The following is a 57,446-nucleotide window of genomic DNA, read 5'->3' on the forward strand; positions in this document are numbered from 1 at the left end:
GCGATGAACGGCCAGGCGCCCTGGTTCGCCGGCTCCTCCTGGGCCCACAGGTACTTCTCGGCGTTCGGGTACTTCTTGATCTCCGCCTGGAGCTCCCGGCCGGGGACCCCTCGGCCGGGCCCGCCGCGGCCTGTTCCGCGCGCAGCAGCTTGGCCTGCCGGGAGGCCTCCAGGACCGCCTCACGGTCGCGGTGCGCCCGTTCGCGGGCGAGCCGGCGCAGGGTCCCGCGCGTGGAGCGGCTCAGCGCGATGGGCTGGAGCATCGGCAGGCAGTCCGCCACGGCGTCGGGACCGAGCACGCTCAGCGCGGAGGCCACCGCCCGTTCGGCGCCCACCCTGAGCCCGAGGGTCACCAGCAGTTGGGAGACGTCCATGCGCAGCAGCAGATCGCCGGCGGCGATCTCCCCGACGCGCAGATCGGTGAGGATCACCCTGCTGGAACGATCCACCAGGATCGCGTCACCGACCAGCCTGCGGTGTGCGATCCGGCGGGACTGCAACGCCTGCACCTGACGCCAGGTGCCACGCAGCAACTCGTCGGTGATCTCCTCGTCCGGCAGCGAGTCCAGGGTGCGCCCGCCGCTGTGCTCGTAGACGAGCATCACCGCGTCGGGGCCGAGTTCGGAGGTCGCGATCAGCTTGGGCGCGTTGGCGCCGGCCGCGATGGCCGCGTACGCCAGCAGCGCCTCCTGCTCCAGTGCCTGGCGCAGGGACTGGAGGCTGCTGCGGGTGGCGAAGCCGCGCAGGGTCAGATTGCGCCACGTGCGGTAGAAGAACCCCTGTGCCTGCTGCTCACGGTCGACCACCGTCACGTCCAGCGGCGGACCGTTCTCCAGGGTGACGAAGTAGCGGCGGCCCCGGTCCCCGGCCTCGACGGCGTCCGGCGTCTCCTGGCGGGACGCGCTCACGGGCCGGAAGCCGACGGTCCGCAGGCCCGCCATCAGCGTTTGTCCGGTGGGGCGCACATTGGGCGAACCGACCGCGTAGAGGGTGCCGTAGGCGACGGTCCAGCCGATCAGCACCGTCAGGATGATGGAGAACGGAGTCGTGTACCCGGTGACGAGCATCGAGAAGGCGTCGAGGAGCAGCACGACCCACAGCACCGCGCGCCATCTGGGTCTGCGGGACATGCCGACGGCCGTCATGTAGGCGATGACCGGTGCCAGGTAACCGTGCACCGGATCGGTGAGGGCGTGGATGTCGCCGGGGGAGGGCTGGGTCAGCGCGTCCTGGATCGATTCGGGCGCGGCCTGCGCGACCCACAGATCGGTGGCGAGCGTCACGCCGTGCGCGAGGACGGCGGCGAGCACTCCGTCGGCGATGCGCAGTCCGTCCCGTTTGATCAGCCGTTCGATGGCGAAGGCCACCGGCACGAGGAGGATCGCGATGCTGGAGGCCAGACCGGCGATCTTGATGAGCAGGTCGGGCGCCTGACCGGTGCCCTTGGTGATGTCCTGTTCCAGCCCCGAGGTGGTGCCGTGGGCGAAGGCGGCGACCGCCAGCAGCGCCCCGACGGCGAGTACGCCGACGAGCAGCCGCATGAGATCGGACGGGCGGTGCACGCGCGCGGGGAGCAGGGGTTCGTCGCCCTCGACCTCGTCGCTGTGCGACGGATCGGCGGCGTTGGTGCCGTCCGTCCCGTCTGTGCCGTCAGGAGGGCTCGGAGCGGTCTGCCTTCCGACCGCCTCGGTGCCGGCGTCCTGCGGGCCGGTGTTCCCGGTGTCCGGGCGCGACGAAGCGGCAGAGGCGCCCGCCGTGTCCCCGGGGTGCGCACCCTGCTGTTTCATCGCCTCTTCTTGCTCTCGTATCACCAGTCACCGCCCGCACGATGGTGGCATGCCGTACCGCCACAAGGGGGCATCAGGGTCCACGTACGGGGCCGCACAGTCTGCCCGAAGCACGGTCTCCGGGCGAGGTGCACGCACGCGCGCGTACCCGTCACGTGGTCGGTCGCGTTGTCGGTGGGGTGGTGCAGGATGGGACGGATGAGCCAGGAGAGCCTCCCGTCCGACGCCGGCCCCCAGCACGCGGACGCCCTGCCCGAGTACGCCGAGCAGGTCCTCGAGGTGGCCGAGCGGATCCCGCCGGGCCGCGTCATGACGTACGGCGACGTGGCCGAGTGGCTGGGGGAGGGCGGCCCGCGTCAGGTGGGACGTGTGATGGCGCTCTACGGCGGAGCCGTCCCGTGGTGGCGTGTCGTCCGCGCGGACGGTGTGCTGCTGCCGGGCCACGAGCTGAGAGCCCTCGACCACTACCGCGCGGAGGGCACTCCGCTCAGGGAGGCGAGCGGGGCCGCAGAAGGGCACCTGCCGCGCCTCGAGATGAAGCGCGCACGGTGGGACGGCGGCCACGAGGAGGGTCACATCAGCCAGCTTCCGGCATCGGACGCACCGCCGTGCGACCTGTGATCCGTATGGGGGAAATGGGGCACGACCGCGGCATGACGTACGTTCGTGGTGCGAGTGACACGTGTGCCGCGGGCGTCGGGAGGGAAAATCCGGAAGCCCTGCTTCCGCACTCTCCGTCGGTCTAGCGTCACCAGCACGTGTCCCTCCGCCTCCCCCGACCTCGCAGCCACCGCCCGCCACACGCGGTGGAACGGCAACCAGCACACCCACCAGGACCGGCGAACCACGTGAGCTCCTCTTCCTCCACCAACGGCCTGTCGCACCCCCAGGTGCGGCGGGGGACCCGTGGCGCTCATCGACTGGTCCGTACTCCGCCGGCTCGCAAGGCTCCCCCTCGTCTGGACGCCGCACAGCGCTCCGTGGTTGACCACGGGACCGGACCGATGCTCGTCCTCGCAGGTCCAGGCACGGGGAAAACGACCACGCTCGTCGAGTCCGTCGCCGCGCGCATCGCCCGTGGCGGTGATGCCGAACGCATCCTCGTGCTGACGTTCAGCCGCAGGGCGGCCGTCGAGCTGCGCGACCGCATGGCCCTGCGGACAGGAGCCGCACGCGCCCCGCAGGCGACCACGTTCCACTCGTTCTGCTACGCCCTGATCCGCGCCCACCAGGACAGCGCTCTCTTCGTGGAACCGCTGCGCCTGCTCTCGGGACCCGAACAGGACGTCACCGTCCGTGAGCTGCTGGCCGGCCAGGTGGACCTCGAACGTCTCGGTCTGGCACACGTGCGCTGGCCGGACGAACTGCGGGCCTGCCTGACCACCCGCGGCTTCGCCGACGAGGTCCGTGCGGTGCTCGCCCGCAGCCGTGAGCTGGGCCTCGGACCCGACGCCCTGGACGCCTTCGCCCGCCGCATCGGACGCCCCGACTGGCGTGCCGCCTCCGCCTTCCTCGCCGAGTATCTCGACGTCCTCGACCTGCAGGGTGTGCTCGACTACGCCGAACTGGTCCACCGCGCGGTGCTCCTCGCCCGCCGCCCCGAGATCGCCCGGCAGCTCGCCGCGCGGTACGACGCCGTGTACGTCGACGAGTACCAGGACACCGACCCGGCCCAGGTGCGACTGCTGCACGCGCTGGCCGGCGGCGGCCGCACCCTGGTCGCGTTCGGCGACCCGGACCAGTCGATCTACGCCTTCCGGGGCGCGGACGTGAACGGCATCCTGGACTTCCCCGACGCGTTCCCCCGTGCGGACGGCCGCCCGGCCCCGGTCGAGGTGCTGCGGATCTCGCGCCGCTCCGGCGCGGCCCTGCTGGCCGCCACCCGCCTGGTCACCCAGCGCATGCCGCTGACCCGCCTTCCCGCCGAGAAGGTCCGCGCCCACCGGGAACTCGCGCCGGCCCGGGACGGCGGCCGGGCCGAGGTCTACACGTACCCGACACCCGGTACGGAGCTGGACAACATCGCCGACATCCTGCGCAGGGCCCACCTGGAGGACGGCGTCGCCTGGAGCGACATGGCCGTCCTGGTGCGGGCCGGCTCCCGCACCCTCCCCGTCGTCCGCCGCGCCCTCACCTCGGCCGGCGTCCCGGTGGACGTCGACGGCGACGACCTCCCCCTGCGCCACGAACCGGCGGTGACCCCGCTGCTGACGGCCCTGCGGGCGGTGGCGACGGCGGAGGCGGCCGACGGCCCGGGACGAGAGCGGGAGCGGGACCCGGAGCCGGGCGAGGGACAGGGACAGCCGCGGGAACCGGACCGGCCGGAGCCCCGCTGGCTCGACACCGAAACCGCCCTCACCCTGCTCACCTCCCCCCTCGCCGGCATGGACGCCGCGGACCTGCGCCGCCTCGGCCGGGCCCTGCGCGAGGAGGAACGGGCCGCGGGCAACCCACTGCCACCACCCTCGGACGAACTCCTCGCCCGGGCGCTGGCCGAACCCGAGCGGCTGGTCGTGCACGACCCCGCGTACGCGCGCGGCGCCCAGCGGCTCGGTGCGCTGCTGCGCACGGCACGCGAACGCCTGGCCGGCGGCGGCACCGCAGAGGAGGCGCTGTGGGACCTGTGGGACGGCACCCCGTGGCCCGCACGCCTGGAACGCGCCGCCCGCCGGGGCGGTGCCGCCGGACGCCACGCCGACCGGGACCTCGACGCGGTGTGCGCCCTGTTCGCGACCGCGGCCCGTGCCGAGGAACGCACCGGCGGCCGGGGCGCCCTGAACTTCCTGGAGGAGATCGACGCCGAGGACATCGCCGCCGACACCCTCACCCGACGCGCCGTACGCCCCGACGCCGTACGCCTGATGACCGCGCACCGCGCCAAGGGCCTGGAGTGGCGGCTGGTCGTCGTGGCCGGCGTCCAGGAGGGCCTGTGGCCCGACCTGCGCCGCCGCGGCTCCCTGCTGGAGGCCGACCGCATCGGCCGCGACGGCCTCGCCGAACCGCTCACCCCCGGCGCGCTCCTCGCCGAGGAACGCCGACTGTTCTACGTGGCGGCCACCCGCGCGCGCGAACGCCTCGTCGTGACGGCCGTGAAGACCCCCGCCGACGACGGCGACCAGCCCTCCCGCTTCCTGACCGAACTCGGCGTCGAGCCCAAGGACGTCACCGGCCGCCCGCGCCGCCCGCTGTCCGTCGCCGCGCTCGTCGCCGAACTGCGCGCCACCACGGTCGACCCGCGCGTCTCCGACACCCTCAGGGAGGCCGCCGCCCACCGGCTCGCCCGGCTCGCCGCCCTCGCCGACGAGGACGGACGCCCCCTGGTGCCGTCCGCACACCCCTACCGCTGGTGGGGCATGTACGAACCCACCCGGAGCAAGGTGCCGCTGCGCAGCCGCGACCAGCCCGTCGTGCTCTCCGGCAGCGCCCTCGACCAGCTCGCCAACACCTGCGCCCTGCAGTGGTTCCTCGGCCGGGAGGTGAAGGCCGACGCGCCCGCGACCGCCGCCCAGGGCTTCGGCAACGTGGTGCACGTCCTCGCCGACGAGGTGGCCTCCGGACGCACCCCGGCCGACCTCGCCGTCCTCATGGAACGCCTCGACTCCGTGTGGGACGCGCTCGCCTTCGACGCGCCGTGGAAATCGCAGCAGGAGAAGCAGAACGCGCGCGTGGCGCTCGAACGCTTCCTGCAGTGGCACGTCACGGACCGCGCCGGACGCACCCCGGTGGCCAGCGAGCACGATTTCGACGTGAGCCTCGAGGCCGGCGACTACGAGGTCCGCATCCGCGGTCAGATGGACCGCGTCGAGGCCGACGGCGAGGGCCGCGCCTACGTCGTCGACTTCAAGACCGGCAAACAGGCCCCCAGCTCCGCCGAGGTGGCCCGCCACCCCCAGCTCGCCGTCTACCAGCTCGCCGTCCAGGAGGGCGCCGTCGACGAGGTGTTCGACGGAACACGCCCCGAGACGGGAGGTGCCGAGCTGGTCCAGCTGCGCCAGGGCGCCGCCAAACGGGACGGCGGGGAGATCCTGCCCAAGGTGCAGGCCCAGCAGCCGCTGGAGGGGGAGTGGGTCGGCGACCTGCTCGCCACGGCCGCCGGCAAGGTCCTCGATGAACGCTTCACCCCGAGCACCGGCCAGCACTGCGCCCACTGCGCGTTCCAGGCCTCGTGCAGCGCCCGGTCCGAGGGGCGGCACGTGGTCGAGTGACAGGCGTCACGCATCGCGCCGCCCTCGACGGCCCGCGGTTCTCCGCTCCCGGAGCGCCGTCCGGCCCCGGGTGTCAGCGATCGCCGTTAGCCTCTGCGATGTGCCCGCACCCATCACCGACCCCGATCAGCTCAAGGAACTCCTCGGCATCCCCTTCACCCCGGAGCAGACGGCCTGCATCGTCGCGCCGCCCGCTCCCCAGGTGATCGTGGCCGGAGCCGGCTCGGGCAAGACGACGGTGATGGCGGCGCGCGTGGTGTGGCTGGTCGGCACCGGCCAGGTCGCCCCGGAGCAGGTGCTCGGCCTCACCTTCACCAACAAGGCCGCCGGTGAACTCGCCGAACGCGTCCGCAAGGCGCTGATCAAGGCCGGCGTCACCGACCCCGACCCCCTCCCGTCGCCCGACCACCACCCCTCAACGACGGCGCTTGGCGCCGGCCCCTCCCAGTGGGACCCGGACAACCCGCCGGGCGAACCGGTGATCTCCACCTACCACGCCTTCGCGGGCCGCCTCCTGGCCGACCACGGGCTGCGCATCGGTCTCGAACCGACCTCCCGCCTCCTGGCCGACGCGACCCGCTACCAGCTCGCCGCGCGGGTCCTGCGCGAGGCCCCCGGCCCCTACCCGGCACTGACCCGCTCCTTCCCCGACCTGGTCGGCGACCTCCTCACCCTCGACGGTGAACTCTCCGAACACCTCGTACGGCCCGAGGACCTGCGCGACCACGACACCGAGCTGCTGCGCACCCTGGAGAACACCAGGCTCACCAACGCCGACCTGCGCAAAGTGCCCGAAGCGGCCGCCGCGCGGCGCGAACTGGCCGACCTCGTACTGCGCTACCGGAACGCCAAACGCGAACGTGACCTGCTCGACTTCGGCGACCAGATCGCCCTCTCGGCCCGGCTCGCCCGGATCCCCGAAGTGGGCCGCGTCCTGCGCGACGAGTTCCGCGTGGTCCTCCTCGACGAGTACCAGGACACCTCGGTCGCCCAGCGCGTCCTGCTGGCCGGCCTGTTCGGCGGCGGCACCGGCCACCCGGTGACCGCCGTCGGCGACCCCTGCCAGGCGATCTACGGCTGGCGCGGCGCCTCCGTCGCCAACCTCGACGACTTCCCCGAGCACTTCGCCCGGGCCGACGGCAGCCCCGCCACCCGCCAGTCGCTCAGCGAGAACCGCCGCAGCGGCGGACGCCTGCTGGACCTCGCCAACGGCCTCGCCGACCCCCTGCGGGCCATGCACGCGGGCGTGGAAGCCCTCCGCCCGGCGCCGGGAGCCGAACGCGACGGCACCGTCCGCTGCGCCCTGCTGAGCACCCACGCCGAGGAACTCGACTGGATCGCCGACTCCATCGCCCACCTCGTACGCACCGGGAAGGCACCCGGCGAGATCGCTGTTCTGTGCCGCACGGCGACCGACTTCGCCGAGATCCAGGGCGCCCTCGTCGCCCGGGACGTACCCGTGGAGGTCGTCGGCCTGTCCGGGCTGCTGCACCTGCCCGAGATCGCCGACCTGGTCGCCGTCTGCGAGGTCCTCCAGGACCCCGGGGCCAACGCCTCCCTGGTCCGCCTGCTGATCGGCCCGCGCTGGCGCATCGGACCCCGCGACCTCGCCCTGCTCGGCCGCCGCGCGCGACTGCTCGTGTCCCACGCGCGCGTGGACGGCGAGGACGACCCCGACCGCCGCCTCGCCGCAGCCGTCGAAGGGGTCGACCCGGCCGAAGTGATCTCACTCGCCGACGCCCTCGACACGTTCCTGGAGACGTCCCTGGACGGGCAGGGCGACGACGGGCTGCCCTTCTCACCGGACGCGCGCGTGCGGTTCGCCCGGCTGGCCGCCGAACTGCGCGACCTGCGCCGCTCCCTGGCCGACCCGCTGATGGACGTCCTGCACCGCGTCCTTGCCGTCACCGGCCTGGAGATCGAACTGTCGGCGTCCCCGCACGCCCTCGCCGCCCGCCGCCGCGAGACCCTGTCCAACTTCCTCGACGTCGCAGCCTCCTTCGCCGCCGGGGACGGCGAGGCGACCCTGCTCGCCTTCCTCGGCTTCCTGCGCACCGCCGCCCAGTACGAGAAGGGCCTCGACAACGCCCTGCCGGGCGGCGAGAACACCGTCAAGGTGCTCACCGCCCACAAGTCCAAGGGCCTGGAGTGGGACGTCGTGGCCGTCCCCGGACTGGTCACCGGTACGTTCCCCAGCGGCCAGGGCCGCGAGAAGTGGACCGCACAGGGCAAGGTGCTGCCCCACGGGCTGCGCGGCGACGCCGACACCCTGCCCGATGTCGAGTCCTGGGACTCCAAGGGACTGAAGGCCTTCCACGACGCCATGAAGGAGCACCAGCACACCGAGGAGCTCCGCCTCGGCTACGTCACCTTCACCCGCCCCCGCTCGCTGCTGCTCGGCTCCGGCCACTGGTGGGGGCCCTCGCAGAAGAAACCGCGTGGGCCGTCCGCCTTCCTGCAGGCCCTCCACGACCACTGCGCCGCCGGGCACGGCGAGATCGAGGCCTGGGCGGACGAGCCCGCCGAGGACGAGGAGAACCCCGCCCTGCACCGGGCGACCCAGGACCAGGCGTGGCCCCTCCCGCTGGACGACGCCGCCCTCGCCCGCCGCCGTGCCGCCGCCGAGACCGTCCTGGCCCACCTGGAAGGCCTCACCGGCGACCCGGACGGCCACCCCACGGCCGTACACGCTCCCGACACGTACGCCGACCCGGACTGGCCCCCGCCACCGGACGACGAGTACCTCCCGCCCGAGGAGGGCGACCCCTCCGCGGACGACGACCCCGGCGACTGGGACTCCTGGACCACCGACCGCCCCACCACCGACGACCGCCCCACCACCGACCGCCCCGCCACCGACGACCGCCCCACCACCGACCGCCCCGCCACCGACGGCCGTCCTGACGACGGCCGGCCCGCCGTCCCGCTCCGGATCCCGCACCAGGCGCCCCCTCCGGAGCCCGCCGCGCCTCGGCTCACTCCCGAGGAAGCCCGTACCGTCGCCTCCTGGGACCGCGACCTCGACGCCCTCACCGGCGAACTGCTGCGCGCCCGCGACAGCGTCACCGAGGTCCCGCTGCCCGTGTCGCTGACCACGTCCCAGCTGCTGCGCCTGGCCGCCGACCCGGACGGCTTCGCCCAGGAACTGGCCCGCCCCATGCCCCGCCCACCGCAGCCCGCCGCGCGCCGCGGCACCCGCTTCCACGCCTGGGTCGAGAGCCGCTTCGAAGAACTGACGCTGCCCATGCTCGAACCCGACGAGCTTCCCGGCAGCGAAGCCGAGATCGCCGACGAACACGACCTCGCGGCCCTCAAGGACGCCTTCGAACGCACCGAGTACGCCCGCCGCACGCCCTACCGCGTGGAAGCCCCCTTCCAGCTGGCGATCGCCGGCCGCGTCGTACGCGGCCGCATCGACGCCGTCTACCGGCGGGACGACGGAGAAAAGAGCGCCGGGGAGAAGAGAAGCGGCGGGACGACGTACGAGATCGTCGACTGGAAGACCCACCGCAACCGCACCGCCGACCCCCTCCAGCTCGCTGTCTACCGGCTCGCCTGGGCCGAGCAGCAGGGCGTACCCCTGGAGTCGGTCACCGCCGCCTTCCTGTACGTACGCACCGGCGAGGTCGTACGCCCCGACGCGCTGCCGGACCGCGAAGCGCTGGAGCGGCTGCTGCTGGAGGAACCGTCCGGTGAGATACCGCACTCCGAGGACACCTCCGCGGGCCGATAGGCTCGAGACCATGAGCCAGCCCGTTGACAGTGCCGTCAGCGCCGTCCGTACGTACATCGAGCAGCACCGCGCCGCCTTCCTCGACGACCTCGTCGAGTGGCTGCGCATCCCTTCGGTGTCGGCCCAGCCCGATCACGCGCCCGACGTGCGCCGCAGCGCCGACTGGCTCGCCGCCAGACTCACCGAGACCGGCTTCCCGACCGCCGAGGTCTGGCCCACTCCGGGCGCCCCCGCCGTCTACGCCGAATGGCCCTCGGACGACCCCGGGGCACCCACCGTGCTGGTCTACGGCCACCACGACGTGCAGCCCGCCGCCCGCGAGGACGGCTGGCACAGCGAGCCCTTCGAACCCGTCGTACGGGACAACCGCCTCTACGCGCGCGGGGCGGCCGACGACAAGGGCCAGGTGTTCTTCCACACCCTCGGGGTGCGGACCCACCTCGCCACGACCGGCCGAACCACCCCCGCCGTGCACCTGAAGCTGCTGATCGAGGGCGAGGAGGAATCAGGCTCGCCCCACTTCCGGGCACTCGTCGAGCAGCACGCCGACCGGCTCGCCGCCGACGCGGTGATCGTCTCCGACACCGGCATGTGGTCCGAGGACACCCCCACCGTGTGCACCGGCATGCGCGGCCTCGCCGAGTGCGAGATCCGACTGCACGGCCCGGACCAGGACATCCACTCCGGTTCCTTCGGCGGCGCGGTGCCCAACCCGGCCACCGCCGTCGCCCGCCTGGTCGCCGCCCTGCACGACGAACACGCGCGCGTGGCGATCCCCGGCTTCTACGACGGCGTCGTCGAGCTCACCGACCGCGAACGCGAGCTCTTCGCCGAACTCCCCTTCGACGAGCAGGAGTGGCTGCGCACCGCCAAGTCGCACGGCACTCACGGAGAGACCGGATTCAGCACCCTGGAGCGCGTCTGGGCCCGCCCCACCGCCGAGGTCAACGGCATCGGCGGCGGTTACCAGGGCCCCGGCAGCAAGACGATCATCCCGTCCTCGGCGGTGGTCAAACTGTCCTTCCGGCTGGTCGCCGGCCAGGACCCCGACCACATCGAGAAGACCGTCCGCGACTGGACGGCGGGGCAGATCCCCGAGGGCATCCGCTGCGAGATCACCTTCCGCCCCGCCACCCGCCCGTGCCTGACCCCGCTCGACCACCCCGCCCTCGAGTCCGTGGTCCGTGCCATGAGCCGCGCCTTCGGCAAACCCGTCCGCTTCACCCGCGAAGGCGGTTCCGGACCGGCCGCCGACCTCCAGGACGTCCTCGGCGCACCGGTGCTCTTCCTCGGCATCTCCGTCCCGTCCGACGGATGGCACGCCCCCGACGAGAAGGTCGAACTGGACCTCCTCCTCAAGGGCGTCGAGACCACCGCACACCTCTGGAGCGACCTCGCCGAGCACTGGCGGCACGTGCCCTGAACGCCCCGGGGCCGCCCGGCCCCGCGCGCCCGCGACGGGGCACACTGGAAGCACCCCCGTCGCCGGGCGTGCCGCCGGACCCGGTCGCCTCCCGCCGTACGTCCCGCCGAACCAACCGCCGACCCAATCCGTTTCACCGGGGGAGTTGGAAGCACCCGTGACCACCAGGACCGACCACATCGCCGACCGCCCCGTCTCGCTCACCGCCCCGAGCGGCATCAACCGCGCCGCCCACCACCGGCTCGACGAAGCATGGCTCGCGGCGGCCTGGAGCCACCCCTCGACGCGCTGCTTCGTGGTCTCCGGCGGCCAGGTCCTCATCGACGAGACGGCGGACGGCCGCACCGAACTCGTCATGACACCCTCCTTCGAGGCACCGCTCACCGAGGCACACCGCTACTTCCTAGGCACCGACGAGGACGGCGTCAGCTACTTCGCCCTCCAGAAGGACTCCCTGCCCGGCCGCATGGACGACTCCGCCCGCCCGGCCGGACTGCGCGAGGCGGGCCTGCTCCTGTCACCACGCGACGCGGGCCTGATGGTGCACGCGGTCGCCCTGGAGAACTGGCAGCGCCTGCACCGCTTCTGCTCCCGCTGCGGCGAGCGCACCGTCATCGCCGCGGCCGGCCACATCCGCCGCTGCCCCGCCTGCGGCGCCGAGCACTATCCGCGCACCGACCCCGCCGTGATCATGTCCGTCGTCGACCAGCACGACCGCATCCTGCTCGGCCGCCAGGTCCACTGGCCCGAGGGCCGCTTCTCGACACTCGCCGGATTCGTCGAGCCGGGCGAGGCCATCGAGCAGTCGGTGCGCCGTGAGGTCCACGAGGAGGTCGGCATCAGCGTCGGCGAGGTCGAGTACATCGCCAGCCAGCCCTGGCCCTTCCCCTCCAGCCTCATGCTGGGCTTCGTCGCCCGCGCCACCTCGACCGACATCACCGTCGACGGCGACGAGATCCACGAGGCCCGCTGGTTCTCCCGGGAGGAACTGGGCGCCGCCTTCGAGTCCGGCGAGGTGCTCCCGCCCTACGGCATCTCGATCGCGGCCCGCCTGATCGAGCGCTGGTACGGCAAGCCCCTCCCGACCCGCAGCGCCTTCTGACACACGGAAGCGGGGTGGGCGTCCCTCGACCGGGGATGCCCACCCCGCTTCCGGTGAACCGCTCGCTCAGCCGCCGATCTTCTGCTTCACCTGCGCCAACGACGGGTTGGTGAGTGTCGAGCCGTCCGGGAAGAGCACGGTCGGAACTGTCTGGTTTCCGCCGTTCGCCTTCTCCACGAAGGCGGCGGAGTCCGGGTCCTGCTCGATGTTGATCTCGGTGTATGCGATGCCCTCGCGGTCCATCTGGCCCTTCAGACGGCGGCAGTAACCGCACCACGTGGTGCTGTACATCGTCACAGTGCCCGGCATGTCTCTTGTGCTCCTTCGGCTGCTCGGGGAAGTCCTCGATGTGGGAGGAACGTACTTGAAAGCGCAGGCATTCCCCTGCGGCGGGGTCCGCCCGGCGTCCGCTCCGGGTCCACCCCGTTCCTCCTGGTGGGACCCGCGTCGTATCAGTACGACCACGAGGCACTGCCTGTGGACAACCCGGCTCATCGGTCTCCGGTGACCTGGCAGCATGGCGGTGTGACAGCAGCAACGCCCTCCTCTCTCTTCCCGCAGGTACCGGACTCGGCCGACGCGGTGCTCGAAGGGCTCGACCCCGAGCAGCGCGAGGTGGCCACCGCCCTGCACGGCCCGGTGTGTGTGCTGGCGGGCGCCGGTACCGGCAAGACCAGGGCGATCACCCACCGGATCGCCTACGGGGTGCGCGCCGGCATCCTCCAGCCCTCCAGCGTGCTCGCCGTCACCTTCACCAACCGTGCCGCCGGGGAGATGCGCGGCCGACTGCGCCAGCTCGGCGCCGCCGGGGTCCAGGCCCGCACCTTCCACTCGGCGGCGCTCCGCCAGCTCCAGTACTTCTGGCCGAAAGCGGTCGGTGGTTCCCTGCCCCGGCTGGTCGACCGGAAGATCCAGCTCGTCGCCGACGCGGCCGCCGCCTGCCGCATCCGCCTCGACCGGGGCGAGCTGCGGGACGTCACCGCCGAGATCGAGTGGTCCAAGGTCACCCAGACCGTCCCGGCCGACTACCCGCCCGCCGCGGCCAAGGCCGCGCGTGAGGCGCCCCGCGACCCCGCCGAGATCGCACAGCTCTACGCCGCCTACGAGGACCTCAAGCGGGAGCGCGGGGTCATCGACTTCGAGGACGTGCTGCTGCTCACCGTGGCCGTCCTGCAGGATCGGCGGGACATCGCCGAACAGGTCCGCGCCCAGTACCAGCACTTCGTCGTCGACGAGTACCAGGACGTCAGCCCGCTCCAGCAGCGGCTGCTGGAGCTCTGGCTCGGCGACCGGGAGAACCTGTGCGTGGTCGGTGACGCCAGCCAGACGATCTACTCGTTCACGGGCGCAACGCCCGACCACCTGCTCGACTTCCGCACCAGGCATCCCGGTGCCACCGTCGTGAAACTGGTCCGTGACTACCGTTCCACCCCCCAGGTCGTCCACCTCGCCAACGGTCTGCTCGCCCAGGCGCGCGGCCGTGCCGCCGACCACCGGCTGGAACTGGTTTCCCAGCGCGGTCCGGGACCCGAGCCGGTCTTCACCGAGTACTCCGACGAACCCGCTGAGGCCGAGGGCACCGCGCGCCGGATCCGCGAACTGATCGACGCGGGTGTCCGGGCCAGTGGGATCGCCGTGCTGTTCCGCACGAACTCCCAGTCCGAGACCTACGAGCAGGCCCTCGCGGACGCCTCGGTGCCGTACCAGCTGCGTGGTGCCGAGCGTTTCTTCGACCGCCCGGAGGTGCGCAGGGCGGGCGTCGCCCTGCGTGGGGCGGCCCGTTTCGGCGGTAACGACAGTCTCCTCGACGCCGCCGCCGACCTGCCCTCCCAGGTGCGTGCCGTGCTGTCCGGCCAGGGCTGGACGGCCCAGCCGCCGGCGGGCTCGGGCGCGGTGCGGGAGCGCTGGGAGTCGTTGGCCGCTCTGGTGAACCTCGCCCAGGACTTCGCCGCCGCGAGACCGGGTGCGACCCTCGCCGATCTCGTCGCCGAACTCGACGAGCGGGCCGGTGCCCAGCACGCTCCGACCGTGGAGGGAGTCACGCTCGCCTCGCTGCACTCGGCCAAGGGCCTCGAGTGGGACGTCGTCTTCCTGGTCGGTGTCGCCGAGGGGATGATGCCGATCACCTACGCAAAGACCGACGAGCAGATCGAGGAGGAGCGTCGGCTCCTCTATGTCGGTGTCACCCGGGCGCGCGAGCGTCTCCATGTCTCCTGGGCGCTCTCCCGTTCGCCCGGCGGAAGGGCGAACCGCCGGGCCAGCCGCTTCCTCGACGGGTTGCGTTCCGGCTCGACGGCCGTGGTCGGCCGGGGTGGTGCGGGGGGAGCGGGAGGTGTGGAACGTGGTGTGTCCGGGGCGGCCGCGTCCCCCGTTGCGGCGCCGGGCCCCCGGCGCGGGCAGCGCAGCCCTGCCCGGTGCCGGGTCTGCGGCCGCACCCTGACGGACGCGGGCGAGATGAAGCTGATGCGCTGTGAGGACTGCCCCTCGGACATGGACGAGGGCCTCTACGAGCGGCTGTACGACTGGCGCGGCGAGCTGGCGCGGCGCAGCGGACAGCCGGCCTTCTGCGTCTTCACGGACAAGACGCTGATGGCCATCGCCGAGACGGTGCCCGAGGACGCGGCGGGGCTCGCCCGCATCCCCGGGGTGGGGATGCGCAAGCTGGGGCGCTACGGAGCCGACGTACTGGCCATATGCGCAGGCGGGGACGGGGCGCATGGCAAGGATCAGGACTGATTCCAACTCGTCGAGAAAATAGTTTGCGCATGCCCCGGGAAGCCCCATAGGTTCTTAGGCACGGGAACGGCGGCCTTCTCACAGGCCCTGGGTCCGTGTTGTACTTGCATATTCGCCGGACCGGTTGACCCCGGTCCCCTGATACGCCGAGAGGAGGCGAGTCCTGTGATCAGCATCAACACCAACTCCGTCGTCAAAACGACCGATCGCTCGGCCGTCTCCCTGTGCATGCTCGGCGCCCCGCATCAGGGCACTGGTCTGTCCGGCATCCCTGCCGCACGTCCGGCGTCCTTCGTTGCTCCCGCAGGCCTTGTCCTCCGTGAGCGCGATGAGCGACCGATCAAGGCACTGGAAGCGGTAGAGGCACAGGCACAGGCCTATGCCTTTGCGGCGACCGGTGCCGGATTCCGGAAGCAGACGACGACGCAGCACCACCTGATGTGGGCCTTCCGTGGGCCAGAACCCTGGAGTCATCCAGCCTGATTCGATCAGGCCGGCGCCTTCAGGGCCGCGGAACCCCATCCGGGATCCGCGGCCCTTCTGTTTGTCCCCGAACGGGGACGACGGACCGAAGCGCCTCGGGACAAGACAAGAACCCGGTACCAGCCGCCACCCGGCCCACCGGCCGGAACGAACAGACGAGGAAGACGAACCGTGCAACTCGAAGCGCACGCCCCGTCCGTACCGCCTTCCGACACGATCCCCAAGCCTGGCTCCACGGAGGACCCGACCTTGACTCCGCTCATCGCGCTCACCGCGCTCGACGACGCCATCGAGAACCTCGGCGTACCCGTCCCGTGCCGTTCCTACGACCCGGAGGTCTTCTTCGCCGAGTCCCCGGCGGACGTGGAGTACGCCAAGTCCCTCTGCCGTACCTGCCCCCTGATGGAGGCCTGCCTCGCCGGGGCTAAGGAGCGGCGTGAGCCGTGGGGCGTCTGGGGCGGGGAACTGTTCGTCCAGGGCGTTGTCGTCGCCCGGAAGCGGCCGCGTGGCCGTCCGCGCAAGAACCCGGTCACGGCATGAACACCCCAGGAACGATCGACCATCCCCTCACGCACGACCCGCAGAAGCAGGCCCCGATGATGCCGACCGCCGACGAGCCCGCAGGCTCCGCGACCGAAGACTTCACCACCAGCGGCGCGAACGACTCGCGCCAGAACAGGACCCGTGAGATGCAACTCATCCCAGAAGCCCTGGCCCGTGCGCATATGCACGAGCGGCTGCACGAGGCCGAGCGGGAGCGCCAGGCTGTACGCCTGGTGACCGCTCGCCGGATGCAGCGCCGCGCCGAGCGTGCCTCCCGGCGCGCCCGCCGCGCGCTCGCCATGGCCGTCATGCAGTAGCCGTGCAGTAGCGATTCTGCTGATCAGCCGGTTCCTCCGATCCGGCTGACCCGGTGGTCTCTCTCCACCGCGGGGGCCGGTCCGTGCCGAACGGACCGGCCCCCGCGGTGCGTTGCACCGAGCGGGCCGCGACGGCGGGCGCGGCCCGCGCGTCTCACGGCTGAGCCGCCGACTTCTCCTCCGCCGGGGCCCCCGTGCTTTCCGCTCCCGCCGCCTCCACCGCGCTCTCCGCGTCCAGTTCCGGTTCCTCCAGTCCCGGTTCCTTCAGCCCCGGTTCCTCCGGGAGGAATCCCGGCAGCCACTCCTGCAGTTCATCGCGGAGCCGTACCGTCCCGCCCAACTGGCACAGCACACCGATCGTGCTCAGGGTCACCCGGTGTATCAGCAGATACGCCGGAGGGAGATTGAGCTGCTTGGCCAGTTGGTAGGCCGGGGAGCGGGGGTCGCCGATGCGTGCGGCCTGGCCGCGCATCCAGCCACGGGTGAAGGTGAACGCCTCGACCCGCGCCGGTTCGATGATCGGCAGGAGGTACTCGAGGACCGCGTCGGGATCCAGCTCGATGGTCTCCCTGACGAAACCCTCCGCGCACAGCATCCGGTAGACGGCCTCCGCTTCGCCGTCCAGTGTCATCCGCAGGGCCTCGCCGATGGGGTGGGGCAACCCGCCCGGGAGACGGTCGACCGTGCCGAAGTCCAGTACGCCGAGACGCCAGTCGTCCTCGCCGTCCGGACCGCCGGGCAGCAGACGGAAGTTGCCCGGATGCGGATCGGCGTGCAGCAGCCCGGTGCGGGCCGGGCCGGAGAACAGGAAGCGGGCCAGGAGCTGACCGGCCCGGTCGCGCTGCTCTTCCGTGCCGTCCGAAATGATCTCCGACAGTGGTACGCCGTCCATCCACTCGGTGACCAGCACCTGCTCGCGTTGGTGGACCACTGCCGGTACGACGACGTCGGGGTCGTCCGCGAACTCCTCGGCGTGGGCCTGCTGGGCCCGGGCCTCCAGGGCGTAGTCCAGTTCCTCCGAGACCCGGTCCTTCAGCTCCGTGATCAGTGGCTTGACGTCCACACCGGGGACGAGCGGGCCGAGCAGGCGGACGAACCGGCTCAGCTGGTTCAGGTCGGACAGCAGGGCCTCGCCGGCGCCCGGGTACTGGACCTTGACCGCCACCTCGCGGCCGTCGTGCCACACTCCCCGGTGCACCTGGCCGATCGAGGCCGCAGCGGCCGGCTTGTCCTCGAACTCGAGGAACAGGTCGTGCCAGCCCTCGCCGAGCCGTTCCTCCAGCACCGCGTGCACGGTGCGGGTCGGCATGGGTGGGGCCGCCTCCTGAAGCTTCGTCAGCGCCGCGCGGTAGGGCCCGGCGATGTCCTCCGGCAGGGCCGACTCGAAGACCGACAGGGCCTGGCCGAACTTCATCGCGCCGCCCTTGAGTTCGCCGAGCACCTTGAACAGCTGTTCCGCGGTGCGCTGCTGCAGCTCCCGGCCGACGATCTCCGCGGACTCGCCCACGATCCGCTTGCCGAGCCCCCAGGTCGCCCGCCCGGCGAAGCCGAGCGGGAGCGCGGCCAGCTTGGCGGTCCGGGTGACCGCCTTCCGGGGAAGATCAGACATGCGCCCTCCAAGTCCCTGCCGACCGCTCCGCGTCCGCCATACGGCGCGACTCCTTCGACGGCCCTTGCGAGGCCATTGTCTCGTGCGCCCGGCCGTACTCGGAGGTGTGTTCCGACATGCCTTTCACCGCGTCCCCCTCCGCCGCTCCGCACGGGCATCCGGGACGCGCCCGGACCGGCCGCGCATGCCAGTGCAGACCTGGGAGGGACGCTTCCCAACGGGTGCCGGCACTGGACGGAACATGGCCGTCCAGGTGAGCCAGCGCGTGGGCGCCGGCCAGTCCGGCCACGGTCGCGGCCAGAGCCATGTCGCAGGCTCCCACCCGACGCTGCCGCCCGGAGCGCCACTGGGCGACCATACGGGGCCAGGTCGGGTCCCGGTCGGTCCGGTCCCCGTGGAGGCAGCCCGCGCAGGCCGTCTCACCGGGCAGGACGAGTGGTCCCACGACACCGGTGCCCTCCGCCACGCCCGCATGGAGATGGGGTGTTCCGGAGGCCACCAGGGGCTCGGCCCCCGACGGGTCTGGTGCGTGCACGGCGACATCGTCCCGGGGAGCGAGGATCACCAGGGAGAACCCGGGATCGCCCCCCTCGGACGGCGACCGGGCGGTACGGTGCCGCGGTCGGTCCGGCGCGGCGCGGCGTACGGCACGGCGGGCCGCCTCGTCCCTGCGGTCGCCGACGGCTTCGGCGGGCAGGCCGCCCGGTGCGACGTCCCAGGGCTCGACCTGCCCGATGTCGCGCACGTCGACCTCGCCCACACCGGCTCCCGACAGGAGCGCCGCCAGCATCGCGCCCACCCGGCCCGCGCCCCTCACCTGCACCCGCGCGCCGCGGCGCGCGGCGAGTCGCCCGAGCGCGTCGCCCGGTGCGGAGGTGGTCAGGGTCAGCGAGGCCAGATCGGGGCGCAGTCGGTCGAGGACCTCCCGCTTCTCGCGCAGGGCGTCGGCGGCCGGACCACCGCCCCGGGAGTCGTCCAGGAGCCCGGCCCGCGACAGTCTGGTCATGAGCCGGTCGACATGGCCGTCGGGCAGATCCATGCGCCGGCCTTCCTCACGCAGGTGATCGAGCCCGCGGGTGCCGTCGAGCAGGTCGAGGAAGCTGCCCGTCGCCGTGTCCACCGGCCCCAGGGTCAACGCGTGCGCGGGTGTCATCCCGAACTGCACGGTGTTGAGGTCGCGCCATCCGCGCCGGAGCGCGGGTTTCACCATCGGATGCATGCCAGGTCCCCCGTGTGCCCTTGATCGCTGCCGTAGTGCCGTGTGTCACCGAACCCGTCGCGGCACCGCTGAACCGCGCTGCCCGGTACCGCTGGAGCCCGGTACGGCTGAACCCGCTCGTGGAGCGGTCGACGAGTGCCAGCATGCACGGCTTTGAAGAAGTGTGCGGAAAGTTGTCCACAGAAGGGGAAAATGATCCTATGAATCCTGCGCATGGTGGGGGTTCGACATCGAAGCGTCCCGGAACCGGGACTTCCCCGTGGGCAGCGGGTAACGTCGGGGCGTGCCCGCCGACCCACCGCACCGCGCCGCCCCGCCACAGCGCAGCACGACGAGCCAGGCGATGAACGGCTCGCGGGCGAGCGCGATCGAGGTCCGCCGGAGTTCCCGCCGACGCAGAACGGTGTCCGCGTACCGCGAGGGCGATCGCACCGTCGTGCTCATTCCTGCCCGGATGTCCGAGGCGGAGGAGCAGCGCTGGGTGAACGTCATGCTCGACAAGCTGGCCGCCCAGGAGAGCAGGCGGACACTCGGGCACACCGAACTGGCCGAGCGGGCCGAGCGGCTGTCGGCCCAGTACTTCGACGGGCGGGCCCTGCCCCGCTCGGTGCGGTGGGTGACCAACCAGAACACGCGCTGGGGCTCGTGCACGCCGTCCGAGGGCAGCATCCGCCTGTCGCACCGGCTGCAGGGCATGCCCGAGTACGTCGTCGACTACGTCCTCTGCCACGAGCTGGCGCATCTGCTGGTGCCCGGTCACGGACCCCGTTTCTGGCGCCTGCTGGAGGCGTATCCGAAGACGGAACGGGCCCGGGGCTACCTCGAAGGCGTGGTCGCGGCCGAGCGACTGCCGCATCTGTCCGGCACCCGCACCGAGGGGACGCCGTCCGAAGCGAGCACGCCGTAGGGGCACGCGCGTGTTGTGTACCGGGTCTGTACCGACTTCGTCGGTTGTCCGGGTTTGCCGTTAGCCTGGCGCGACGCACTCACATTCGGGATGGGGGACGGTCGTACGCATGGCCAGGGAATTCCAACGCGGCCACAAGGCCAGGATCAGTGACCTCACCGCTGGCACGGACCTGTACGTCGGCGTGCAGATCTCCGGCCCCGGGCTCACCTTCGACATCAGCTGCTTCGGTCTCGACGCCGACGAACGGCTCTCGGACGACCGGTACTTCGTCTTCTTCAACCAGCCGAAGTCCCCCGAGGAGTCCCTTCAGCTCCTGGGTGCGCAGGCGGGCGACACGGAATCCTTCCGGGTGACGCTGGACCGGATCCCACAGCAGATCAGGAAGCTGTCCTTCACGGCGACGCTCGACGGCGCCGGGCAGATGTCCCAGATCGGTCCCGGATACATCCGCATCGTTGCGGGCGGCGAGGAAGTGGCCCGCTACCCCTTCGACGGCTCTGAGTTCTCCACCGAGCGGGCGGTGATGCTGGGTGACTTCTACTTCAAGGACGTGTGGCGGTTCGCCGCCGTCGGTCAGGGCTTCGACGGCGGGCTCGAAGCGCTGCTGAAGAACTTCGGCGGTGAGGTGGCGGAGGAGGAGCCCGCCGCCCCGCAGCAGCCGCAGGCGGGCGGCGCCCCCGGCTTCGCGCCGCCCGCGTTCGCCGTCCCCGGAACCCCCGCGCCCGCTCCCGCCCCCGCGCCGGCCCCTCAGCCCGCGGCACAGGGCTTCGCCCCTCCCCCCGGCGCCACCCCGCCACCGGCTCCGGCGCCGTCGGTACACGCCGCGCAGACGATCGTCGCGCCCCTGAACACTCCGCCCGGCGGCTTCCCGGTGCCGCCTCCGGCCCCGGCGCCCGCGCCCTTCGGCAGGCCCGGCCAGCAGCCACCGCCACCCGGCCCGCCCGCTCCGAGCGCCCCGCCGCCCCCTGGCTACGGCGCACAGCCGCAGGCACCGCAGGCTCCCGCCCCGCCGCCCGGTCACGGTCATCCGACACCCCCACCCGGCTACGGCCAGCCGCCGCCCGGACTGCCGGGTCAGATGCCCGGCCCGCATGCGCCCTACGGGGCACCGCAGAGCACTCCCCAGGGCGCACCGCAGACCCCGGGTGTGCTCGGCGCGCTCCAGATGTTCAAGGAGACGCCCACCGGGCAGCGCTGGACCCAGCAGAACCGGAAGCTCGTCCGCGTCGACCTCGGCATCGGCGGTCAGCCCGTGCTGGCCCGGCAGGGCAGCATGGTCCTCTACCAGGGCAAGGTCGACTTCAGCTACAAGGGCGCGGGGTTCACCGGCCGGATCGTGGGCAACGCGACCGGCCAGGAGATGCAGTTGATGCGCTGCACGGGCCAGGGCCAGGTGTTCTTCGCCGAGGACGCCACGATGCTGCACCCGATCGAGCTCCAGGGCGACGCCGTGTGCGTCTCCGCCGAGAACGTCCTCGCCTTCGACGAAGGCCTCCAGTACGAGGTCCGCCGCATCGAGGGGCACGGCATTCCCGGTGGCGCGCTGTTCACGATGCAGTTCCAGGGGACCGGCACCATCGTCGTGAAGACGCACGGTGTGCCCGTGGTGCTGCCGGTGACGCCCACCACGTTCGCCGACTGCAACGCCGTGGTCGCCTGGTCGGCCGCCTCCCAGGTGATCGTCTCCAGTCAGGTGCGAATGCGCCGCAACTCCTACCCCGGCGACACCGGGGAGGGCGTCAACCTCCAGTTCCGGGGAGCGCCCGGCAACTTCATCGTCGTCCAGCCGTACGAGATCTGAGGGAGCCCGTCATGAACCAGCCACTCGCGGGCTACGCCCCCGCCCCCGTCACCGCGCGCATGGAGAACCACGGCAACCACATGCTGAAGGTCGCCATGCAGACCGGCAACGACCTCTTCGCGCGCGTGGGGTCCATGGTCGCCTATGAAGGGTTCGTCCAGTACGAGCCCAACCCGTCGGCCGTGCGCCAGATCGCGCGGGACTGGATGACCGGGGAGGGCGCGCCGCTGATGAAGTGCTCCGGCGACGGCCTGCTCTACCTCGCCGACTACGGTGCCGACGTCGTCGTGATCAACCTCAACGGCGACGGCATCTCCGTCAACGCCACCAACCTGCTCGCCTTCGACGCCCACCTGTCCTGGGGCGTGGAGCGGGTGAAGGGCCTGGCGAAGTTCGCCGGGCAGGGCCTGTGGAACACCAGGATCTCCGGGCAGGGCTGGGTCGCGCTGACCTCCCGGGGCAAGCCGATCGTCGTCGACTGCGGCGGTGGCGAGGACGAGACGTACGTCGACCCGGACGCCCTGGTCGCCTGGTCCCCGAACCTCAAGGTGAAGGGCAAGCGCAGCTTCCGGGCACAGTCGCTGATCGGCCGAGGCAGCGGCGAGGCCTACCAGATGGCGTTCTCCGGTCAGGGCATCGTCGTCGTCCAGCCCAGTGAGGACAGCACCGACCGTCTCCGGGTCCGGGGCTGAGGGGGAGCAACCACACCATGCAGAGCCCGCTTTTCGCCTACAACGACCAGCAGACCCAGGAACGCTGGAGCCTGCAGAACAAGCAGATGCTCCGGGTCGCCCTGGGGGGCCATGAGGACATCCTCGCCCGCAAGGGCAGCATGATCGCCTATCAGGGGCTCGTCGAGTTCGACGCCGAGTACCAGAGCCGCGGTCAGGCACACAGCCGTGCGCGCACCGGTGAGGGACTGGACCTGATGCGCTGCCACGGGCAGGGCACGGTCTACCTCGCCAACCTCGCCCAGCACATCCATCTCATGGACGTGGACCGTGAGGGGCTGACCGTCGACAGCAGCTATGTGCTCGCGATGGACTCCTCGCTGCACCACGAGGTCATCGCCGTCGACAGCCTGTACGGCATCTCCGGCTCCGGGAAGTACCAGCTCAACATCACCGGTCAGGGCAAGGTCGCGCTGATGACCTCCGGCATGCCGCTGCTGATGCAGGTGACGCCGGACAAGTACGTCAGCTGCGACGCCGACGCGATCGTCGCCTGGTCCACGGGGCTGCGCGTGCAGATGCAGGCCCAAACCCACTCCTCCGGGGTGTGGCGGCGCCGCGGCAGCACCGGTGAGGGCTGGGAGCTCAGCTTCATGGGCAGCGGCTTCGCACTCGTCCAGCCCAGCGAGCTGCTGCCTCCGCAGAACGCACAGATCGGCTCCGGCCTCGCCGCACAGTACGGCATGGGCCAGCAGGGCGCCCGTGGACAGAACCAGGGCAACGTCTGGAGCTGAGCCGTTGGCCAGGGCAGAGGTGGGGGGGCGACCGCCCGTGGCGGTTGCCCCCCACACGCGTGCGCTCTTCGCGCAGTGCTCGTCCCGTGGGCGCCCGTGCGTCAGACGCCCAGTCTCGTCCGGGTCGCCTCCAGCAGGCGGACGACCGAGGCGTCGGCCACGTCCGCCACCTCGTCGTACGGGAACCAGCGCAGATCGAGCGACTCGTCGCTGATGGCGTGTGCGGCGTCCGGGGACGCCACGGCCGCGTACTGGACGTCGAAGTGCCAGTGGCAGGGCGACGGGATCGCATGCCGGTCCAGACGCACCGGCCCGCCCTTCAGGAGTGTCAGCCCCGCGACGCCCGACTCCTCGGTGGCCTCCCGCAGAGCCGCAGCCGCGAGTGAAGCGTCACCCGGCTCACAGTGACCGCCCATCTGCAGCCACATCCGCAGCTTCCGGTGCAGGGTCAGCAGCACCCGGCCGCGCTCCGGATCGATGACCAGGGCGCTCGCGGTGATGTGGCCGGCGTCGCAGGCCTTCCACATGCCGTCCTGGTGCGCGGCGAGGTGGTCGAGGTAGGCCTGGCGGAGTTCCGGCTGGTCCTCGTACCCCTTGAGCACGAGAACCGTGTCGTCGTACAGGCTCACTCGGTGCCGTCGCCCTTGCCCTCGTGGTTGTCCGTGCCCTCGTCCCTCTTCCTGAGGTCGGTCTTGCCGGCCGCCTCACCGAGCATCTTGTCCAGTTCGGAGAAATCGATCTGCTCGCGGTGCACAAAACCGTCCGGATCGTCCAGGTCGGTGGCCGTCGGCAGCATGTCCGGGTGGGCCCACAGGGCATCCCGGCCGTCGACCCCGCGGGCGTCGGTGAGCGAGGCCCACAGGCGGGAGGCGTCGCGCAGCCGGCGCGGGCGCAGCTCCAGACCGATCAGCGTGGCGAACGTCTGCTCCGCGGGGCCGCCCGAGGCGCGACGGCGGCGCAGCGTCTCGCGCAGCGCGTCCGCGGACGACAGCCGGGGCTTCGCCGCCGCGTGCACCACGGCGTCCACCCAGCCCTCGACGAGGGCCAGCGCCGTCTCGAGACGGGCCAGGGCGGCCTTCTGCTGCGGGGTGTCCTCCGGCTGGAACATTCCCTGCTGGAGAGCCTCCTGCAACTGCTCCGGGTTCTGCGGGTCGAACTGGCCGACGACGTCCTCCAGCTTGGCGGTGTCGACCTTGATGCCGCGCGCGTAGCCGTCGACCGCGCCGAACAGGTGTGAGCGCAGCCACGGCACGTGAGCGAACAGTCGCTGGTGGGCGGCCTCGCGCAGGGCGAGATACAGCCGCACCTCCTCCTGCGGGATGCCCAGGTCCTTGCCGAAGGCCGCGATGTTCACCGGCAGCAACGCGGCCTTGCCGGCCGGGCCGAGCGGCAGGCCGATGTCGGAGGAGCCGACGACCTCACCGGCCAGCACGCCGACGGCCTGGCCGATCTGCGTGCCGAACATGGCGCCGCCCATCGAGCGCATCATGCCGATCAGCGGGCCCGCCATGGCCTGCATCTCCTCCGGCAGGACGTCGCCCATGGCGGCCCCGACGCGCTCGGCGACCGGGTCGACGAGCTCCCGCCACGCCGGCAGGGTCGCCTCGACCCACTCCGCGCGGCTCCACGCCACCGAGGAGGCCGCACCGGACGGCAGCGAGGTGGCGTCGTCCAGCCACAGGTCGGCCAGACGGACGGCGTCGTCGACGGCCCTGCGCTCGGCGGGGCCGACGCTGGCGTCCTTCGTGCCGTCCGAGGTGCCCTGGGAGACCGTCTGGCGGGCGATCTGCTTGGCCATGTCCCAGTTCACCGGACCGCCCTCGTAGGAGAGCATCTGTCCGAGCTGCTGGAAGGCGGCGCCCAGGTCGTTGGGGTTCAGGGAACCGAACATCGCGGCGAACGGATTGTCGGCACCGGGGCCGCCGAAGCCGCCCGCCCCGGGCATGCCGAAACCGAACGGGTTGGCCGGGTCCTGACCACCACCGCTCTGCGGGTCCTTCTTCTTGCCCTCGTCGCCGTCGTCCGGCTCCTCCGGCGGAAGGCCGAATCCGAATGGGGTGTCACTCACGGGATTCCTCGGCTGGTAGGGCCACCGGTTCTTTCCGGCGGCACGGTTGCCCGACAACACCACCCAGCGTAGACACCTGAAGCGGTTCGGGCCTCGATGCTTCGCCGACAGAAGGCCTGCGGCAGGATGGATGCCACCTGGTACACATGCTTCGCATGCGCTCGTACTGAAGACAACCGCTGGAGACGCCCGGTGAGTTCCCCAGATCCGCAGGTTCGCGCAGCGCGAAACCAGTCGACCCACCCGTCGTCCCCGCGCGGGCCCGTCGTCGCGGTCACCGGCGCCGCGGCCGGTGTCGGCGCGCTGCTCACCGAGCGACTCGCCGCCTCGGAAGAGATCAAGCAGGTCATCGCCATCGACGAGCGCCGCGGCGAGTGCGCCGAGGCGCACTGGCACATCCTGGACGTACGGGATCCCGCCATCGCGGACAAGCTGCGCGGGGCCGACGTCGTGGTCCATCTGGCACTCGACCTCGACCTGGAGACCGAGGCCGCCGCCCGAACGGCCTACAACGTCCGCGGGACGCAGACCGTGCTGACGGCCGCCGCGGCGGCCGGGGTGCGCCGGGTGGTGCTGTGCACCTCGACGATGGTCTACGGGGCGCTCCCGGACAACGAGCTGCCGCTGTCCGAGGACGCGGAACTGCGGGCCACGGCCGAGGCCACCGGCGTGGGCGATCTCCTGGAGATCGAGCGGCTCGCGCGCAGGGCGCCCCGCGCGCACCCCGGTCTCAACGTCACGGTGGTACGGCCCGCTGTGCTGGTGGGAGGCACCGACACCGCACTGACCAGGTACTTCGAGTCCCCGCGGCTGCTCGTGGTGGCCGGCTCGCGGCCCGCGTGGCAGTTCTGCCACGTCGATGATCTGTGCAGCGCCCTGGAGTACGCGGTCCGGGAAGAGGTCGACGGTGAGCTGGCCGTCGGGTGCGACGGATGGCTGGAGCAGGAGGAGGTCGAGGAGCTCAGCGGCATCCGGCGGATGGAGCTGCCGTCGGCGGTCGCGCTGGGCGCGGCGGCACGGCTGCACCGGATCGGGCTGACCCCGTCCCCGGCCGGGGACCTGGCGTACACGATGCACCCCTGGGTGGTCAGCGGGAGCCGGCTGCACGACGCGGGGTGGCGGCCCACCTACACCAACGAGGAGGTGCTCGCCGAGTTGCTCGAGGAGGTCTCCGGTCGGCACACGGTCGCCGGGCGGCGGCTCGGCCGCAAGGACGCGACGGCGGCGGGTGCCGCGGGAGCGACGGTGGCCCTGCTGGGCGCGGCCGCGGTGGTGCGGCGGGCGCGGAAGACCCGCCGACGGATCTGACGGATCTGAGAACGGGGCAGGAGCCGCCGACCGGGAGACCCCGCTACGCGCGCGGGGTGAACGGGCGGTGGAGCTGTTCCGTGCCGGCGTGGGCGTGGGGCACGATGGGGGCATGGCATCCACGAGAGATCACCCCGGTGAGCAGGCGGCACAGGATCCGATCAAGCTGATCGCGATCCGGGACGCGCCACTGTCCGTGGACGAGGTCTTCCGGGCCGTCGGCGATGACGCGGCCGGCGGGACGGCGCTGTTCGTGGGTACCGTGCGCAATCACGACGGCGGGGCCGACGTCGACGAGCTGGGATATTCGTGCCACCCGAGCGCCGAGGACGAGATGCGGCGGATCGCCGAGAAGGTCGCCGCCGAGTACCCCGTGCGGGCGCTGGCCGCCGTGCACCGGGTGGGGGACCTTCGGGTCGGGGACCTGGCCGTGGTCGTCGGCGTGTCGTGCCCGCACCGGGGCGAGGCCTTCGAGGCCTGCCGGAAGCTGATCGACGACCTCAAGCACGAGGTGCCCATCTGGAAGCACCAGAAGTTCTCCGATGGAACAGAGGAATGGGTGGGGGCCTGCTGAGGCGTTCCGTGTCCTCACTGTCCTCACTGTCCTTGCTGTCTTCCTGTCCTTGCTGTCTTCGCTCCGGACTCCGGTTGCGTAACCGCACCCCGGGTATGAGCGTTGTCACTACGGATGGTTAATCTGCTGATCAGTCAGTCGCGGGCGTTCATGGGGTTGGGAGGTCGGCATGGCCGCTCTTGCCTGGTTGCTGATTCCGTTTATGACCGCGGTCGGCGCGGGACTGTGGGGCACCTGGGCCAACCGCACGCGCAGAGCGCGGAGCGACGGCCCCGAACTCGTCGGGTACGCCCGTTTCCGCGAGGCCATGGAGAAGCCCCGGCCCTCGGGTGACTGAGGGGCCGAAAACCGCAGGTCACCGGCGTACGACGAGGTCAGGGCCGCCCGGACGGGCGGCCCTGACGGTGCGCTGACAGACCCGTCCCGTACTGTCGGTGCATGCCACGCCGCACCGCGACGATGCTCGCCTCCACCCTGATGCTGATCGCACTTCTGTGCGCAGGTGTGTTCATTCCCGTGCCGTACTCGGAGATGTCCCCGGGGCCGACGGTGAACACTCTGGGCGATCACGACGGCGAGCCGGTGCTGCACATCAAAGGGCGCAAGACCTACCCGACCGACGGTCACCTCAACATGACCACGGTGCGGGTCACGAGCGCCGACTACCGGATGAACCTGGTCGAGGCCATCTATGGATGGCTCGCGCACGACAACAAGGTCGTGCCGCACGACACGCTCTACCCCGACGGCAAGACGGAGGAGGAGTCCACCCAGGAGAACGCCGAGGAGTTCAGCCAGTCCCAGGAGAGCGCCAAGGTCGCGGCCCTGAAGGCACTCGATGTCCCGGTGAAGTCCTGGGTGATCGTCGCCAGTGTCGTCAAGGGGTCCCCCGCCGAAGGCAAGCTGCACGCCGGCGATGTGATCAAGAGCGTCGACGGCAGCGCGGTGCGCAAGCCGGCCGATGTCGCCGAGCTCGTGACCGAGCACAAGCCCGGCGACGACGTCGAATTCACGATCGTGCCCGCCAAGGAGCAGGCCGCCGCCGAGAAGGAGAACCGGACGCCGACGCGGACCGAGAAGGTCACGATCACCACCACGGCCTCCGACGACGCGGGGAACAAGCGTGCCGTCGTCGGAATCGCGGCCGGGACCGACCACACCTTCCCGTTCAGCATCGACATCAAGCTCGCCGACGTCGGCGGGCCGAGCGCCGGTCTGATGTTCGCGCTCGGCATCTACGACAAGCTCACTCCGGGCAGCCTGACCGGCGGCGCGTTCGTCGCCGGCACCGGCACGATCGACGACGCGGGCAAGGTCGGGCCGATCGGCGGGATCGAGATGAAGACGGTCGGCGCGCGCGCCAAGGGCGCCCAGTACTTCCTCACGCCCGCGGACAACTGCGCGGCGGCCGCCGAGGACACCCCCAAGGGTCTCACCCTCATCAAGGTGGACACCATCGACGACGCCCTCGCCGCGATGAAGGACCTCGGCTCCGGTGACACCGCGGACCTGCCGAAGTGCAAGGCTTCCTGACCGCGCGGGCACGCCTGCTGCCGCCCGCGCGGGCACGCTTCCTGCCGTCCCGCGCGGGCTACTCCGCGAACGTCGCCGACAGCGCCTCCGCCAGACCCGGCACCAGGGCGGATCCGGTGAGGACCTCCGTGGGCGAGTCCTTCTCCCGCAGCCGCAGTGCGGAATCCCGGGCGCCGTCACGCAGGACCGCGACCGTCATACGGACCTCCTGGCGCTCCGGGTGCTCCGCCACCCACGCTGCCAGCGCGGCCTCGTCCAGGTTCTGCGGGACCTGGGCCTCCGCGGACGGCGGCAGCATCAGACGCTCCACGGTCAGGGCACAGCCGGCGACCGAGTCGGGCCAGGCGATGGTGCCCAGGAACTCGTCGAGCGGCTTGCCCGTTGGAATCTCATCCTGCTCGATCGGGGTGAGGGCGGTTGTCTCCTGCTCGTCGCCCAGACCGAGCCGGTCCGCCAGCGAGGGCTGTTCGGCGCGGAGCCGCGCGGTGTCTACGAGGGCGAAGAGACGGGCAGGCTGGTCCCAGCCGAGGCCGGAGACGTACTCGTCGATCTCGAGTACGGCCCGGGTGAGCGGGTTCGCCGCCATGGGTGTGTTGGACATGGTCACAATCCTCTCTCGTTCAGGACCGGAATCGGGAACTGAGTAAAGGGTGAGTAAGTTGCATAGGTGTGGGCCCGCGATTGCGCGGGTCCGCGCATGGTCCACGAACTCGCGGACCTGACGAATCAACAGCGAACTTCGAGGTGCCTACCTTGGCTTTCCAGATGCCGGACCGTGGCGGAGGCCCGACAGGGCCACGGATGAGAGTGGGCCGCCCGTCCCGGCGGGTCCGGACCCTGCTCATGACCCTGGGCGTCCTGGCCGTCCTTCTCATGGTGTTCACCATGTTCGCGGGGTTCTGGACTGACTGGTTGTGGTACCGCTCGGTCGACTACTCGTCGGTGTTCACGACGACCCTGTGGACCAAGATCGGACTCTTTTTCGTCTTCGGCCTGCTGATGGCTTTCGCGGTCGGCTTCAACGTCTGGTTGGCGCACCGGATGCGGCCGCCGCTGAGTGCCATGTCGTTGGAGCAGCAGAACCTCGACCGGTACCGGATGGGCATCGCGCCGTACAAGAAGTGGCTGCTGCTCGGCATCGCCGCACTGGTGGGGCTGATCGCCGGCGCTTCGGCGTCGAGTCAGTGGCGGACCTGGCTGATGTGGGTCAACGGTGTGCCGTTCGGCAAGAAGGACCCGCAGTTCAAGCTGGACGTCTCGTTCTACGCCTTCGACCTGCCCTGGTACCGGTTCATGCTCGGGTTCGGCTTCGCCGCCGCGATCCTGTCGCTGATCGCCGCCGCGCTGACGCACTACCTGTACGGCGGGCTGCGGGTCACCAGCCCCGGCGCGCGGGCCACGGCGGCCGCCACCGGGCACCTGTCGGTGCTCCTGGGGATCTTCGTCGCCCTGAAGGCGGTCGCGTACTGGCTCGACCGGTACGGCCTGGCGGTCAAGTCCAGCGACTTCAAGGCGACCGACAACTGGACGGGTCTGCGGTACGTCGACGCCAACGCCTATCTGCCGGCCAAGACGATCCTGTTCTGCATCGCCGTGATCTGCGCGCTGCTGTTCTTCGCCACCCTGTGGCGGCGTACGTGGCAGCTGCCCGTGATCGGCTTCGGCCTGATGGTGCTGTCGGCGATCCTCATCGGCGGCCTGTACCCGGCGATCGTGCAGAAGTTCCAGGTCCAGCCGAACGAGCAGGCCAAGGAAGCGCCGTACGTCGAGAAGAACCTCAAGGCGACGCGTGAGGCCTACGGCATCGACGACGCCCAGGTCGACGAGTACCCGGGGACCAGCCAGACCGAGGACAAGACCAAGCTCCGGGACCAGGTCTCCGAGACGGCGAGCATCCGGATCATGGACCCGAACATCGTCTCGCCGACGTTCCAGCAGCTCCAGCAGATCAGGAACTACTACGCGTTCCCGACCAACCTGGACGTGGACCGCTATCCCGACCCCAAGACCGGCGAGGAGCAGGACACCGTCATCGGCCTGCGCGAGCTGAACCTCAACGGCATCCCCAAGCGGAACTGGATCAACGACCACTTCCGGTACACCCACGGATACGGTGCCGTTGCCGCCAAGGGCACCAGCGCCGACGACGGCCGTCCGGTGTTCACCGAGTCCGACCTGCCGTCCAAGGGCGACCTCGGCACGTACGAGCAGCGCATCTACTACGGCGAGCGGACGACGACGTACTCGATCGTCGGCGGTCCCCAGAAGGAGATCGACTACTCCGACGACAGCGGCGAGAAGACGACCAGCTACAAGGGCGACAGCGGTGTCGACCTCGCCAACCCGATCAACCGGGCAGCCTACGCCGCGGCGTTCAGCGAGCCGCAGATCCTGTACTCCGGTGCCATCGGTGAGGGCTCGCGGATTCTGTACAACCGCACGCCCAAGGAGCGCGTCGAGGCGGTCGCCCCGTGGCTGACCATCGACGGCGACGCCTACCCCGCGGTGGTGGACGGCCGGATACAGTGGATCGTCGACGCCTACACGACCACCAACGGCTATCCGTACGCGTCGCGGACGACCCTCGGTGACACCACGGCCGACTCGCTGACCGCCACCAACGACAACCGCGCGGTGGTGGCCCAGGAGAACCGGGTCAACTACATCCGCAACTCGGTGAAGGCGACCGTCGACGCGTACAGCGGCGAGGTCAAGCTCTACCAGTGGGACACCAAGGATCCCGTCCTGAAGACGTGGATGAAGGCGTTCCCGGACACGGTGGAGCCGAGGAGCGAGATCTCCGGCGACCTGATGGACCACCTGCGGTATCCGCAGGACCTGTTCAAGGTGCAGCGCGAACTGCTGACCCGCTACCACGTGAAGGACGCCACCACGTTCCTCAGCGGCAGCGAGGTGTGGCAGGTGCCGGCCGACCCGACGAACAAGACGGGTGACGCGGTACCGCCGTACTACCAGAGCATGAAGATGCCCGACCAGAAGGAACAGGCCTTCTCGCTCACCACGACGTTCACTCCGAACGGCCGTGACAACCTCAGTGCCTTCATGGCGGTCGACGCCGAGGCGGGCAGCGAGGGGTACGGCAAGATCAGAGTCCTGAAGCTGCCGACGAGCACCACGGTGGCCGGACCCAAGCAGGTGCAGAGCCAGTTCAACTCCGAACAGGACATCGCCGAGTCGATCAGGCTGCTGAGAGGCGGCGACTCCGAGGTCGAGTACGGCAACCTGCTGGCCGTCCCGCTCGACGGCGGACTGCTGTACGTGGAGCCGGTCTACGTACGCGGTGGTGGACTCAAGTACCCGCTGCTGCGGAAGGTGTTGGTGACCTACGGAGGCCAGACGGCCTTCGAGGACACGTTGGAGCAGGCCCTCGACAAGGTCTTCGGGGCCAAGGGTTCGGCCACCGAGCCGCCACCGGGCGAGGACGGGGGCTCCGGCGAGGACCAAGGCACGCAGCCGCCGCCGACGTCCGAGAACCCGTCGGTCCAAGCGGCCCTGAACGACGCCCAGGATGCCTTCCAGGCCGGTCAGGAAGCCCTGAAGAAGAACGACTGGGAGGCCTACGGCAAGGCGCAGAAGGATCTCGAGGAGGCCTTGCGCCAGGCTGAGAAGGCCCAGTCCGCGGAGGGCGGGAGCAGCTCCGGCGGAGGCGGCTCGAACGCCTCGAAGAGCAGTCCCAGCCCCGACCCGAGCCCGAGCAGCTAGCAAGCCGCCTGGTCAAAGGCCCATCCCGCGCCGTGGTACGGTTGTACACACAACGGCGCGGGGTGGAGCAGCTCGGTAGCTCGCTGGGCTCATAACCCAGAGGTCGCAGGTTCAAATCCTGTCCCCGCTACTGAAGTCGCGATGACGGCGACATCAAAGGCCCGGATTCCTCAAGGAATCCGGGCCTTTGTGATGTGCGAACACATGTGCCGAACCCGGTGACAGCCGCGTCGGCGACGGGAGTTGGCCGATCTGTGTTTGACTTGTCTCTCTGTGGGCATGTCGACAAAACGCTGAAGTGACCTCACTGACTGCGGCATGTCAGGTGTACCCAGGTTGCGGGTGGTGCGACGATGGACGTTATGGGGGATAGGGCAACTCTGTACGAGACGGGGCGTTTTGAGCAGTCCTCCTCACGAGAGGAACCTCGCGACGAGACGGGGGAAGCCGCCGACGAGGCGGCCGAGGAACTGCGCCGGCGGCTCGCTGCCGAAGCCGGCGACGTGGAGGCGATGAGCGTCCTCGGCGCCATGTTGCTGCGCCGCGGCGACCTCGCCGGAGCCGAACCCCAGCTGCGTGCCGCCACCGCCGCGGGCGACCGTGCCGCCGCCAACAACCTGGGCGTCCTCCTGTTCCAGCGGGGCTACGCGGAGGAGGCCGCGGGATGGTGGCGGATCGCCGCCGTCGCCGGTTCCGCCCCGGCGGCCCACGCGCTCGGCCGGCACCACCGCGAGCGCGGCGACGAGCCCGCCGCCGAGTACTGGCTGCGCCAGGCCGCCGAGCAGCACCATGTGCTGGGTGCCTACGCGCTCGCCGACCTGCTGGAACACCGCGGGGACACGGCCGGGGCCGAGCGCTGGATGCGAGCCGCCGCCGAGCGGGGGCACCGGGAGGCCGCCTACCGGCTGGCCAGGGCGCTGGACCGGAAGGCCGCGGAGGAGACCGACGGCAGGGGCGCCCCGTTAGTGGAGGAGGCCGAGCAGTGGTACCGGCAGGCCGCCGCGCGGGGACACCGCCGGGCCGCACTGCACCTCGGTGTGATCCTGGAGAAGCGCGGCGAGCTCAAGGAGGCCGGCCGTTGGTATCTGACGTCCGCCAAGGACGGGGAGGCGCGGGCCGCCTGCGCGCTCGGCTTCCTGCTGCGCGACGCCGGAGACGCCGACAACGCCGCCGTCTGGTGGCTGCGCGCGGCCCAGGACGGCGACGGCAACGCCGCCAACGCGCTGGGCGCCCTGCACGCCGAGCGCGGCGAGACCCAGACCGCCGAACGCTGGTACCGGGCCGCGATGGACGCGGGCGACGTCAACGGCGCGTACAACCTCGCCCTGCTCTGCGCCGAGCAGGGCCGGACCGGACCGGCCGAGCAGTGGTACCGCCGGGCCGCCTACGCAGGTCACCGCGAGGCGGCCAACGCGCTGGCGATCCTGCTGCTGAGGGCCGGGGACGAGACGGGCGCGGAGCCCTGGTTCTCCAAGGCCGCGGAGGCGGGGAGCGTGGACGCCGCCTTCAACCTCGGCATCCTGCACGCGGGCCGGGAGGAGAACGCGGCCGCGCTGAGCTGGTACGAGCGGGCGGCGGCCGCCGGGCACACGGAAGCCGCCCTCCAGGTCGGCATGGCCCGGTTGCGTGACGGCGACGAGGGCGAGGCGGAGCGGTTCCTGCGGTGCGCGGCGGGCGGCGGCAGCGCCGAGGCCGCCTACCGCCTGGCCACCGTCCTGGACGCGCGTCGCCCGCCGGAGCCCGCGCATGAACTGGGCGAACCGGTGAACCGGCGCAGCGAGTGCGAGGAGTGGTACGAGCGCGCCGCCTCCCAGGGCCACCGGCGCGCGCAGGTGCGCGTCGGCATGCTCGCCGCGGCCCGCGGTGACGTGGTCGAGGCGGCCCGCTGGTACCGGGAGGCGGCCGAGGCCGGTTCCCGCAACGGCGCCTTCAACCTGGGCCTGCTGCTGGCCCGGGAGGGCAGCGAGCCCGAGGCGGCCGTGTGGTGGACCCGCGCGGCCGACGCCGGACACGGCCGGGCGGCTCTGCGGCTCGCCCTGGTCTACGCGCGCCGGGGCGAGCTCGCCGAGGGCCAGCGCTGGGCCGACCGCGCGGCGGCGTTGGGCCCGGCGGCGGTCACGGAACGAGCGATCCGCCTGCGCGACGCGCTCCGTGAGGAACTGTCCGCGTGACGGCGCACCTCAAGGGCTCATGGCCCTCAAGGGCTCATGGCCTCCACGGAAAGGGATTTGCTTCCGTCCACACCCTTGACGTAACGTTGCATTCATCGACGCGGGGTGGAGCAGCTCGGTAGCTCGCTGGGCTCATAACCCAGAGGTCGCAGGTTCAAATCCTGTCCCCGCTACTGAAGGCCGAGGGCCGGAATCCGAAAGGGTTCCGGCCCTCGGCGCATGTCCCTGCGCGGGCCCCAGAGGAGCGCGAAAGCCCCCTCAGACGTACGAAAAAGCCCCGGCGTGCTGCCGGGGCTTTTTCGTACGTCTGAGGGCGGCGCAGGCCGGGTGCCTCATGCTGCGGCGCAGTTCGGGCAGACACCCCGATACGTCATCTCGACGCTCGAGATCGTGAAGCCGAAGCGCTCGGTCTCGGGGAGGTCGGCCAGCGGGTTGCCCGTCGGGTGCACGTCCCGGATCGCGCCGCACTGCGCGCACACCAGGTGGTGGTGCGGTCGGTGGGCGTTCGGGTCGTAACGCTTGGCTCGTTTGTCCGTGGCGACTTCCACCACCTCACCGAGGGTGACCAGTTCGCCCAGGGTGTTGTAGACGGTCGCTCGGGAGATCTCCGGCAGCCGGGTGACGGCCCTGGCGTGCACCTCGTCGGCTGTCAGATGGACGTGATCGCCGTCAAGGACCTCGGCCACCACACGACGCTGTGCGGTCATCCGCCATCCACGTCCGCGCAGTCGTTCCAGAAGGTCGCTCATGGACACCAGCCTAACAGCTAGGGGGACCAGGTCCCGAACGGGTGTGACTTTGGAGCGTTGCTTGACTTAGACATTGTCCATTGTGGGACCGGCGCTGGCTTTGGCCAAGGGTAAATGCTTCGGCAAGCGGCTGGAAGCCGCGGTCCAGGCCCTGTGCGGCTGATTCCAGCGCTGGACCGCTTGCCGTTGCGACGGGCCGGACCCCCTTCCGGGTCCGGCCCGTCGGTTACGCCGGCGTGCGCTGGGTGGCCTGCTGTCGTACGGAGGCCCAGCAGCGGATGATGTCGCGCACCGAGACGATGCCGACGGGCTCGCCCCGCTCCAGGACGATCAGATGGCGGAAGCCGCCGCGCGTCATGGCGTGAGCGGCGTCCTCGAGGCTCCAGGACGGGGTGGCGAAGACGACGTCGGTCGTGGTGTGGGAGTGGGCGTGCTCGGAGTCCGGGTCCTGCCCCAGCCCTAGGGAGTCGAGGATGTCGCGTTCGGTGAGAATGCCGATGCCGGTGCCGTCGGGGTCGAGGACCACGGCCGCGCCGACGCGACGGGTGGACATCAGGGCGGCGGCCTGGCGGAGCGTGTGGGCGGGGCCGATGGTGAGGACCACCGTGCTCATGGCGTCGCGGACGAGCATGGGATGGAGCCACCTCCTACCGGAAACCGTGCCGCCGGACCTCGGGCCGGTCCGCTGGTTCACGGTTTCACAAACTCACAAGCGGGGGGACTCTCACAGTCGCAGGCAAAGCGGGCGCCAACAAGAGGGCGTGTGCGGCGAATGAGGGCGCACCCTCGGGCGCACGTCAGTAGCGCTGGTTGAGATAGCCCAGCAGCTCGTCGTGCAGCAGCCCGTTCGAGGCGGCGGCGTTGCCGCTGTGCGGTCCGGGGCGGCCGTCGAGCCCGGTGAAGCTGCCGCCGGCCTCGGTGACCACGATCGCGGTGGCCGCCATGTCCCAGAGGGACAGCTCCGGTTCCGCGCACATGTCCACCGAACCCTCGGCGACCATCATGTACGGCCAGAAGTCGCCGTACGCGCGCGTGCGCCACACCTCGCGGGTGAGGTCGAGGAAGCCGTCCAGGCGTCCCTGCTCTTCCCAGCCGCTGAGCGAGGAGTACGCGAAGGAGGCGTCGGAGAGCTTGGAGACCCCGGACACCTGGAGCCGGGAGGCCTGGGACAGGCTGCGGCCGGTGAAGGCTCCGTGCCCCTGCGCGGCCCACCAGCGGCGGCCCAGAGCGGGAGCCGAGACGAGCCCGACGACGGGCTGGAAGCCCCCCTCTCCGGCCTCCATCAGTGCGATCAGCGTGGCCCAGACCGGGACGCCGCGTACGTAGTTCTTGGTGCCGTCGATCGGATCGATCACCCAGCGTCGCGGCCCCGTGCCCTCCACCCCGTACTCCTCGCCGAGGATCGCGTCCCTCGGGCGGGCACGCTTCAGGTGGCCGCGGATGACGTCCTCCGCGCCCTTGTCCGCCTCGGTCACCGGCGTCATGTCCGGTTTGGTCTCCACCTTGAGGTCGAGGGCCTTGAACCGGTCCATCGTCGCGGCGTCGGCGGCGTCCGCGAGGACGTGGGCGAGACGCAGGTCGTCAAGGTAGTCGGGCATGCAACGAACCGTATCTGCCGAGGTGGGGCCAGGGCCACCTCGGGTTTGCGGGGCTGCGCCCACTGTGCGCCGCCGTGTACGGATCGTGCGCGGGGAGTGCGCGGGTCGCGTACCGGCCGAGCGGCCGGGACGCCCCCGCGGCACCGGAACTCCGCACCCCACGCGAACCCTTGACAGTGCCCGGCGGCGCGTCAAATCTGAAGCGCAGAGCCACTCGCCCGCCCCGAGGGAGGCGACGATGCCTGCAGCGCGGGAATCTCTGCTGGACGCCGCTTGCACGGCACTCGCGCGTCGTCCGTGGTCCGCGGTGCGGATGGTGGACGTGGCCGCGGCCGCCGGGGTGTCCCGGCAGACCCTCTACAACGAGTTCGGCAGCAAGGACGGACTCGCCAGGGCCCTGGTCCGCAGGGAGGCCGACGGCTACCTCGCCGGCGTCGACCGCGCCCTCACCGTCCACCACGACCCCCGCGGCCGGCTCACCGCGGTCGCCGAGTGGACCGCCGCCACGGCCGCCGGGAACGCCCTGGTCCGCGCCATGCTCACCGGCTGCTGGAGCGAGCGCCTGCCCTCCCCGGCCCTGGCGCCGGTCCGGTCCGGCTCCGCCGTGCCCGCCCAGCGCCGCGCCGACGGCCCCCTGCCCTCGCCCGTCGACCTCGTGGCCCTCGTCCGCGACCGCGCCGTGGCCGTCCTGGCCGGCCCCGGGGCGCCCGGGACCGACACCGCCGAGCTGGCCCGCTCCTGTGAGCTGGTGGTACGCCTGGCTCTGTCCTGTGTCGCCGCACCGCCGCCGACCGAGGGCGGCATCGCCGACCTGGTCCGCAGTGCCCTGAACCGTCAGCCGGTTCCGTAGCGTCGCGTGCGACGCATGCTCATGACGGACGGCGTTCTGCGCTCACCGCGCCGATCCCGACAGCTGCAGCCCGATCACTCCGATGATCACGAGGGAGATCGACACGACCTTCAGCGTCGACACCAGGTCGCCCAGGAACACCATCCCGTAGATCGCCGTCCCCGCCGCCCCGATTCCCGTCCACACGGCGTACGCCGGCCCGACGTCGAGTTTCTTCAGGGACAGGGTCAGCAGGCCGAAGCTGCCCAGCGCGAACGCGCAGAAGGCGACCGTCGGCCACAGCCGTGTGAAGCCGTGGGACAGCTTCAGACACACGGCGAACCCGGTCTCCAGTAACCCGGCCACCACGACCATGAGCCACGCCATGTGTCGTCCTCCCGTTGTCCCCGCCGCCGGTGACCGCTTCGCCGGATTCGACGGCTTCGGATCCGGCTCGGTGCGATTATGCACTTACCGTCCGCACGCCATGACAAACACGCGAGGGCCGACGACTCCGCGTCGTGGCTCGAGGGGATCCGGCCGCTTCCGGCCGCTCCGGCTCAGTCGCCTTCCGTGCGCTCCCGCGTCGCCAGCAGCCTCCGCAGCGAGTACAGGCGCGCCGGGTCCGCGTGCCCCTCGGCGACCCAGGCGTCCAGCGCGCAGTCCGGTTCGTCGTGACTGCACGCGCGCGGGCAGCCCTCCGTACCCGGCTCCAGATCGGGGAAGGCGTGGATGACCCGGGACGGATCGACATGGGCGAGGCCGAACGACCGCACCCCGGGGGTGTCGACCACCCATCCCTCCGCGCCCGACAGGGGCAGTGCCAGGGCGGACGTCGTCGTATGGCGCCCACGCCCCGTCACCGCGTTGACATGTCCGGTCGAACGCCGCCGCTCCTCCGGCACCAGCGCGTTCACCAGCGTCGTCTTACCGACCCCGGAGTGCCCCACGAACGCCGTGATCCGGCCCTCCAACTGCTCCCGCACCCGGTCGGCCGCCGCGCCGCTCTCCAGTTCCGCCCGGCTGGTGACGACGTACGGGATGTCGAGGTCGCCGTACAGCTCCAGCAGCTTGTCGGGCGGTGCGAGGTCCGACTTGGTCAGCACCAGCAGCGGGGTCAGCCCACCGTCGTACGCCGCGACCAGGCAGCGGTCGATCAGGCGCGGGCGGGGCTCGGGGTCGGCGAGGGCGGTGACGACGGCCAGCTGGTCGGCGTTGGCGACGACGACCCGCTCGTAGGGGTCGTCGTCGTCCGCGGTACGGCGCAGTACCGACGTCCGCTCGGCGATGCGGACGATCCGCGCGAGTGTGTCCTTCCTGCCCGAGAGGTCGCCGACGATCGCCACCCGGTCACCGACCACCGCCGCCTTGCGGCCCAGCTCCCGGGCCTTCATGGCGAGCACGGTCCGGTCCTCGACGAGGCAGGTCAGCCGGCCCCGGTCGACGGTGAGGACCAGGCCCTCCGCGGCGTCCTCGTGCTTGGGCCGGATGTGGGTGCGCGGCCGGTTGCCCTTGCGGTTCGGGCGGGAGCGGATGTCGTCCTCGTCTGTGTGCTTGCCGTAGCGGCGCATCGTCTGCGTTCCTATGCCCCGAGCATCCCGGTCCACAGGTCGGGGAAGTCCGGCAGGGTCTTCGCCGTCGTCGCCACGTTCTCGATCCGCACGCCCTCCACCGCGAGGCCGATGACCGCCCCGGCGGTCGCCATGCGGTGGTCCTCGTAGGTGTGGAAGACGCCGCCGTGCAGCGGGCGGGGGCGGATGTGCAGGCCGTCGGCGGTCTCGGTGACGTCACCGCCGAGCTCGTTGATCTCCTTGGTGAGCGCGGCCAGGCGGTCCGTCTCGTGCAGCCGGAGGTGGGCCACGCCGCGCAGGGTGGACGGCGAGTCCGCGAGGGCCGCGACGGCGGCGACACCCGGCGCCAGCTCGCCGACTTCGCCGAGGTCCACGTCGATGCCGTGGATCGACCCGGAACCGGTGAACACGAGTCCGTACTCGGTCAGCTCACAGGAACCGCCCATGTCGGTGAAGATCTCCCGCAGCCTGTCACCGCCCTGGGTGGTGCGGGCGGGCCAGTCCGGGATGACGACCCGGCCACCGGTCACCAGCGCCGCCGCGAGGAACGGCTGCGCGTTGGACAGGTCAGGCTCGATCGTCAGGTCCCGTCCGAGCAGGGCCCCCGGGGTGACCCGCCAGACGTTGGGCTCACCGCCCGACTCGGGGGTGTCCACCTGGGCGCCCACCGCGCGGAGCATGTCGACGGTCATCCGGATGTGGGGCAGGGAGGGGAGCGTCGAACCGGTGTGCCGGACCTCGACGCCCTGGTTGAAGCGCGGCGCGGACAGCAGCAGGGCACTGACGAACTGCGACGACGAGGACGCGTCCACCGACACGGTGCCGCCGTCCAGGGTGCCGCCGCCGTGCACGGTCAGCGGCAGCGCGCCGCGGCCGTCGTCGTCGATCCGGGCACCGAGGTGACGCAGCGCGTCGATGACGCCGTTCAGCGGGCGCTCGTGGGAACGGGGGTCGCCGTCGAAGCGGACGGGACCGTCGGCGAGGGCGGCGACCGGGGGGAGGAACCGCATCACCGTGCCGGCGTTCCCGACGTCGACGGTGGCCGGGCCGCGCAGGCCCGTGGGCAGCACCCGCCAGGCCTCACCGGTGCCGTCGGGGCCCACACCCTCCTCGATCTCGATGCCCATGGCCCGCAGCGCGCCCGCCATCAGCAGCGTGTCGCGGGAGCGGAGCGGACGGCGCAGCCAGCCGGGCTCGGAGGCGAGGGCGGCGAGCACGAGGGCACGGTTGGTGACCGACTTCGATCCGGGCACGTGGACCGTCGCGTCGACGGCTCCGCTTGCGTGCGGGGCGGGCCAAAGGGCGGTGTGCGCAGGGTTAGCGGTCATGCGCCCCACTTTAGTGGGGGCCCCGACCGCCGGGCGTGCCCGGGACCTCCGGGTCGGGTTCCCCGGCACCTCCGGCGTCAAAGCCCCAGCAGCCACCGTCCCCCGCCGAGCAGCGCACACAGCGACACGGCGTGGAACAGGAACAGCCACAGCCCCGCCGGTACGTGCGTCAGCCGGGACAACTGGTCCGCGTCCGAGTCCCCCGCACCCCCGCGCGCCCGCTTCGCCTGGAGTTCGAAGGCCGGACGCACCCCGCCGAGCAGCAGGAACCACACCACGGCGTACGCGAACGCCGCCTGGACCTGGGGGCCCGCCACCCAGGACACCAGGACGAAGGTGGCGCCGGTCACCAGTACCGTCAACGCCCCGTACGCATTGCGGATCATCACCAGCATCGCGATGAGTAGCAGCGTGGCCAGCCACAGCAGCAGGGTGATGCGCCCGGTGCCCAGCAGTGCCGCGCCGCCGAGTCCCAGCAGCGGGGGAGCGGTGTAGCCGGCCGCGGCGGTGAGGATCATGCCGATGCCGGTCGGCTTGCCGCGGCTGACGGTCAGGCCGCTGGTGTCCGAGTGGAGGCGTATCCCCGTGAGCGTGCGGCCGGTGAGCAGTGCCACGAGGCCGTGGCCGCCCTCGTGGGCGATGGTGATGGCGTTGCGGGAGAGCCGCCACAGCCCGTGCGGTGTGACGACGACGAGCGCGGCGGCCAGTGTGGCGATCACCACCCACAGTTCCGGGTCGGGCTGGGTGCCGGACACCTCGTCCCAGAGCGAGGCGAGCGAGACGGATGCGGTGCTGTCCATGTTCGGTGGGGGCTCCTCGGGGTCGCGGACCGGAGGGGGCGGCGCGGAACGCCTCGTTGAGGGGTGGTGGCCGGGAGACGGGTGGGCCTGGCAGTGTTGCACGTATGTGCGGACGGTATGCAGCGAGTCGCAGGCCCGAGGATCTCGTGGAGATCTTCGAAATCCAGAAGTGGGAGCCGGAGGAGACCCTGGAGCCCGACTACAACGTGGCCCCCACCAAAGAGGTCTTCGCCGTCCTGGACCGCGTGGTGAAGGACGCGGACGACCCGCGGCCGGTTCGGCAGCTGCGGAAGCTGAAATGGGGCCTCGTGCCGTCCTGGGCCAAGACGCCCGAGGGCGGGGCCCGGATGATCAACGCACGCGCGGAGACCGTGCACGAGAAGCCCTCCTACCGCCGCGCCTTCGCCACCCGCCGCTGCATCCTGCCCGCCGACGGCTACTACGAGTGGGTCACCGGCACGCAGGAGCGGGAACTGGAGGTCGAGGGCAAGAGGAAACGCCCCCGCAAGCAGCCGTACTTCGTGACGCCGGCCGACGGTTCGGTGTTCGCGATGGCCGGACTGTACGAGTTCTGGCGGGACCGGACGCTGCCGGACGACCACCCGCGGGCCTGGTGGGTGACGTGCTCCGTCATCACCACCGAGGCGGAGACCACGCCGCTCGCGGTGCCGCCGGAGGAGGGCCCGCGGGCCCTGGCCGACATCCACCCGCGGATGCCGCTGATGCTCACGCCGGACCGGTGGGACGCCTGGCTGGACCCCTCCCGGACCGACACCGAGGACCTGCGCGGGCTGCTCGCCCCGCCGCCCCCCGGTCTGATGCGCGCCTTCCCGGTCTCCACGGCGGTCAGTAACGTCCGCAACAACGGCCCGGAGCTACTGAATGAGCTGGCCGCACCGGAAGAGGGCACACTCTTCTGATGTGACGAACGTGATGAACGCGGCGAACCTGGCGGAAGTGAACAAGGAGCCTTCGGTCGAGGCCGCCGAAGCCGTCGAGGCCGGAGCCGTCGAGACCGTCGAGACCGTCGAGACGGAAGCCGGCCCCGCCCGCATCACCTGGCACCCTGCCCGGCACGCCCCACGCCTCGTCCTCGCGCTGGGTCACGGCGCCGGCGGCGGCATCGAGGCGCACGACCTGAAGGCCCTGGCCGCCGTGCTCCCCGCGCACGGAGTGACCGTGGCCCTGGTCGAGCAGCCCTGGCGGGTGGCCGGAAGGAAGGTGGCGCCCGCGCCGAAGACCCTGGACCTCGCCTGGCGGGGCATCTGGCCCGCACTGACGGAGCCGGGCCTGCCGGTGATCTCGGGCGGGCGCAGCGCCGGAGCCCGCGTCGCGTGCCGGACCGCCGGCGAACTGGGCGCCCATGCCGTACTCGCCCTCAGCTTCCCCCTGCACCCGCCGGGCAGGCCGGAGAAGTCCCGCGCCGGGGAACTGCTCGGCGCCGCGGTCCCCACCCTCGTCGTGCAGGGCGGCAACGATCCGTTCGGCAAGCCCGGGGAGTTCCCCGAGTACGGGAGGGGCCGTGCACCGGGGGCCCCCTCGGGCGTTCAGCTCCGGGGGAACGCCCGCGCGAGGGCGGTGGTGGGAGACGGGTGGGCGTACGAACTGGTCGAGGTGGCCCACGGTGACCACGGCCTCGGCGTTCCCAAGCGGGCGGACATCACGCAGGACGAGGCCCTGACGGTCGTCACCGACGCGGTCGTGCGGTGGGTCGACGCCCTCGGACGGCGGCGGCCCGACCCCCGCGGGTAAAGCTTCGGGAATGTCCCGGCCCTCCGCGCTGTTGACCCGGACGTATTCGCCGGTCACCGGCACCGACGTCGTAGGAGAGGGAGTCCGCCGCATGGGGTCGACGTATTGCCCGAGGCGCAGCAGCCGTGCCGACCTGGACTGGACGGTGCTGCACGCGGCCAGGACCGCCCCTGTTCGGGCGGCGGGCGGACCGGATCGTCGTCTATCCTCCGATTCGAGTGGGACCGCTTTGGGTCGCACGACGACTCTGGAGGAGGTGGGTCCGGTTCCCGGTACCGGCGCAGGGACCGAACACGGCCAGGCGGAGCAGCCCGAGGGCCGGGGCGGCAGGGGCGACAAGAGCGCCGAATCGCCCGCGGAGCGCAACGCGCGCTTCGAGCGGGACGCCCTCGAATTCCTCGACCAGATGTACTCGGCCGCACTGCGCATGACGCGCAACCCGGCGGACGCCGAGGACCTGGTCCAGGAGACGTACGCCAAGGCGTACGCGTCCTTCCACCAGTTCCGCGAAGGCACGAACCTCAAGGCGTGGCTGTACCGGATCCTCACCAACACCTTCATCAACTCGTACCGCAAGAAGCAGCGTGAACCGCAGCGCAGCGGCGCCGAGGAGATCGAGGACTGGCAGATCGCGCGTGCCGCGTCGCACATGTCGACCGGTCTGCGCTCGGCGGAGTCGCAGGCGCTCGACCACCTGCCCGACTCGGACGTCAAGGAAGCGCTCCAGGCGATTCCCGAGGAGTTCCGCATCGCCGTGTATCTCGCGGACGTCGAGGGCTTTGCCTACAAGGAGATCGCCGACATCATGGGCACACCCATCGGTACCGTGATGTCCCGGCTGCACCGTGGCCGCCGCCAACTGCGCGGCATGCTCGAGGACTACGCGCGCGAGCGCGGACTGGTCCCGGCGGGCGCCGGACAGTCGAACGAAGCGAAAGGCTCGGGGTCATGAGCTGCGGAGAGCCGCACGAGACGGATTGCAGCGAGATCCTCGACCATCTCTACGAGTTCCTCGACCGTGAGATGCCGGATGCCGACTGCGTGAAGTTCGAGCACCACTTCGAGGAATGCTCGCCGTGCCTCGAGAAGTACGGGCTCGAGCAAGCGGTGAAGAAGCTGGTCAAGCGGTGCTGCGGGCATGACGACGTGCCGGGCGACCTGCGGTCCAAGGTCATGGGCCGAATCGACCTGATCCGCTCCGGCCAGGCCGTTCCCGATCAGGACGTCACGGCTTCTCCGGCCCAGGCCCCCCAGGCCTCCGAGCCGTCCCAGGTTCCGCAGGCCACGCCGCAGGAGTCCTGAGACCGGCCGCCCGACCGGTCGTATGGCAGCCCGACTCCGGCCGATCTGGAAACCGTTCCCCGAAAACATCCCCCGAAAGGGGAGCGACGTCACCCGTACGTGCTAATCCGCGGACTCTGGGCCCGCAGAAGCGTCGTTCGCCCCCCTAGGCTCCAGAACCTGACAGACGGCAGGCCGTCGAGCGCGGCAGGCACGGTCGGGGGGAGGGGCTCATGGAGGCGTTACCGACGCGGGCCCGCGTGTATGTGGCCGGTGTCGCCGTGGCGGGCCTGCTCTGTCTGCTGCCGCCGCACGTCGCGCAGGCCGTGCACGGCCTGCAGATGCCGCACGTTCCCTGGCGTGAGTTCGCCTCGCTCGCCGTGCTGTACGCATGCTGTGAGTACCTCGTCCGGTCCCGGTACCTCGGTGTCCCGAATCCGGGCGGCACCTTCCATCCCGTGCTGCTGGCCGCGGCCTTCCTGCTGCCGCCGTCCGCTGCCGCGCTGGTCGCGCTGCCCGGCGCGCTGCTCACTCCGGTGGAGCAGCGGCCGTTCCTCGCGCGGCGGATCTGGCGGGCCGCTCAGCTGACGCTCGCCGTGTGGGCCGCGAGCCGGGCGCACCAGGCGGCCGGCGGCCGGAACGCGGTCGCGGCCGGTGACGTGCCGGCGGCGCTGGGCGCGGTCGGCGCCTCGGTGCTGGTGTTCTGCCTGCTCCTCACCCTGCTGGACCGCGGCATCGTGGCGCTCACGGCCGGCGTGCCGCTCTGGCGCGGGAGCCCGGCCGCCTGGTGGCGGCAGTTCCTGCGGTCGCTCGCGCCGGTCACCGTGCACGGGCTCGCCGGACTGATGATGGCCCTGCTGTGGCGCAGCCCCTACGGGCCGGTGGCCGCGCTGCTCGTACTGCTGCCGATGTGTGTCTCGTGGTGGGCGTTCGCCCAGTACCACCGGGAGCGGGCCGCCCACCAGGCGACGATCCGCGCACTCGTGCAGGCCGTCGACATCAAGGACGGGTACACGCGCGGGCACAGTGAGCGGGTCGGGCAGGCCTCCACGATGATCGCGCGTGAGCTCGGCATGGACGACGAACGGACCGAGGTGCTGCGCTTCGCGGGCATCCTGCACGATGTCGGCAAGCTCGGTGTGCCCACCCGGCTGCTCACCAAGAACGGACCGCTGACCCCCGAGGAGCGGCGGGTGATCGAGCTGCACCCCGAGTACGGGCACGAGATGGTGCGGGGGATCTCCTTCCTGGGTGAGGCCCGCGCGGCGGTGCTGCACCATCACGAGCGGCTGGACGGAAGCGGCTACCCCTACGGGCTGGCGGGCGGTCAGATCCCGGAGTCCGCACGGGTGGTGGCCGTCGCCGACGCCTTCGACGCGATGACCTCCACCCGGTCCTACAGCAGGGCCCGGCCGGTGCCCGTGGCGCTGGAGGAGCTCCAGCGGTGTGCGGGCGCCCACTTCGACCCGCGCATGGTGGAAGCGCTGGTACGGGCGATCGGCCGAGCCGGCTGGCATCCCGCGGTGACGGCCGAGGACGTCCGGCCCCCCGACCCGCCCGCCCCCGCACCGGCCCCCACCCCCGCTCCCGACGCCGCCCCCGGCTCTGCCGGACCCGTCGCCGACCAGCCCCGGGCCCGCCGATGAGCCTCCGGCTGCACACCCTCGTGCACGCATGCGCCGCCGTGCTCGCCACCGGCTGTCTCGGCGCCACCCTGTGGACCGGGATCACGGAACGGGGCATCGCCCTCGCCTTCGGGGTGCTCGTGGCCGCCGGCGAACTCACCCGGCACAACGGGCCGCACATCCGTCAGGCCGCACCGCTCGCCGCCGCCGGAGCACTGGCGTACGCGCTGCTCGGTGAGGCCGACGGGCGGTCCACCCACCACGACGCGGCCCAGATCGTCACCGTGGTCCTCGCCGGCTCCCTGCTCGGCAGCGTGCCGCACGTCGGGCGCGGCCCCGGCCCCGCCCGCGACCACCTGGCCCGCCGGACACTCACCGTCGGGTTCGTCGCCGTGTGCTTCCAGCCCCTCTACGGCCGAGGAACGTTCGACGACTGGGGCGGCTCCGCCCACGCGCTGCTGCTGCTCGCCCTGCTGTCCCTGTCCACGCTCTGCGACGCCGTGCTCGCCGCCGCACTGGCCCACTCCCGCACCGGCCGGCCCTTCCCGCCGGCGCTGCGCGACGAGCTGCGGGCCCTGCCCGGCATCGGGGCCGCCGTCGTCGCGACGGGCGCGGTGATGGCACTCGGCGTCGCGGTCGTGGGACTCTGGGCACTGCCCCTCCTGTCCGTGCCGCTGCTGCTCGCGCAGCTGTCCTACCGGCGGTACGCCGCGGTCCGGGCGACCTACCGGCAGACCATCACCTCCCTCGCGCGGGCCACCGAGATCGCCGGCTGCACCCCGGCCGGGCACGCCCGCAGGGTCGCCGAACTCAGCCAGTCGGTGGGCCGGGACCTGGGGCTGACCGAACCCGACCTGACGGTGCTGGAGTACGCCGCCCTGATGCACGACATCGGCCAGCTCAGCCTCGTCGACCCGGTGCCCGTGGGCGCCACCGCCGCCCTGCCCGTCCCGGAACAGCGGCGGATCGCCCTCCTCGGCGGCGCGGTGGTCCGCCAGACCGGCGTGGATCCGCGGGTGGCGGGGATCGTGGAGCGGCAGGCCGACCCCCACCGGGAGCAGCCGCTGGCCGCGCGGATCGTCCGGGTGGTGAACGCGTACGACGAGAAGTCCCGGGCAGGAGGGCCCGGCGGGCCGCTCACGGCACTGGAGGAACTGCGGCTGGGTGCCGCCGGGGAGTACGCGCCCCAGGTCGTCGAATCACTGGCCCGGGTGTTGTCCCGGGAACGCAGGGACCTCGGAGAACACGGAGACCGGTATGCGACCTGAGGGAATCTGAGGGAATGGGGACATCGGCACGGGGACGGCGCCGGGGTGCGAGGGCGGGTGCCGAGCGCGGCGAGAGCCGCGAACGGGACGGTCTTACCCGGCCCGGGGCTGGGTAACCCATGGGTAATGAGCGCCGTTCCGGCCGTACGTGGTTGGATGCGAAGGAGACGGTGTCCGGGGGGCTAGGCCGCCCACCGAACGGAACTGGCAGGCGGGAATCGTGAGGATCTTCGGCAAGGGACGGAACCGGCCCTCCGCCTCCTGGCGGCAGGCCACGGACCGCGCGTTCACACTCATCGGCGACGGCCGGTACGAGGACGCGGGCGCGCTGCTGACCCGGGCCGCCGATCTGGAACCCTGGCTGTCGGAGTCCTGGTTCAACCTCGCGCTGCTGCACAAGTTCCGGCACGACTGGGAGCAGGCACGGGCGGCGGGCCTCAGGGCCGTCGCGCTGCTCGACCGGGACGCCGGGGCGCCCGACTGGTGGAACGTCGGCATCGCCGCCACCGCCCTGCAGGACTGGCCGCTGGCCCGCCGCGCCTGGCAGGCCTACGGGCTCCGGGTGCCCGGGAGCCCCACCGGCTCGGGTGAGCCGCTCGGCATGGACCTGGGCAGTGCGGCCGTACGGCTGTCCCCGGAGGGGGAGGCCGAGGTCGTCTGGGGGCGGCGACTGGACCCCGCGCGGATCGAGGTGCTGTCCATTCCGCTGCCGTCCTCCGGCCGCCGCTGGGGCGAGGTCGTCCTGCACGACGGGGTGCCGCACGGCGAGCGGAGCACGGTCGCCGGACACACCTACCCGGTGTTCGACGAGATCGAGCTGTGGGCGCCCTCACCCGTGCCGACCTGGGTGGTCCTGCTGGAGGCCGCCGGCGAGGCCGACCGGGACGCACTGGAGCAGCTGGCCGCGGACGCGGGATTCGCCGCCGAGGACTGGTCGTCCTCGGTGCGGCTGCTGTGCCGGATGTGCTCGGAGTCCCGGATGCCGTCCGACGAGGGCGAGGGCGAGCACCTCGACCCGCACGACCACAGCGAGCCCGGACACCCCGGGCCGCTCGGTCACCGCACCGACGGGCAGCTGTGGGTGCCGGAGCGGGAGTGCGGGCTCGCCGCACCCGCCTCGCTGGTCCGCGGCCTGCTGGACGGCTGGGTCGCGGACAGCCCGGACTCACGCGACTGGCGGGACCTGGAAGAGGTTTGTTAGGCCGGCTGCCGGGGCCGCGCGCCGGGCGCAGACCGCGTCGGGGACCGGGGCCGGCGGGGCGGCCGGTCACCGTACCCTGTATCAGCACCATCCCCCATGTTTTCCAGGAAGGCGTACGTCGGTCATGGCTCAGCAGGACACCGATCAGCAGCACGCGGGCGTGCTCCCCGTCGACGACGAGGGGTACGTCATCGACACGGAGGACTGCGCCGAGCGCGAGGCCGCCTGGGTCGAGCGAGGCACCTCGCGACCGATCACCGTGGTCGGCAACCCGGTGCTGCACAAGGAGTGCAGGGACGTCACCGACTTCGGCCCCGAGCTCCAGCAGCTGGTCGCGGACATGTTCGCCAGCCAGCGCACCGCGGAGGGCGTGGGGCTGGCCGCGAACCAGATCGGCGTCGACCTGAAGGTCTTCGTCTACGACTGCCCGGACGACGAAGGTGTGCGTCACGCCGGGGTGGTCTGCAACCCCAAGCTGGTCGAACTGCCCGCCGAAAAGCGCCGGCTGGACGACACCAACGAGGGCTGCCTGTCGGTACCCACCGCGTACGCTCCGCTGGCCCGGCCCGACTACGCCGAGGTGACCGGCCAGGACGAGCAGGGCAACCCGGTCAAGGTACGCGGCACCGGCTACTTCGCACGGTGTTTGCAGCACGAGACCGACCATCTCTACGGCTACCTCTACATCGACCGGCTGTCCAAGCGGGAACGCAAGGACGCGCTGCGGCAGATGGCCGAGAACGAGCCGCGCTACCCCGTGGTCGCCAACGACTGACCACCGGGTCCTTCGCGCCCCGGAGCCCGGTGGCCCCTGTCGCCACTCAGGTCCCCCGGGGCACAGAACTCACCTGCGCACGGCGTCCGGTCCGGATTCCCTTCCGGACCGGACGCCGTTCGCCTTTCCGTCATGTGTTCGATCCCTCGACGGGTCATCAACCCTGAAATCAGCCACACAAGGGGAGAATCTCGGCACCGCGGGGTAGTGAATGGAGCAAATACGCTCCCAGGGCGGTCAGTTGTGGTGCTGAATGGAGGCGTGGGGATACGCACCGGCGCACGCCCGGCAGAGAGGGCCGGGCACATGTCAACTGGCGGCCGAGAGGGGATTGTTCGTGCATGCTTTGTCACACGGCACCACATCGAAACCGACCACCGTCGCGGTACCACAGGCGCTGTCTCTCCCGGTGATCGAGGCGGCGTTTTCCCGGCAACTCCATCCGTATTGGCCCAGGCTCCAGCAGGAAACCCGTGCGTGGCTGCTCGAAAAGCGGCTGATGCCGCCCGACAAGGTGGCCGAATATGCCGATGGCCTGTGCTACACGGACCTCATGGCGGGCTACTACACCGACGCAGCCGACGAGGTCCTGCAGGCGATAGCGGACTACAGCGCGTGGTTCTTCGTCTGGGACGACCGTCACGACCGCGACATCGTGCACGGCCGACCCACCGCCTGGCGGCGGCTGAAGGACCTGCTGCACACGGCTCTCGACAGTCCCACGGAGCACCTGCGCCACGAGGATCCACTGGTGTCCGGGCTCGCGGACAGCGTGCGGCGGCTGTACTCGTTCCTTCCGGACACCTGGAACGCCCGGTTCGCCCGGCACTTCCACACGGTGATCGAGGCGTACGACCGGGAGTTCCACAACCGGACGGAGGGAATCGTCCCGACCGTCGAGGAGTACCTCGAACTGCGTCGGCTCACCTTCGCGCACTGGATCTGGACCGACCTCCTGGAGCCGAGTGCGGGCTGTGAACTCCCGGACGCCGTACGGAAGGACCCGTCCTATCGGAAGGCGGCCCTGCTCAGTCAGGAATTCGCCGCCTGGTACAACGACCTCTGCTCGCTCCCGAAGGAAATAGCGGGTCATGAGGTGCACAATCTCGGAATCAGTCTCATCGTCCATGAAGGGCTGACTCTCGAAGAGGCGGTCACCGACGTGCGGCGCCGCGTCGAGGAATGCATCACGGAATTCCTGGACGCCGAACAGGGCGCCCTGAAGTTCGCCGACAGCCTCGACGACGGCACGGTGGGAGGAAAGGAACTGGGCGCCGCAGTGCGGGTCTGCCTCGGAAACATGCGGAACTGGTTCAGTTCCGTCTACTGGTTCCACCACGAGTCCGGCCGGTACATGGTCGACAGCTGGGACGACCGCTCCACACCCCCGTACGTCAACAACGAAGCGGCAGGTGAGAAATGACCGTCGACTCGGTGAAGCCCGACGCGTCCGACGCGTCCGCGGTGACCGAACCGCGCGAGCCTCCGGTGGCCGGTGGCGGAGTCCCCGGCCTGGGCCACGGCCTCAGACTGGTCCGCGATCCACTGGCCTTCATGGCCCAGCTGCGCGACCACGGCGACATCGTGCGGCTGAAGCTCGGCCCCAAGACGGTGTACGCCGTCACCACGCCCGCCCTCACCGGGGCGCTGGCGCTCGATCCCGACTACATCATCTCCGGCCCCCTGTGGGAGTCCCTGGAGGGCCTGCTCGGCAAGGAGGGCGTGGCCACGGCCAACGGCCCGCTGCACCGGCGTCAGCGGCGCACCATCCAGCCCGCCTTCAAGCTCGACGCCATCCCCGCCTACGGCCCGATCATGGAGGAGGAGGCACACGCGCTGACCGAACGCTGGGCGTCGGGGGAGCCGGTCGACTGCACCTCCGAGTCGTTCCGGATCGCCGTGCGCGTCGCGGCGCGCTGTCTGCTGCGCGGTGTGTACATGGACGAGCGGGCGGAGCGGCTGTGCGCCGCGCTCGCCACTGTCTTCCGCGGCATGTACCGGCGGATGGTGGTGCCGCTCGGCCCGCTGTACAAGCTGCCGCTGCCGGCCAATCGCGAATTCAACCGGGCACTGGCCGATTTGCACCGCGTGGTCGACGAGATCGTCGCCGAACGCCGCGCATCCGGTCAAAAGCCGGACGATTTGCTGACGGCATTGCTGACGGCGAAGGACGACAATGGTGACCCGATCGGGGAGCAGGAGATCCACGACCAGGTGGTCGCGATACTCACTCCCGGCAGCGAGACGATCGCCTCCACGATCATGTCGCTGCTTCAGGCACTCGCCGCGCATCCGGAACACGGGGACAGGGTGCGAAACGAAGTACTCGACGTCACCGGTGGGCGTCCGGTGGCATTCGAGGACGTCCGCAAGCTCACCCACACCAACAATGTCGTCGTCGAGGCCATGCGTTTGTGGCCCGCCGTCTGGATATTGACGCGTCGGGCGGTCGCCGACAAGGAACTCGGTGGCTACCGCATTCCGGCCGGGGCGGACGTCATCTACAGCCCGTACGCGATCCAGCGCGATCCGAAGTCGTACGAGCGCAACCTGGAGTTCGACCCGGACCGGTGGCTTCCGGAAAACTCGAAGGACGTTCCGAAGTACGCCATGCGTCCCTTCAGCCTGGGCAACCGCAAGTGCCCGAGCGACCACTTCTCCATGGCCATGCTGACACTGATCACCGCGGCGCTGGCGACGAGGTACCGCTTCGAGCAGGTGGCCGGCTCCGACGACGCCACCCGGGTCGGCATCACTCTGCGGCCGAACCGGCTGCTGCTGAGGCCGGTCGCGCGCTGAACCGTCCCGTCCGGCGGGCGTTCAGGCGGCCTCGGGGCCGCGGAACGTCCGCCGGTAGGTGTGCGGGGTCGTGCCCACGGTGCGCACGAAATGGTGGCGCAGCGCAGCCGCGTTGCCGAAGCCCGTACGGCCCGCGATCACGTCCACGGTCTCGTCCGTCCCCTCCAGCATTTGCTGGGCGAGCAGGACCCGCTGGCGCAGGATCCAGCGGTACGGCGTGGTGCCGGTCTCCTGCTGGAAGCGGCGGGCGAAGGTGCGCGGGGACATGTGGGCGCGGACCGCGAGCTGCTCGACCGTGACCTCCTCGTCCAGATGGCGCTCCATCCACACCAGCACCTCGGAGACGGTGTCGCCCCCGGACCGTGGCAACGGCCGCTCGATGTACTGGGCCTGCCCCCCGTCGCGGTGCGGGGGCACCACCATGCGCCGCGCGATCCGGTTGGCGACGGCGGAGCCCTGTTCCTTGCGCACGAGATGCAGACAGGCGTCGATACCGGCAGCGGTGCCCGCGGAGGTGATCACCGGGTCCTCGTCGACGTAGAGCACCTCCGGCTCGACGGTCAGGTGGGGATACCTCCTGGTCAGCGCATCCGCATGGCGCCAGTGGACGGCGGCGCGCCGGCCGTCGAGGAGACCGGCGGCGGCGAGCACGAACACACCGGAGCAGACGCTGAGGACCCGCGCGCCCCGGTCAGCACCCCGGCGCAGCGCGTCCAGCAGATGGGGCGGGAAGTCCCGTGTCTCGTAGCACGACCCGGCGGGTACGGCGATGAGGTCCGCCGTCTCCAGGCGCTCCAGGCCGTGCTCGACCTGGAGTGAGAAGCCCGTGCTGCTGAGCAGGGCGGGGCCTTCGGCCGAGGCGACCGCGAAGTCGTAGACAGGGAGGCCTTCATCACTGCGGTCGACGCCGAAGACCTCGCAGACGACGCCGAGTTCGAAGGGGTTCACACCGTCGAGCAGGACGGCGGCCACATTGCGGAGCATGGCTCCAGTGTGCCTCACCAGTGGCAGTGAATCGAGGGTGTGCGGCAGTTCTGCCACTGGTTGGCGAGGAGTGTCCGGCGAGACAGTGAGGTACATGGACACGACGCAGATGGAAGCACTGATCGGAATGCTGTTCGTCCTCGGACTGCTCGCCCTGATGGCTCTCCCCGCCGTCGTCGGCATCGCGCGCGACCGGAGGACGGACCGGCAGCTGAGGCGGGCCGAGGCCGACAGCGCCGCGGCCGAACGGGAAGCGGCCGGACGGGACGCGGCAGCCGCGTGGTGGCTCACGGTCGCCGGGCCGTCCCGGCCGGCGGGGAGCACCGTGCACGGCCCCGCACGGGGTGCCACCTCACAGCACACCGCACGCGCGGCGTGAGAACGGGTGGCGCCCCGGCGGACACCGGACGGGCCCCGGGCCCCGCGGACCGTCCTAGAAGTCCTCGTCCAGGTCGACCGTGCCCTCCACGGCGACCTGGTACGCGGACGGACGCCGCTCGAAGAAGTTCGTGAGTTCCTGGACGCCCTGCAACTCCATGAAGGAGAACGGGTTGTCCGAGCCGTACACCGGCGTGAAGCCCAGGCGGACGAGACGCTGGTCGGCGACGCACTCCAGGTACTGCCGCATCGACTCGGTGTTCATGCCCGGCAGCCCGTCGCCGCACAGGTCGCGCCCGAACTGCAGTTCCGCCTCGACCGCCTCGCGCAGCATGTCCGTCACCTCCTGCTGAAGCCGGTCGTCGAACAGCTCCGGCTCCTCCTTGCGCACGGTGTCGACCACGTCGAAGGCGAAGGACATGTGCATCGTCTCGTCCCGGAACACCCAGTTGGTGCCCGTCGCGAGACCGTGCAGCAGGCCCCGGCTGCGGAACCAGTAGACGTAGGCGAACGCCCCGTAGAAGAACAGGCCCTCGATGCACGCGGCGAAGCAGATCAGGTTGAGCAGGAAACGACGGCGGTCGGCCCGCGTCTCCAGCCGGTCGAGCTTCTCCACCGAGTCCATCCACCTGAAGCAGAACTCGGCCTTCTCACGGATGGAGGGGATGTTCTCCACCGCGGCGAAGGCGGCGGCGCGGTCCTCCGGGGCGGGCAGATAGGTGTCCAGCAGGGTCAGGTAGAACTGGACGTGCACCGCCTCCTCGAACAGCTGCCGGGACAGATACAGCCGTGCTTCCGGGGAGTTGATGTGCTTGTAGAGGGTGAGCACCAGGTTGTTGGCCACGATCGAGTCGCCGGTGGCGAAGAAGGCCACCAGCCGCCCGATCAGGTGCTGCTCTTCCGGACTGAGCTTCGCCAGGTCGGCGACGTCCGAGTGGAGGTCGACCTCCTCCACGTGCCAGGTGTTCTTGATGGCGTCCCGGTAGCGCTCGTAGAAGTCGGGGTAGCGCATGGGGCGCAGGGTGAGCTCGAAGCCCGGGTCGAGAAGGTTCTGGGTTCGGGCGGTGGTGGCGGTGCTGGACATCACTGGCAGGCCTCGCAGGACTCGGGGTTCTCAAGGGAGCAGGCGACCGCTTCGGGGTCGGACGCCGACTGCCGGCCGGGGGCCGGGGAGGGTGCTTGCGTTCGGGCTTGGCCCTGGGCCGCGCGGGCGATGCGGGTCGCGGGGCGCGAGCGCAGGTAGTACGTGGTCTTCAGGCCCCGCTTCCAGGCGTAGGCGTACATCGAGGAGAGCTTGCCGATGGTCGGCGTCTCCATGAACAGGTTCAGCGACTGCGACTGGTCCAGGAACGGGGTGCGGTCGGCAGCCATGTCGATCAGAGAGCGCTGCGGGATCTCCCACGCGGTGCGGTACAGCCCGCGCACCTCCTCGGGGATCCAGGTGAAGCCCTGCACCGAGCCCCCCGCCTCGCGCAGCGCCTCACGGGTCCGCGCGTCCCAGACGCCGAGCCGCTTCAGGTCGTCCACCAGGTACGAGTTGACCTGGAGGAACTCGCCGGACAGCGTCTCGCGCTTGAAAAGGTTGGACACCTGCGGCTCGATGCACTCGTACACGCCCGCGATCGAGGCGATGGTGGCGGTCGGCGCGATCGCCAGGAGCAGCGAGTTGCGCAGGCCGGTCGCGCCCATGCGCGCGCGCAGCGCGGCCCACCGCTCGGGCCAGGTCACCTCCACGCCGTAGTGGTCGGGGTGCAGGACGCCCCGGGCCGTACGCGTCTTCTCCCAGGCCGGCAGAGGGCCGTGGGACTCGGCGAGGTCGGCGGACGTCTCGTACGCGGCGAGCATGATCCGCTCGGCGACACGGGTCGAGAGGGCCTTCGCCCCGGGGGAGTCGAAGGGCAGCCGGAGCTGGAAGAAGACGTCCTGGAGGCCCATCACGCCCAGCCCCACCGGGCGCCAGCGGGCGTTGGAACGGCGCGCCTGCTCGGTCGGGTAGAAGTTGATGTCGACGACCCGGTCCAGGAAGGTGACGGCGGTGCGGACGGTGGTGTCCAGCCGCTCCCAGTCGAGGCCGCCGTTCGCCCGGTCGACGAACGCGCCGAGGTTGACCGACCCGAGGTTGCAGACCGCCGTCTCCCCGTCACTGGTGACCTCGAGGATCTCCGTGCACAGGTTGGACGAGTGGACGACGTGGCCCGGCTCGGCGGTCTGGTTGGCGGTGCGGTTGGCGGCGTCCTTGAAGGTCATCCAGCCGTTGCCGGTCTGGGCGAGGGTGCGCATCATGCGCCCGTACAGCTCCCGCGCGGGGAGCGTCCTCGTCGCCAGACCCGCCGCCTCGGCGGCCCGGTAGGCCGCGTCGAACTCCTCGCCCCACAGGTCGACCAGGTCCGGGACGTCGGACGGGGAGAACAGCGACCACGGCGCGTCGGCGCTGACCCGGCGCATGAACTCGTCCGGCACCCAGTGCGCGAGGTTCAGGTTGTGCGTGCGGCGGGCGTCCTCACCGGTGTTGTCGCGCAGCTCCAGGAACTCCTCGACGTCCGAGTGCCAGGTCTCCAGGTAGACCGCCGCCGCGCCCTTGCGCCGGCCGCCCTGGTTCACGGCGGCGACCGAGGAGTCCAGGGTCTTCAGGAACGGGACGATGCCGCCTGAGTGCCCGTTGGTGCCGCGGATCAGCGAACCGCGGGAGCGGACGCGGGAGTAGGACAGGCCGATGCCGCCGGCGTGCTGGGAGAGGCGGGCCACCTGGTGGTAGCGGTCGTAGAGGGAGTCCAGTTCGTCCTTGGGGGAGTCGAGGAGGTAGCAGGACGACATCTGGGGGTGCCGGGTACCGGAGTTGAACAGGGTGGGGGAGGAGGGAAGGTATTCCAGGCGGCTCATCAGGCCGTACAGCGCGGCGACTTCGTCCACCGAGCGGGAGGTGTCGCTCTCGGCGAGACCGGCGGCGACCCGCAGCAGGAAGTGCTGCGGTGTCTCGACGACCTTGCGGGTGACCGGGTGCCGCAGCAGATAGCGGCTGTGCAGGGTACGCAGGCCGAAGTAGCCGAAACGGTCGTCCGCGCCGAGGTCGATCAGCGCGTCGAGACGGGCCGCGTGCAGCGCGACGAACTCGGCGGTCCGGTCAGCGACGAGGCCCTCGCGGTGTCCCGTCGAGATCGAGGAGGCGAACGACGTGACACCCTGCGAGGCGGCCTCGGCACGGATGCCGAGCGTCAGCAGTCGTGCGGCGAGCCGGGAGTAGGCGGGGTCCTCGGAGATGAGCCCGGCCGCCGCCTCGGTGGCCAGCTCCCGCAGCTCGGTCTCGTCCGCATGGGCGGACCGGCCGCGCAGCGCGGCGGCGGCGACCCGGCCGGGGTCGGCGCCCTGGAGGTCGACGGTCAGCTCGGTCAGGGTCCGCAGCAGCGCGGCACCGGGGCCGTCGCTCACGCCGCTCATGTCGGTCACGTCGACCGCTGAAGCCGGATCGGCTGGCGCGATGGTCACGTGGGGCTCTCCCTCGCTCGGCACGGGGCCTGGTCGAGGGCGGGGGGCAGCACACGGGCGCGCGCACGCACCTCGCGTCCACCGGCCCATTCCACGAGGCCCGGACGTCAGGCACCCGGACCGGACGGCCGGGCGCACTGTCGGCAGGTCCTCGGACTGAAGCCGTGCGGGAACGCAGAAAACGCGGACACGCACAAGTACACCGTTGCGGGACAGTTCCGGATTCACACCGGATTCCCCTGCGGCGACAGCAGGCATGAGCATACATCTTGTGCCGTGTGTCGCCGGCGGACCCATATCTTGTGTCGGGATGGTG

48 protein-coding genes, 2 tRNA genes, 1 pseudogene and 1 riboswitch are annotated in these 57,446 nt (G+C 71.3%); of the genes and pseudogenes, 33 read left to right on the forward strand and 18 right to left on the reverse strand.

The genetic code is table 11. The features are described 5' to 3' along the window. Window positions 1–80 (reverse strand): hypothetical protein (locus AB0I73_RS22465; RefSeq protein ID WP_363040096.1); only part of this gene is annotated, 80 nt, incomplete at its 3' end. Between the two features lie 50 nt (window positions 81–130). Further along, window positions 131–1,786 (reverse strand): annotated as a pseudogene (locus tag AB0I73_RS22470) (TIGR00374 family protein); the annotation flags it as partial. A gap of 198 nt (window positions 1,787–1,984) precedes the next feature. Between AB0I73_RS22470 and AB0I73_RS22475 the strand changes: the two are divergent. From AB0I73_RS22475 to nudC, 5 genes are all read left to right on the forward strand, one after another. Next, window positions 1,985–2,407 (forward strand): MGMT family protein, encoded by a 423-nt coding sequence (locus tag AB0I73_RS22475; protein WP_363039983.1) that lies wholly within the window; start codon window positions 1,985–1,987, stop codon window positions 2,405–2,407. Window positions 2,408–2,634: 227 nt separating this feature from the next. Beyond that, complete coding sequence (locus AB0I73_RS22480) at window positions 2,635–5,991, forward strand: ATP-dependent DNA helicase (RefSeq protein ID WP_363039985.1); 3,357 nt, start codon at window positions 2,635–2,637, stop codon at window positions 5,989–5,991. A gap of 100 nt (window positions 5,992–6,091) precedes the next feature. Then, window positions 6,092–9,724, forward strand: a complete 3,633-nt coding sequence (locus AB0I73_RS22485; RefSeq protein WP_363039987.1) for an ATP-dependent DNA helicase — start codon at window positions 6,092–6,094, stop codon at window positions 9,722–9,724. Window positions 9,725–9,734: 10 nt separating this feature from the next. After that, window positions 9,735–11,147 carry a dipeptidase gene (locus AB0I73_RS22490; RefSeq protein WP_363039989.1) on the forward strand — a complete coding sequence of 471 codons (1,413 nt, stop codon included), beginning with the start codon at window positions 9,735–9,737 and terminating at the stop codon, window positions 11,145–11,147. Between the two features lie 157 nt (window positions 11,148–11,304). Further along, window positions 11,305–12,249, forward strand: a complete 945-nt coding sequence (nudC, locus tag AB0I73_RS22495; protein ID WP_363039991.1) for an NAD(+) diphosphatase — start codon at window positions 11,305–11,307, stop codon at window positions 12,247–12,249. A 66-nt stretch (window positions 12,250–12,315) separates the two neighbouring features. Here nudC and AB0I73_RS22500 read toward each other — a convergent pair whose 3' ends face one another. Continuing rightward, the gene (locus AB0I73_RS22500) at window positions 12,316–12,558 is read right to left on the reverse strand and encodes a mycoredoxin (protein ID WP_363039993.1); all 243 of its coding nucleotides are present in this window, start codon (window positions 12,556–12,558) and stop codon (window positions 12,316–12,318) included. Window positions 12,559–12,774: 216 nt separating this feature from the next. Here AB0I73_RS22500 and AB0I73_RS22505 point away from each other — a divergent pair, with 216 nt between their 5' ends. From AB0I73_RS22505 to AB0I73_RS22520, 4 genes are all read left to right on the forward strand, one after another. Then, the gene (locus AB0I73_RS22505; RefSeq protein WP_363039995.1) at window positions 12,775–14,985 is read left to right on the forward strand and encodes an ATP-dependent DNA helicase UvrD2; all 2,211 of its coding nucleotides are present in this window, start codon (window positions 12,775–12,777) and stop codon (window positions 14,983–14,985) included. Window positions 14,986–15,150: 165 nt separating this feature from the next. Continuing rightward, window positions 15,151–15,468, forward strand: a complete 318-nt coding sequence (locus AB0I73_RS22510; RefSeq protein ID WP_363039997.1) for a hypothetical protein — start codon at window positions 15,151–15,153, stop codon at window positions 15,466–15,468. 171 nt (window positions 15,469–15,639) lie between these two features. Then, window positions 15,640–16,008 carry a WhiB family transcriptional regulator gene (locus tag AB0I73_RS22515; protein ID WP_109376904.1) on the forward strand — a complete coding sequence of 123 codons (369 nt, stop codon included), beginning with the start codon at window positions 15,640–15,642 and terminating at the stop codon, window positions 16,006–16,008. Further along, the gene (locus AB0I73_RS22520) at window positions 16,005–16,328 is read left to right on the forward strand and encodes a hypothetical protein (protein WP_109376905.1); all 324 of its coding nucleotides are present in this window, start codon (window positions 16,005–16,007) and stop codon (window positions 16,326–16,328) included. Before AB0I73_RS22515 ends, AB0I73_RS22520 begins: the two co-directional genes overlap by 4 nt. Window positions 16,329–16,482: 154 nt before the next feature. Here the strand turns inward: AB0I73_RS22520 and AB0I73_RS22525 are convergent, their stop codons facing one another. Further along, a complete protein-coding gene (locus AB0I73_RS22525) occupies window positions 16,483–17,937 on the reverse strand; it encodes an AarF/ABC1/UbiB kinase family protein (protein WP_363039999.1) in 1,455 nt (484 codons plus the stop codon). Beyond that, window positions 17,930–19,156 (reverse strand): ThiF family adenylyltransferase, encoded by a 1,227-nt coding sequence (locus tag AB0I73_RS22530; protein WP_363040001.1) that lies wholly within the window; start codon window positions 19,154–19,156, stop codon window positions 17,930–17,932. Before AB0I73_RS22530 ends, AB0I73_RS22525 begins: the two co-directional genes overlap by 8 nt. A gap of 283 nt (window positions 19,157–19,439) precedes the next feature. Here AB0I73_RS22530 and AB0I73_RS22535 point away from each other — a divergent pair, with 283 nt between their 5' ends. The 4 genes from AB0I73_RS22535 (at window position 19,440) to AB0I73_RS22550 (ending at window position 23,332) form a co-directional block, all read left to right on the forward strand. Continuing rightward, a complete protein-coding gene (locus tag AB0I73_RS22535) occupies window positions 19,440–20,063 on the forward strand; it encodes a M48 family metallopeptidase (protein WP_363040003.1) in 624 nt (207 codons plus the stop codon). A 109-nt stretch (window positions 20,064–20,172) separates the two neighbouring features. Next, window positions 20,173–21,867 carry a TerD family protein gene (locus tag AB0I73_RS22540; RefSeq protein ID WP_363040005.1) on the forward strand — a complete coding sequence of 565 codons (1,695 nt, stop codon included), beginning with the start codon at window positions 20,173–20,175 and terminating at the stop codon, window positions 21,865–21,867. Window positions 21,868–21,878: 11 nt separating this feature from the next. After that, window positions 21,879–22,559, forward strand: coding sequence for an AIM24 family protein (locus AB0I73_RS22545; protein WP_363040007.1), 681 nt, complete (start codon window positions 21,879–21,881; stop codon window positions 22,557–22,559). A 17-nt stretch (window positions 22,560–22,576) separates the two neighbouring features. Continuing rightward, window positions 22,577–23,332 carry an AIM24 family protein gene (locus AB0I73_RS22550; RefSeq protein ID WP_363040009.1) on the forward strand — a complete coding sequence of 252 codons (756 nt, stop codon included), beginning with the start codon at window positions 22,577–22,579 and terminating at the stop codon, window positions 23,330–23,332. A 101-nt stretch (window positions 23,333–23,433) separates the two neighbouring features. On the opposite strand, the gene AB0I73_RS22555 is transcribed toward AB0I73_RS22550, so the two are convergent. Together AB0I73_RS22555 and AB0I73_RS22560 are read right to left on the reverse strand one after the other, a co-directional pair. After that, window positions 23,434–23,961, reverse strand: a complete 528-nt coding sequence (locus AB0I73_RS22555) for an NUDIX hydrolase (RefSeq protein ID WP_363040011.1) — start codon at window positions 23,959–23,961, stop codon at window positions 23,434–23,436. Further along, window positions 23,958–25,400: a zinc-dependent metalloprotease gene (locus AB0I73_RS22560; RefSeq protein WP_363040013.1), complete on the reverse strand. Its 1,443-nt coding sequence runs from the start codon at window positions 25,398–25,400 to the stop codon at window positions 23,958–23,960. The genes AB0I73_RS22555 and AB0I73_RS22560 overlap by 4 nt, the downstream gene beginning before the upstream one ends. Before the next feature lie 192 nt (window positions 25,401–25,592). Here AB0I73_RS22560 and AB0I73_RS22565 point away from each other — a divergent pair, with 192 nt between their 5' ends. From AB0I73_RS22565 to AB0I73_RS22580, 4 genes are all read left to right on the forward strand, one after another. Beyond that, the gene (locus AB0I73_RS22565) at window positions 25,593–26,708 is read left to right on the forward strand and encodes an SDR family oxidoreductase (protein ID WP_363040015.1); all 1,116 of its coding nucleotides are present in this window, start codon (window positions 25,593–25,595) and stop codon (window positions 26,706–26,708) included. Between the two features lie 112 nt (window positions 26,709–26,820). Next, complete coding sequence (locus AB0I73_RS22570) at window positions 26,821–27,282, forward strand: molybdenum cofactor biosynthesis protein MoaE (RefSeq protein WP_363040017.1); 462 nt, start codon at window positions 26,821–26,823, stop codon at window positions 27,280–27,282. Between the two features lie 169 nt (window positions 27,283–27,451). Next, the gene (locus AB0I73_RS22575) at window positions 27,452–27,619 is read left to right on the forward strand and encodes a hypothetical protein (RefSeq protein ID WP_181383367.1); all 168 of its coding nucleotides are present in this window, start codon (window positions 27,452–27,454) and stop codon (window positions 27,617–27,619) included. A 101-nt stretch (window positions 27,620–27,720) separates the two neighbouring features. Further along, window positions 27,721–28,815 carry a PDZ domain-containing protein gene (locus tag AB0I73_RS22580; protein ID WP_363040019.1) on the forward strand — a complete coding sequence of 365 codons (1,095 nt, stop codon included), beginning with the start codon at window positions 27,721–27,723 and terminating at the stop codon, window positions 28,813–28,815. 58 nt (window positions 28,816–28,873) lie between these two features. On the opposite strand, the gene AB0I73_RS22585 is transcribed toward AB0I73_RS22580, so the two are convergent. After that, window positions 28,874–29,416, reverse strand: coding sequence for a PPA1309 family protein (locus AB0I73_RS22585; RefSeq protein ID WP_363040021.1), 543 nt, complete (start codon window positions 29,414–29,416; stop codon window positions 28,874–28,876). A 164-nt stretch (window positions 29,417–29,580) separates the two neighbouring features. Here AB0I73_RS22585 and AB0I73_RS22590 point away from each other — a divergent pair, with 164 nt between their 5' ends. From AB0I73_RS22590 to AB0I73_RS22605, 4 genes are all read left to right on the forward strand, one after another. Then, the gene (locus AB0I73_RS22590; protein ID WP_363040098.1) at window positions 29,581–32,538 is read left to right on the forward strand and encodes a UPF0182 family protein; all 2,958 of its coding nucleotides are present in this window, start codon (window positions 29,581–29,583) and stop codon (window positions 32,536–32,538) included. 56 nt (window positions 32,539–32,594) lie between these two features. Continuing rightward, window positions 32,595–32,668 (forward strand) — tRNA-Met (locus AB0I73_RS22595). 223 nt (window positions 32,669–32,891) lie between these two features. Beyond that, window positions 32,892–34,709, forward strand: a complete 1,818-nt coding sequence (locus AB0I73_RS22600) for a tetratricopeptide repeat protein (protein ID WP_363040023.1) — start codon at window positions 32,892–32,894, stop codon at window positions 34,707–34,709. Window positions 34,710–34,808: 99 nt separating this feature from the next. Continuing rightward, window positions 34,809–34,882 (forward strand) — tRNA-Met (locus tag AB0I73_RS22605). Between the two features lie 159 nt (window positions 34,883–35,041). On the opposite strand, the gene AB0I73_RS22610 is transcribed toward AB0I73_RS22605, so the two are convergent. The 3 genes from AB0I73_RS22610 to hisN all read right to left on the reverse strand — a co-directional run bounded on the left by AB0I73_RS22610 (window position 35,042) and on the right by hisN (window position 37,056). Continuing rightward, window positions 35,042–35,458 (reverse strand): Fur family transcriptional regulator, encoded by a 417-nt coding sequence (locus tag AB0I73_RS22610; protein WP_363040025.1) that lies wholly within the window; start codon window positions 35,456–35,458, stop codon window positions 35,042–35,044. Window positions 35,459–35,684: 226 nt separating this feature from the next. Further along, a complete protein-coding gene (locus AB0I73_RS22615) occupies window positions 35,685–36,089 on the reverse strand; it encodes a CBS domain-containing protein (RefSeq protein ID WP_363040027.1) in 405 nt (134 codons plus the stop codon). 166 nt (window positions 36,090–36,255) lie between these two features. After that, window positions 36,256–37,056: a histidinol-phosphatase gene (gene hisN, locus AB0I73_RS22620; protein WP_363040029.1), complete on the reverse strand. Its 801-nt coding sequence runs from the start codon at window positions 37,054–37,056 to the stop codon at window positions 36,256–36,258. A gap of 238 nt (window positions 37,057–37,294) precedes the next feature. Here hisN and AB0I73_RS22625 point away from each other — a divergent pair, with 238 nt between their 5' ends. Then, window positions 37,295–37,906 carry a helix-turn-helix domain-containing protein gene (locus tag AB0I73_RS22625; RefSeq protein WP_363040031.1) on the forward strand — a complete coding sequence of 204 codons (612 nt, stop codon included), beginning with the start codon at window positions 37,295–37,297 and terminating at the stop codon, window positions 37,904–37,906. Between the two features lie 42 nt (window positions 37,907–37,948). Here the strand turns inward: AB0I73_RS22625 and AB0I73_RS22630 are convergent, their stop codons facing one another. The 4 genes from AB0I73_RS22630 to AB0I73_RS22645 all read right to left on the reverse strand — a co-directional run bounded on the left by AB0I73_RS22630 (window position 37,949) and on the right by AB0I73_RS22645 (window position 41,584). Then, window positions 37,949–38,272 (reverse strand): multidrug efflux SMR transporter, encoded by a 324-nt coding sequence (locus AB0I73_RS22630; protein ID WP_363040033.1) that lies wholly within the window; start codon window positions 38,270–38,272, stop codon window positions 37,949–37,951. A gap of 173 nt (window positions 38,273–38,445) precedes the next feature. Further along, window positions 38,446–39,456 carry a ribosome small subunit-dependent GTPase A gene (gene rsgA / locus AB0I73_RS22635; protein WP_363040035.1) on the reverse strand — a complete coding sequence of 337 codons (1,011 nt, stop codon included), beginning with the start codon at window positions 39,454–39,456 and terminating at the stop codon, window positions 38,446–38,448. A gap of 11 nt (window positions 39,457–39,467) precedes the next feature. Beyond that, on the reverse strand, window positions 39,468–40,784 hold the full coding sequence (gene aroA / locus AB0I73_RS22640) for a 3-phosphoshikimate 1-carboxyvinyltransferase (RefSeq protein WP_363040037.1): 1,317 nt from the start codon (window positions 40,782–40,784) through the stop codon (window positions 39,468–39,470). Between the two features lie 77 nt (window positions 40,785–40,861). After that, entirely contained in the window at window positions 40,862–41,584 is a 723-nt protein-coding gene (locus AB0I73_RS22645; RefSeq protein ID WP_363040039.1) for a M50 family metallopeptidase, read from the reverse strand. Between the two features lie 104 nt (window positions 41,585–41,688). Between AB0I73_RS22645 and AB0I73_RS22650 the strand changes: the two genes are divergently transcribed. The 10 genes from AB0I73_RS22650 (at window position 41,689) to AB0I73_RS22695 (ending at window position 52,285) form a co-directional block, all read left to right on the forward strand. After that, entirely contained in the window at window positions 41,689–42,504 is an 816-nt protein-coding gene (locus AB0I73_RS22650; protein ID WP_363040041.1) for an SOS response-associated peptidase, read from the forward strand. 13 nt (window positions 42,505–42,517) lie between these two features. Continuing rightward, window positions 42,518–43,336, forward strand: coding sequence for an alpha/beta family hydrolase (locus AB0I73_RS22655; protein WP_363040100.1), 819 nt, complete (start codon window positions 42,518–42,520; stop codon window positions 43,334–43,336). A gap of 256 nt (window positions 43,337–43,592) precedes the next feature. Beyond that, window positions 43,593–44,288, forward strand: coding sequence for a sigma-70 family RNA polymerase sigma factor (locus AB0I73_RS22660; protein ID WP_202277912.1), 696 nt, complete (start codon window positions 43,593–43,595; stop codon window positions 44,286–44,288). Beyond that, complete coding sequence (gene rsrA, locus AB0I73_RS22665) at window positions 44,285–44,638, forward strand: mycothiol system anti-sigma-R factor (RefSeq protein ID WP_363040043.1); 354 nt, start codon at window positions 44,285–44,287, stop codon at window positions 44,636–44,638. The genes AB0I73_RS22660 and rsrA overlap by 4 nt, the downstream gene beginning before the upstream one ends. Window positions 44,639–44,850: 212 nt before the next feature. Beyond that, entirely contained in the window at window positions 44,851–46,263 is a 1,413-nt protein-coding gene (locus AB0I73_RS22670; protein ID WP_363040045.1) for an HD-GYP domain-containing protein, read from the forward strand. Next, a complete protein-coding gene (locus AB0I73_RS22675; protein WP_363040047.1) occupies window positions 46,260–47,510 on the forward strand; it encodes an HD domain-containing protein in 1,251 nt (416 codons plus the stop codon). Before AB0I73_RS22670 ends, AB0I73_RS22675 begins: the two co-directional genes overlap by 4 nt. 220 nt (window positions 47,511–47,730) lie before the next feature. Then, window positions 47,731–48,711 carry a hypothetical protein gene (locus AB0I73_RS22680; RefSeq protein WP_363040049.1) on the forward strand — a complete coding sequence of 327 codons (981 nt, stop codon included), beginning with the start codon at window positions 47,731–47,733 and terminating at the stop codon, window positions 48,709–48,711. A gap of 124 nt (window positions 48,712–48,835) precedes the next feature. Continuing rightward, entirely contained in the window at window positions 48,836–49,486 is a 651-nt protein-coding gene (def, locus tag AB0I73_RS22685) for a peptide deformylase (protein ID WP_363040051.1), read from the forward strand. 337 nt (window positions 49,487–49,823) lie between these two features. Then, window positions 49,824–50,909 carry an epi-isozizaene synthase gene (cyc1, locus tag AB0I73_RS22690; protein ID WP_363040053.1) on the forward strand — a complete coding sequence of 362 codons (1,086 nt, stop codon included), beginning with the start codon at window positions 49,824–49,826 and terminating at the stop codon, window positions 50,907–50,909. Further along, window positions 50,906–52,285, forward strand: a complete 1,380-nt coding sequence (locus tag AB0I73_RS22695) for a cytochrome P450 (protein ID WP_363040055.1) — start codon at window positions 50,906–50,908, stop codon at window positions 52,283–52,285. The genes cyc1 and AB0I73_RS22695 overlap by 4 nt, the downstream gene beginning before the upstream one ends. 21 nt (window positions 52,286–52,306) lie before the next feature. Here AB0I73_RS22695 and AB0I73_RS22700 read toward each other — a convergent pair whose 3' ends face one another. Continuing rightward, window positions 52,307–53,269, reverse strand: a complete 963-nt coding sequence (locus AB0I73_RS22700; protein ID WP_363040057.1) for a helix-turn-helix domain-containing protein — start codon at window positions 53,267–53,269, stop codon at window positions 52,307–52,309. Between the two features lie 94 nt (window positions 53,270–53,363). On the opposite strand from AB0I73_RS22700, the gene AB0I73_RS22705 reads away from it, so the two are divergent. Continuing rightward, window positions 53,364–53,648: a hypothetical protein gene (locus AB0I73_RS22705; protein WP_363040059.1), complete on the forward strand. Its 285-nt coding sequence runs from the start codon at window positions 53,364–53,366 to the stop codon at window positions 53,646–53,648. Window positions 53,649–53,702: 54 nt separating this feature from the next. On the opposite strand, the gene AB0I73_RS22710 is transcribed toward AB0I73_RS22705, so the two are convergent. Both AB0I73_RS22710 and AB0I73_RS22715 read right to left on the reverse strand, forming a co-directional pair. After that, the gene (locus tag AB0I73_RS22710) at window positions 53,703–54,731 is read right to left on the reverse strand and encodes a ribonucleotide-diphosphate reductase subunit beta (RefSeq protein WP_363040061.1); all 1,029 of its coding nucleotides are present in this window, start codon (window positions 54,729–54,731) and stop codon (window positions 53,703–53,705) included. Continuing rightward, window positions 54,731–57,130, reverse strand: coding sequence for a ribonucleoside-diphosphate reductase subunit alpha (locus tag AB0I73_RS22715; RefSeq protein WP_363040063.1), 2,400 nt, complete (start codon window positions 57,128–57,130; stop codon window positions 54,731–54,733). The genes AB0I73_RS22710 and AB0I73_RS22715 overlap by 1 nt, the downstream gene beginning before the upstream one ends. A gap of 124 nt (window positions 57,131–57,254) precedes the next feature. After that, window positions 57,255–57,401: riboswitch (cobalamin riboswitch) on the reverse strand. Window positions 57,402–57,446 lie beyond the last annotated feature (45 nt).

This window comes from Streptomyces sp. NPDC050388 (genome assembly GCF_040655635.1).
Classification (GTDB): domain Bacteria; phylum Actinomycetota; class Actinomycetes; order Streptomycetales; family Streptomycetaceae; genus Streptomyces.

Coding starts and splice junctions, on each gene's coding strand:
- AB0I73_RS22670 (WP_363040045.1), top strand. CDS start 44,851: ATGGAGGCGTTACCGACGCGGGCCCGCGTGTATGTGGCCGGTGTCGCC.
- AB0I73_RS22655 (WP_363040100.1), top strand. CDS start 42,518: ATGAACGCGGCGAACCTGGCGGAAGTGAACAAGGAGCCTTCGGTCGAG.
- AB0I73_RS22705 (WP_363040059.1), top strand. CDS start 53,364: ATGGACACGACGCAGATGGAAGCACTGATCGGAATGCTGTTCGTCCTC.
- AB0I73_RS22530 (WP_363040001.1), bottom strand. CDS start 19,156: ATGCATCCGATGGTGAAACCCGCGCTCCGGCGCGGATGGCGCGACCTC.
- AB0I73_RS22590 (WP_363040098.1), top strand. CDS start 29,581: ATGCCGGACCGTGGCGGAGGCCCGACAGGGCCACGGATGAGAGTGGGC.
- AB0I73_RS22645 (WP_363040039.1), bottom strand. CDS start 41,584: ATGGACAGCACCGCATCCGTCTCGCTCGCCTCGCTCTGGGACGAGGTG.
- AB0I73_RS22550 (WP_363040009.1), top strand. CDS start 22,577: ATGCAGAGCCCGCTTTTCGCCTACAACGACCAGCAGACCCAGGAACGC.
- AB0I73_RS22675 (WP_363040047.1), top strand. CDS start 46,260: ATGAGCCTCCGGCTGCACACCCTCGTGCACGCATGCGCCGCCGTGCTC.
- AB0I73_RS22570 (WP_363040017.1), top strand. CDS start 26,821: ATGGCATCCACGAGAGATCACCCCGGTGAGCAGGCGGCACAGGATCCG.
- AB0I73_RS22520 (WP_109376905.1), top strand. CDS start 16,005: ATGAACACCCCAGGAACGATCGACCATCCCCTCACGCACGACCCGCAG.
- AB0I73_RS22575 (WP_181383367.1), top strand. CDS start 27,452: ATGGCCGCTCTTGCCTGGTTGCTGATTCCGTTTATGACCGCGGTCGGC.
- AB0I73_RS22700 (WP_363040057.1), bottom strand. CDS start 53,269: ATGCTCCGCAATGTGGCCGCCGTCCTGCTCGACGGTGTGAACCCCTTC.
- AB0I73_RS22600 (WP_363040023.1), top strand. CDS start 32,892: ATGGACGTTATGGGGGATAGGGCAACTCTGTACGAGACGGGGCGTTTT.
- AB0I73_RS22580 (WP_363040019.1), top strand. CDS start 27,721: ATGCCACGCCGCACCGCGACGATGCTCGCCTCCACCCTGATGCTGATC.
- rsrA (WP_363040043.1), top strand. CDS start 44,285: ATGAGCTGCGGAGAGCCGCACGAGACGGATTGCAGCGAGATCCTCGAC.
- AB0I73_RS22615 (WP_363040027.1), bottom strand. CDS start 36,089: ATGCTCGTCCGCGACGCCATGAGCACGGTGGTCCTCACCATCGGCCCC.
- AB0I73_RS22610 (WP_363040025.1), bottom strand. CDS start 35,458: ATGAGCGACCTTCTGGAACGACTGCGCGGACGTGGATGGCGGATGACC.
- hisN (WP_363040029.1), bottom strand. CDS start 37,056: ATGCCCGACTACCTTGACGACCTGCGTCTCGCCCACGTCCTCGCGGAC.
- aroA (WP_363040037.1), bottom strand. CDS start 40,784: ATGACCGCTAACCCTGCGCACACCGCCCTTTGGCCCGCCCCGCACGCA.
- AB0I73_RS22525 (WP_363039999.1), bottom strand. CDS start 17,937: ATGTCTGATCTTCCCCGGAAGGCGGTCACCCGGACCGCCAAGCTGGCC.
- AB0I73_RS22710 (WP_363040061.1), bottom strand. CDS start 54,731: ATGTCCAGCACCGCCACCACCGCCCGAACCCAGAACCTTCTCGACCCG.
- AB0I73_RS22625 (WP_363040031.1), top strand. CDS start 37,295: ATGCCTGCAGCGCGGGAATCTCTGCTGGACGCCGCTTGCACGGCACTC.
- AB0I73_RS22545 (WP_363040007.1), top strand. CDS start 21,879: ATGAACCAGCCACTCGCGGGCTACGCCCCCGCCCCCGTCACCGCGCGC.
- AB0I73_RS22650 (WP_363040041.1), top strand. CDS start 41,689: ATGTGCGGACGGTATGCAGCGAGTCGCAGGCCCGAGGATCTCGTGGAG.
- AB0I73_RS22475 (WP_363039983.1), top strand. CDS start 1,985: ATGAGCCAGGAGAGCCTCCCGTCCGACGCCGGCCCCCAGCACGCGGAC.
- AB0I73_RS22540 (WP_363040005.1), top strand. CDS start 20,173: ATGGCCAGGGAATTCCAACGCGGCCACAAGGCCAGGATCAGTGACCTC.
- AB0I73_RS22695 (WP_363040055.1), top strand. CDS start 50,906: ATGACCGTCGACTCGGTGAAGCCCGACGCGTCCGACGCGTCCGCGGTG.
- AB0I73_RS22630 (WP_363040033.1), bottom strand. CDS start 38,272: ATGGCGTGGCTCATGGTCGTGGTGGCCGGGTTACTGGAGACCGGGTTC.
- AB0I73_RS22500 (WP_363039993.1), bottom strand. CDS start 12,558: ATGCCGGGCACTGTGACGATGTACAGCACCACGTGGTGCGGTTACTGC.
- AB0I73_RS22490 (WP_363039989.1), top strand. CDS start 9,735: ATGAGCCAGCCCGTTGACAGTGCCGTCAGCGCCGTCCGTACGTACATC.
- def (WP_363040051.1), top strand. CDS start 48,836: ATGGCTCAGCAGGACACCGATCAGCAGCACGCGGGCGTGCTCCCCGTC.
- rsgA (WP_363040035.1), bottom strand. CDS start 39,456: ATGCGCCGCTACGGCAAGCACACAGACGAGGACGACATCCGCTCCCGC.
- AB0I73_RS22585 (WP_363040021.1), bottom strand. CDS start 29,416: ATGTCCAACACACCCATGGCGGCGAACCCGCTCACCCGGGCCGTACTC.